This is a genomic window from Westiellopsis prolifica IICB1, assembly GCF_004323185.1.
GTDB classification, from domain to species: Bacteria; Cyanobacteriota; Cyanobacteriia; order Cyanobacteriales; family Nostocaceae; genus Pelatocladus; species Pelatocladus prolificus_A.
The window spans coordinates 3,133,606-3,174,324 of record NZ_NAPS01000001.1; the positions used below are offsets into that span (position 1 = coordinate 3,133,606).

A 40,719-nucleotide genomic window follows, 5' to 3' on the forward strand; every position below is an offset into this window, starting at 1 on the left:
AGATGAGTACTCTCACAGCTAAAGCTGGTAAGGTCACAGGTAGAACACCTGTTCATAGGCTCTAAGTGGGAGTGCAGTAATGTATGAAGCTGAGGAGTACTAATAGACCGAGGGCTTGACCTCTACTACTACATTTTTTTCGCTTCAACATTCTATGCAGTCTTCAGGGTTTTGTGATTTTAAGATTTGAGATTTGAGATTGTCAACTTCAATCCAAAATCCCAAATCCAAAATCCACAGGTTTTCCTGGTGTCTATGGCGCGGTGGAACCACTCTGAACCCTTCCCGAACTCAGTTGTGAAACGCTGCTGCGGCGACGATAGTTGTCGGGTTGCCGACCGTCAAAATAGCTCGATGCCAGGATTTTATTATACAAAACCAAAGCCTCCTACAACTTTAGGGGGCTTTGCTTTTTTACGAATTCCAAATAAATATAAATTTTCTAGCTAGAGTGAGTATATAAATATATATTAAGCTAATGATCATTTAAGTTGCATAAAATCAGAGCTGAAGCCTTTACTAAAAGCGAATATGTCTGGAAAAGTCAATAACCCCACCTTCAGCGAAGTAAGGTGGGGTCTCCCGTGGAGTTTTGATGAATAATGAATGACCATTAACCTAATACCGATTTTGATGTGCTATTAAACAGATAGGTAATTTGACTATTATTCATTTTCAAATAAATTTAAATCTAATGTTTATGTATTTTCACTTAGATTAACTCATAAAAGCAAACAAGCTAAAAGTAAGCTTTATCTGACATGTAGGTTTTGAAAAGAACAATTCAAGAAAAAAGAAAAAGTCAAGGAGCTATACCCCTTGACCACATTCAATCAAGTTTTACAACACACAACCACACATAACTAGTGAGGTCTACAACTATGTTAAATAAATCATAAGCTTTAGTCCATGATATATGCCTTAAATTACTACTTTTTTAGTAGAGGCGATCGCAACAGTACTGTAAATACACTTATTTCATAGGTTTGTAGTTAAAAAACGTAAAAAACTACATAATAACTTGATAGAAGAACTATTATATAAACTCATTGGGTATGAGAATTTAATACCTCAATATAAAATTACCCTTCGAGGGTACTGTAATTGAGCAATAAACCTGCTGACAATAACAAAGTAGGAATACTTATATCTTGCACCTAGCCCGAAATTAAAATTTGGGCTGAAACCTAAAAATCGGTTAAAAATTGACTGACTAAGGTTTTAACCCATGAAAATGGGTTAAACTTTGAGCCGAAAATTTATTTTACGGCTGATTGCAACTGGTGCAAGGTGCAAAATACAAAACTAAAAACTCTTCGTTGAATTAGGCTATCTAATCGCTTTCACACTAGAGTTAAGACTAGTATTTGCCATTACTCTATTGTACTGACTACAAAAGGAGAATATGTTAAATGGCTCGAAACAATAAAAGACCATTGGGATTTGGGTGTGAGCATCAACAATATTCAAGATGTCCAATTTGTTGTGTTGTACCACCTCACATGCTAGAGAAGATTGTAGTAAATGGTAATGAGCAACAACGTAATTGGGCGTTTCATACTTTAAATATTTCGTCACAATTCCGAGGACGACGAAATGTGGTAGGTGCAGTTAATTTTGCAGTTTCCCCTGGTGAAAAACGCCGCACTATTTACGATGCTAAAGGTACTGAACAACTCCCTGGTACACTAGTACGTGGTGAAGGCGACCGTCCTAGCAACGATATTGCAGTTAACGAAGCTTATGATAGTGCTGGAGCTACCTACGATTTATATCATGAGGTGTTTGAGCGTAATTCTATTGATGATAAAGGGCTGCGTTTAGACTCGACTGTGCATTACGGTGTTAAATATGATAACGCCTTCTGGAATGGCGACCAGATGGTTTATGGTGATGGAGATGGTGAGATATTTCAACGTTTCACTAAATGCATTGATATTATTGGTCATGAGCTAACGCACGGTGTGACCCAATACGAAGCAGGTCTGCAATATTATGGTGAATCTGGAGCGCTCAATGAGTCTTTTTCTGATGTATTTGGCTCATTGGTGAAACAATGGGTAAAAAAACAGACTGCTCAAGAAGCTGACTGGATTATTGGAGAGGGTATCTTTACAGATAAGGTGAAGGGTGTGGGTATTCGTTCGATGAAAGCGCCCGGAACAGCATACAATGACCCAGTCTTGGGTAAAGATCCCCAACCAGGACATATGAATGATAAATATACTGGTTTTGAAGATAATGGGGGAGTACATATCAACTCAGGTATTCCCAACCGTGCTTTTTATTTAGCAGCAACAGAAATTGGCGGTTATGCTTGGGAAAAAGCAGGAAAAATTTGGTACATAGCTTTATGCGATCGCTTACGTGCTAGAACTAACTTTAAACGCGCTGCGAATACCATCATCCAAGTTGCTAGTGAACTCTACGGGAATGGAAGTAAAGAACACAATGCAGTGCAAAAGGCCTGGAAAGAAGTAGGAGTAATTTAAAATTATGAATTATGAAAAATTAAATTTATAATTTAAAATTCATAATTTATATTTTGTCGTTATATTTTCTTGTTAAACTGGGAGATAAAGCTTTATCTTCCCAGTATTTTTGTTGATAGCAAAAGCTAGTACTACGGAGAGGAAAATGCAGATATTACTTCAGCGTACAGGTGGTTTTGCCGGAATAAGCAAGAAAGCTATTGTTGACACTGCTAATTTGTCTTCTGAAGAAAATCAGCAACTATCTCATCTATTGGAAGCCGCAAATTTTTTTAATTTACCTACAATAATTAACGCTCCAAGTAACCAAGCTGACCGTTTTCAATACATTTTAACTGTAGAAGAAAATAATCAACAACACACAGTAAAAGTAAGTGAAGCATCACTAACAAGAGATTTAAAGAGTTTAATTGAATGGATAAATGCTAGATAAAATAAAAAATCATAACTATTGAGATTCGAGATTTGGAATTGGGAATTGGGAATTGGGAATTCGGATGAATTAAATTTAGAAAAATTTTTATTTGTAATTCAGAATTTCAAACATTATCCCAACTTTTACCTTTATAACCATATTCAAAGATTTCTGGATGCAAAATTTCTGCCATAATTTCTAATGAATCTACTAATCTTGGCCCTGGACGATTGAAGTAAGAATTGCCATCAGTGATATAAACTCTACCAGTTTGATTAGCACGTAAATTCTGCCATTCAGGACGTTTAGTCAACAACTCAGTATCCTGACGAGTGCGATTTAAATCAAAGCCACAAGGCATGAAAACAATTATATCTGGATTGTTCGCAATCAAATTTTCCCATTTTAACTGTGTTGCAGCGTGACCAGTAACGCTAAATAAAGGCTCTCCACCTGCAAAAGTAACTAATTCAGGAATCCAATTACCAGCAATCATTAAAGGATCAGTCCACTCAATACAAGCCACTTTGGGCAATTTTTCTGTTTGGGAAAGTCCTTGTGTTTTTTGGACAACTATTTTCACACGAGCTTCTAAATTTTCTAGTACCTTGAGCGCATCCACTTGAAAAATGTTAGCAACTCGCTCAATATCAGCCCAAACGTCTCTAAGAAAATTAGGTTGTAAGGAAACAATTTGTGGTGTTGCTTGAGTAAGTTCAGCTACAGCTTTTTCCACTTCTGATAAACTTACAGCACAAACATCACATTGGTCTTGAGTGACAATGTGAGTGGGTTGTAGCCGCTCTAAAATATCCGTTTTGATTTCGTATATACTGAGGGCAGATTGGATTAATTTATTAACTTCGTCGTTGATTTCACCGCTAGAGACATTAGTTTTGAGTCTAGCTTGAGTACATATCGGACGATCTTGGATTTCAGGAGGGTAGTCACACTCGTGCGATCGCCCAACAACAGCATCAGTTAAACCCAGTATGGCTAGAATCTCAGTACCACTGGGAATTAGGGAGATGATTCTCAGATTGCTATCGCTCATCGCTTTATCCCGACAATAGTTGCAGATAGCTTAATTGTCTCAAAATTGCAAAAGTTTGGTATCTGCCTGTGGGTGGGACACACAGAGAGATTGAATACCGGGTGAAGGATTTTAGTTTAGAGTTTCAAGTTTAGAACTTGAAGTTTTTTGTTTCAGGTGAGAAATTTCTTGTTTCAACGTGAGTTCGACGGGTTTAAATCGGGAATATTCTTTTGAGAGCCTAACCATTAATGATTGTGCTGTGCAGTTTCCTTTCCTCCTACGTTCTTTTGTAGGGGGATTGCTTTAACGTGACCTGAAACTGGGGAAAATCCCCGATCCCATTTACTGCTGAAGCTTTTTAATCACATCCAATGTTGTTTGATACAACTGCGTGTTTCCTTGTTGTCGAAACCATTCCGCAACTTTTTGCAAATCTGTTATTGCGCCTTGTTTATCTCCCAATTGCACACGCAGTAAACCCCGGCTGCCATAGATTTGATTTAAATTCGGATTAATCTTCAATGCCTGATTATAATCTGCTAAGGCTCCTTGTAAGTCTTGCATTTGAGAGCGAAGCACACCTCTGTTAAAATAAGCTGCGGCGTAGTTAGGATTTATTTTGATTGCTTGGTTGTAGTCTGCTAACGCTCCTTGTTGATCTCTCAACTTCAAACGCACAGCCCCCCGGTTATTGTATACTTCCGGATCATTGGGATTAATCTTGAGTGCTTGATTATAATCTGCTAAAGCCCCTTGATGATCTCCCAAATCATCACGAACAGTACCCCGGTTTAAATAAGCCTTAGGAAGATTGGGATTAATTTTAATCGCTTGATTATTATCTGCTAATGCTCCTTGTTTATCTCCTGATAAGTAGCGGAGACGACCGCGATTATAGTAAGCTTCGGCATAGTTAGGATTAATCTTGAGAGCAGAGTTAAAATCTGCTAATGCTCCCTGTTGATCTCCTGCATCTTGACGGAGAATTCCCCGGTTACTGTATGCTTCAGCAAGATTAGGATTAATTTTGATCGCTTGATTGTAGTCTGCTAACGCTGCTTGTTTGTCTCCCTGTTCTTGGCGAATCAGTCCTCGATTATTGTAAGCATGAGCATAATTAGGATTAATTTTAATTACCTGGTTGTAATCTGCTAAGGCGCCGTTTTTATCTCCCAACTCGCTGCGAACAATTCCTCTGTTATTGTAAGCATCGTCAAAATAGGGATCAATCTTGATTGCTTGGTTATAGTCTGCGATCGCTTTCTGCTTTTCTCCTAAATCCGAGTAAGCATTACCTCGTTTATTATAAGCTTGGGCATCTTCAGGATTGAGTTTAATACTTTGAGTAGAAGCCGCGATCGCTCCTTGATAATCTTTTAAAATCGCACGGGCTACAGCTTGACTATTGTACCCTTCAACTTGATTCCCTTGTTCTAAAAATAATTTTGTCGCTGTCTGTAAATCCTTCGCTGCATTTTCTCTGTCGTAAAGATTTAACTGGATAATTCCCCGTTGGTAGTAAGCTTGTGCATATTTAGGATTGAGGCGAATTGCTTGGGTGTAATCTGCGATCGCACCTTTATAATCTTGATTGCGGTCTTTTTGTTTAGCTTGAATAAAAAAGTCATCCGCTTTTGGCCCTGTAGCTACAACATTTGGGGGACGGACTCCTAAATTAACCCCCACAGCGGAAATCTTCTGCAAAGCTGAATTAATCGTGATACCTAAACCCGTAATAATCTTACTCTGACTTTTCTCACCAATTTCTTGCTCATCAGCCCTACCGTGAATCGCTACTACTTCACCTTGTTCATTCAACACCGGGCCACCACTCATCCCTCCTAAAGTATCGTTATCGTAGATGAGATTGTAACCATCACCTTGTGGTGTACCATTGGCGTTCACACGTCCTGTAGTGAAGAATAAAGTCGGATTGGGAATGGCGCCTCTTCTTCCCGGAAACCCCACTACATAAACTGTTGTACTAGCTGTAGCTTTGTCAGAATTCCCGATTTTGGCAACTTTATAACTCTTACTACTGCTAAACTCAACAACAGCTAAATCCACTCCTGACAACTGTTTAACAGATTTAATCTGATTACTTTGTTGATCTGGTGTAATAATTTCGTACTTACTATCATCTTTTACCACATGATAGGCAGTCAGCACAGTATAAGTATTACCAGATTGCTTGATGATAACTCCCGAACCAGTTGCCACAGGATTTTGACTATCCACAATCCGTACTGTAATGTCTCTACCAATACTTTCTACCTCTTGTCCAGATAAGGCGACTGCAATTTGTGATTGCATCAATACTATGGATGCGCCTACTAGTATGGGTGGAAGATAGTAATATCTCATGGTTTTGCTGTAATTTTTTACTCAAAAATTTGTTATTATTACAAGCCACCCTAGATTTTAATTTTGAACAAAATAATTAATACAGAAGAATTAACAATAACACGATTCATCGACATTCGATAGTTCGTGGGCTAACTGTTCAGCAGTATATTGTGTAAGCAACCCATGCACCTCACCCCTTGATCACCTAAGCGCCTGCGCTTAGGGGTGTTTTTGGCGTTAAACAAAACCGGGGTGGGGTTCAAAGGGAATTATAAGTATTCAAGCGAACATAATATAACCCCTACAGTAACTCTACCAACTTCAACACGACACGTGCTTGGTTTTCAGCCGCTACTGCAAAGAAAGTCTGTAATTGTGCTGCTGCTGACTGATCACCACCGCCTGCAAGATCCGAAACACTCCGTACAGCAATAAAGGGTACGCGATTTGAGAAAGCCACCATTGCTGAGGCTGTAGTTTCCATATCCGCAACCAGCACCTCAGTATTGTTAGTTTTGTTACCGCGTTCATCGAAGTTTAAATTTGTTGCGACGTACTTGCGGTAAGCAGCATTATCAACAAAAGTAGGACCACTAATTCCGTTTCCACCCACAATGATCCGAGGAGCAGGATCAAGCTGGGTATTGTTACACTTACCGTTAGTATCTATTGCACAGTTTAGGAGTTCGACATTGATCTGACGAGCCTTGGCAAGCATATGTGGATCGACGGTAAACCAGAATTTGAGATCTTGATCAGTTTCTGAATTTGCAGCTACACCTGGAAACGGTACTGAGCGGAGTTGTTGTACGTTATTTGCATCTAAGAAATACTGAGGTATGTCATTAGAACTGACATTAGTGTTACGTAAAAAGGCATTTTTCGCATCCGGTGCAAAGATTGTCTCAGTATTAGCGAACCCTGATGATTGTGCGGTTCCAGATATAAAGTTACAAGTTTGAGCTTCCTGTGATGCCTCTTGTAGTGTATGGTTGAGTTGCAATCCAACCGAAAAAGCACAAGGAACTGTATCTCGCGTGTTGTTGAAATACATTTCTTGATGAAAGCCCCACCGCTGGGGAATCGTAACTGATCCGATTGGAGTCTCATTGGGCGTATCTGGATTGTCGTCATTTGCTCCAATTCCGCCAATTCCCCCAGCCACTCCGCTGAAGATCACATTGGTGACGCGAAATTTATCTAAGGTCAACTGAGTAACCATAGAAGCATTCACGACACTGATATTTGTTAGCACTACCACCACATTTTTGCCACGCAACTTCCCTTTGCTGAAGCGATGACCATTGATCACCGTACAGCCGTTGAATTGGTTAGCTCCATTATTCAGTTGCATTTCGCTAACGAGGCGATCAGCTTCTCCAGAGAATGCCGAAATTAGGGCGATTCGTGGTACCTTATCTGCGTGGGCGCTACAAGAACCTTCAATAGCTGCCTGCATTCTACCATCAGGTTTCAACACGCTTCCTACACATATACATGTAAGCATTAACCTTAGCAAAGCCCTATAATTTCGCATAAAAATTTTTTGTGTGTTGTAAATAAAATCACATTTTTCAAACTCCTATAAATTGAAGAATATACTAAAATAGCAAGAATTTATGATCTATTTTTTGACATAGCGATCGCACCGAGATCCCCGACTTTTATCAAAAATCGGGGATCTTTCTTGGAGTATCAAGTTCTGAACTTGAAGTTTCATGTTTCAGGCTCAACCGCCATAACTTGGTGTCTTAGTGTCTTGGTGAGTCCACTTGCCGTCTTGGACGCCACGTGCTACAAGCCGGGGAACCCGTCCAACGCAGTGGCTCCGCTTCCCGTCACGTTCAAAGTAGTGTTCCGGAGGGAAATTGGCAAGGTGGCGTAGACGCGCTCATCGGCTTCAAGGTAGAGTACCCGTAGACGCAAAGCGGCTTCTCTTAGAGTAGGGTGGTTAATAAAATTTCTTTTTGAACCACATAGACACAAAGACACAAAGCTAACCAGCTAACACTTGTGTTTTTTCCTGTTCTGGTACATAGGGCTTTTCTGCACCTTGGGCGAGATATTCTGCTAACTGGGATTCAATTTGATCGCGGACGATTTGGCGATACTCTAGAAAATGTTCGTTGTGGGCGCAGGTAGCCAAGTAATGTTCGGCAACACCAGGGTTATGTTTAATAATGCTAAAGAGATGATGCCAGAATTTCCAACGAGTTTCCCGTTTGATTCCTTGGCGCCAAATCACAATTAACAGGGCTTTGATCACTACCCACTCTGGCATTTTAAAGGGTGCTTTCCATTTCGGTGTACCCATCATCAGAAAACAACGATAGGTGCGGTCTAAATATTTTACTGGGTCATATAAATCACAAAACGCCTCAACATATTCTCTGGCTATTTCTTCCAGGGGACGAGTGGCAATAAAGTTCATCAAAGTTGTTTGGTTGATGTTGCCATCTTTGTTTTCCCGCAGTCTTCCTTCTTTTTTGAGGCGATGCCACAAGGCGGTATCTGGTAGCGCTTGCAACATGGCAAAAGTGGTGGAAGGAATGGCTGCTTGTTCTGCAAAACGGACGATGCGATCGCCTGCACCTGCTTTTTCGCCATCAAAACCAATAATAAATCCTGCCATGGGACGCAAACCGGCTTTGATGATGGATTGTACAGATTCAACTAAAGAACTACGGGTATTTTGAAACTTTTTCGTCAGTTGCAGACTTTCTTCATCGGGTGTTTCGATTCCCAAGAACACCGCCGCAAAACCGCATTCTACCATTAATTCCATCAATTCTGGATCTTGGGCTAAATCAACGGATGCTTCGGTGTCAAAGCGGAAGGGATAATTATGTTGTTGCATCCAAACTTTTAACTCTTTGAGCAACAATTTAACGTTGCGTTTGTTGCCAATAAAGTTATCATCGACCATGAAAACACCCCGCCGCCAACCTAATTCATAAAGATAATCTAACTCTGATAATAATTGGGCTGGTGTTTTGGTACGAGGTTTGCGACCATAAAGAACAATAATGTCACAAAATTCGCACTGAAAAGGACAACCGCGCGAAAATTGAATTGACATCATGTCGTAAGCATCAAAATCGAGCAAATCAAAGCGAGGAATGGGAGTTGAGGTGACATCTGGTTTTTCTGTAGCTCGTAAAGTACCAGATGTTTCTCCCCGTTGAATTGCTGCGACAAACATCGGAAGAGTAATTTCTCCTTCGTCCAAAATCAGAAAATCTGCACCTGCTGCTTTTGGTTCAGTTGGTGTAGAAGTAGGATAAGGGCCACCGACAGCAACTAGCTTTCCACGTTTTTTTGCTTCTCGAATTTGATCGAGCAAATCTTGTTTTTGGACGATCATGGCTGAGAAAATTACTAAATCTGCCCAAGCCCATTCTGCTTCTGTGACTGGACGAATGTTACGATCAACTAATTTAAATTCCCATTCCTGGGGCAAAATCGCGGCTACAGTTACCAAGCCTAATGGTGGTAACAAAACTTTTCGATTTACTAATGCTAATATCTTTTCGTATGACCAAAAAGTTTTGGGAAATATCGGATAGACGAGTAATACTCGCATAAAGTTTCAATCCTCCTCACACTTTGATTATTAAATGACGTTGATTAAAGAATGAGTGTAATTTACTGTATCTAAATCTGTTAAATTCTAACATTATTAAATTTTTTGTTTATGAAAATACAGTTGAACATGCTCAACGATTAGTTTACAAAAATAAAAAATGTTCTATTTGTATAACTAAAGCTAGAGCCAGAGATGCTCAAAATTATCCCAGAGGCGATCGCTCAGAACGAAGGCATAAAAATGTGACTTATCTTACATATTTACGGCTAATTTCTCAGTAAATGCTAAGAATTTCATGAAATTTTTAACAATATAGTGATGAATTTATACTATACTGGTGTGGCAAAGGGTTAAGTGAGTTAAAACCCTAAATTTAAAATATAGACTCATTTATCAGGGTATTTTCGTTATCCAGAAGTTGGAGCGAATGACATTTGCCGCATCACAAAATTTACTTAGATTTTGCACCAGTCTCAACAACGCCAAGAGAATGAATTCTTAAGCTATTGCCAAGAAAACTTATTCTTTAATGAGATATTAGTTAGGTGGAAAATTTGAGTTCATCTAAAGTACAAACGTCAACAAATTTAAGGCATAAACATATCATGACTAGAATTGCAATATCTGACATTTCTCTGGAGCAAAATTATCTCGCAGACTTATCTGAAACGGAGTCTGCAATTATTACAGGTGGTTTAAATTTCAAAGGGTTTCTTCTGGGTTTGGCTACGCTTTCTGTTGTATTTACGTCCAAAAAAATTGATGCCATCCAAGCAATTACTATTGCCTCAATTAACGCGATCGCTTCGCTTTAATCAAGCAGGCGATATTGTGATAGTGAACTACTAACGTTAGGATGAATACCGTATTTTTGTAAAACGGTATAAGCACAAGGGATAAATTTATATAGCAATCCTAAATCATTTGTAAAAATTGCAAAGCCAAGATCCCCGAATTTTTATAGAATTCGGGGATCTTGAATCTTACGAAAGATTTAGAGATGCTATATAAACTCAAAAAAACAGGGAATTTCTGTAAAATTCAAGAATTCCCTGTTTTTTGTGAATTATTTAAACTGACAAATTAGGAATTAATTATATTAACTCCTAATTCTTCAATCATTATGCAAACGCTGCTGTTTTCACGTCGTTGTTTGCCAACAGGTCTTGCAATTCCTCAGCGTCTACAGTTTCTTTCTCAACTAACATTTCTGCAAGTTGGTCGAGAACGTGACGGTTCTCTGTCAAAACTTTCTTAGCACGGGCGTAAGCTGAATCTACTAATTGACGAACTTCTTCATCAACAGCAGCAGCAGTTTCTTCGGAAAAATCACGTTCTGACATGATATCCCGACCTAAGAACATATTGCCTTGCTGACGACCAAGGGCAACTGGACCGAGTTTTTCACTCATACCAAAGCGAGTTACCATTTGGCGAGCCACACGTGCTACTTGTTGGAGGTCGTTAGAAGCACCGGTGGTGACTTCTTCTTCACCAAAGATTAATTCTTCAGCAATACGACCACCCAATGCTACAGCCATCTGATTCTCCAGATAGGAACGGCTGTACAAACCACTATCCATACGGTCTTCGCTGGGGGTAAACCAAGTTAAACCACCGGCACGACCACGAGGAATAATGCTAATTTTTTGTACTGGATCATAGTCTGGCATTAAAGCACCAACCAAAGCGTGACCAGCTTCGTGATAGGCGACCAGTTCCTTGCGTTTTTCGCTCATGACTCGGTCTTTCTTTTCTGGCCCTGCCAAAACGCGATCAATCGCATCGTTGATTTCATCCATCGAAATTTCGGTCAGGTTGCGACGTGCAGCCAGAATAGCGGCTTCGTTGAGCAAGTTCGATAGATCCGCACCTGTAAAACCAGGACTGCGACGGGCAATTTTATCTAAGTCCACATCTTTTGCCAGAGTTTTGCCACGGGCGTGAACTTTGAGAATTTCCACACGTCCAGAGTAGTCTGGGCGGTCTACAACAACTTGACGGTCGAAGCGACCGGGACGCAACAAGGCTGCATCTAAAACGTCAGGGCGGTTTGTAGCTGCGATAATAATAATACCGGTGTTACCTTCAAAACCGTCCATTTCTGTGAGTAACTGGTTGAGGGTTTGTTCCCGTTCGTCGTTACCACCACCTAAACCTGCGCCTCGCTGACGACCAACAGCGTCAATTTCATCGATGAATACAATACAAGGCGCATTGGCTTTGGCTTGCTCGAATAAGTCACGGACGCGGGATGCACCCACACCCACAAACATTTCTACAAACTCAGAACCAGAGATGGAGAAGAAGGGGACACCTGCTTCACCTGCTACAGCACGAGCCAATAGTGTTTTACCAGTTCCTGGAGGGCCTACTAACAAAACGCCTTTAGGAATTTTGGCTCCAACAGCAGTAAAGCGATCGGCATTTTTCAAAAAGTCTACGACTTCGTTTAATTCCAGCTTGGCTTGGTCAATACCAGCAACATCCCCGAAGGTAACTTGGGTTTGTGGTTCCATTTGGACTCTGGCTTTGGATTTACCAAAGTTCATCGCTTGGCTACCAGGGCCATTTTGAGCGCGGCGTAATAAGAAAAACAAACCAACTAAAAGTAATACGGGGAAGAATAAGCTGCTAAGTGCCTTAAACCAAAATCCTTCGTCTGTTTGAGGCAGAACGATAATATCAACGCTTTGTTCGTTAAGTTCGTTGATCAGGTTAGGGTCATTAACCAAAGTCACCAATTTCTTCTTGGAGTCAAATTTAGGGGTGACTATAGCCGTAGATCTATCCGCACTAATACTGACTTTTTCTACCTTGCCAGCTCGGACTTCTTGAATAAATTGACTGTATCGCCATGTCTCTCTGCTTTGGGGTTGCTTGTCAAAAAATGCTGTCCCAAGAGCAATGACAACTATAAAAAGCAGTGCGTACAGCCCCGCATTTCTCCACCGTTTATTATTCACTGAGGTCAATCCTCCTAAATTTTTCGTGCGAGGGCATTTTAAGAATTATGTTAACTTATCTTAAGGTATACCAAATTCCACACCTACAATGCTAGTAAAAATCTCCGTATTTGTTGAAAACAAGAATGGTGGGGATTATATTGTAGCGATCCTGTAGGCTGAATGACGGTGTGGATCGGAACTATTTCGACCACACTGTTGCAATAGGCGATCGCTTCCATTTTTTTGACTAGTTCCGATGTCCAAGGTTCCTCTCGTACTGGCTGCTGTTGTTGTTGCAAGTAGTTGATGAGTTGCGATCGCATGATTCCGGGTAAGATTCCCACCGATAATGAAGGCGTCCACCAACAACCATCCCCCCAACCGAAAAGATTACCTGTAGTTGTTTCTAGCCAATTTCCCAGATCATCTACTAATATTGCCTCTTGGGCGTCTAGTTTTTGAGCGCTATTTCTCGCTAGCCAAGCACTGAGATAATTTCCAGTCTTGTGATCGGGTAAACTCCGATAGTATTTTGGGGATGATAAGGTAGCAGACACCCCATGATTTTGTTTTTCTGTTAAGTCTTTTGGTAATTCCCTACCAGTAATCCATTCTCGCCCATCAGGAAATACAGAAATTCTGAGGATGGGGAAGTACGCTATGAGCAATTCTGCGCCTTGACGTAATCGCTTTTGTTGTGGTAGAGACCAATCAAAAGCTTGCAAACTAAATTTTAGGCGATCGCAGTGAGCTTGCCAGTTAGTTAGTCGATGGTCCAAGGATTGATCATAGACTCGCAAAGTGGTAAAAACCGTTGCGCCATAGAGCAAACCCGGATCGTCAATAGGTAACTCTAGGGTTTGGGAATGGATTAATTTGCCGTTATACCAGTGGGGGGGGAGCGGGGATTGGGGATCGGGGATTGGGGACAAGGGGGACAAGGGGGACAAGGGAAGGAGGAGATAACTATTGACTATGAACCAATGACCAATGACAATTGACCAATGACAATTGACCAATGACTTAATCTTGTTTCGGTAATCTAATCTTGGTGGAACCGTCAGGATTTTTGATGACTTTTCCTCCTAAAGCTTCTATGGTGACAATTGCTCTTTGGTGGGTTTTTTTGTCAACTTGATTATTTAATACCATTGTCCAGGTAGCAATTTGAGCATATTTACTATCAGGATTAAGTTCTAAAAAGTCAGCTGTTTTTTGGGAAAATTCCGCGACCTGTTTACTCTCTTCATCTGTATGCTTACTTGCCCAGTTAGCAGCTTGTTGAAAAGATTGTTTGGCATTTAGAGAATTGCCTAAAAACAATAATTCATCAATGCCTTTATAACGCCACACGTAGTAGGATTTGGAGGGAACCCAAGGGGAAAGAGATTTTAAGCTATTGTTCATTAATGCAATGGAACGCTCTGGCATGGCAGCATACATAGAAGTACTGGTAGAAAGACCAAGGTAAGCTTCTAAAAATCGCGGGTCGCGTTTCAAGATGACTTCAAAATATTCGGGACTAAGGCTGTAACCTGTTTTCGCGCGAACTTCATCATCACCAAAGTATTGCAAAAAATCTAGATATACCCAGTTTGCTATTAAATTAGTATAACCAAAACTCGGCATTTGTTTGAGCAAATTCAACCTAAGTTTTTCTGTGTTTATTTCTCTTTCTAAAGTTTCTAATGAAGCAGTTTTATGATTAGAAATTAGTTGTTGCATGTGTGGAAATTGCAACAAACAAATACCTGAAATACACAGACAAGCTGAAAAAAATCCACCGATAATTTGACGAGAGGAAGCTAACATTACTACTTAATTGACAAATATGCATCACACCATAGACATATAGTTCCCGTATTTTCTCAGAAAATAACAATATTCAGTAATTAAAAATTCTAAACAGCAAATCCAGAGATATTTTGGCTCTATCGATATTTTTTCGTCAGAACTTGTCTGATCTGCAAAATTTTTTAGGTGTTCACATACCATATTTAGTACATTGATAAATTATATTTTATCTTTATTTAGTTTTTAATTTTTAATAAATTATCCTAATATATATTTTGGTAGATATTTTCTCTATTAGAGTTAAGCTAAATTTTGTTAAGGATACTCATTAATTAATTTGTGTTCCACAGAGTTAAGTTAAACACTTATCTCTTGATGTTGCTTTGAAAACTGACAAAGTAACTGCGATTGATTTGGCTTTCAGCTTGAATAACATTTCCAGCCTTTTTAGGTATGGCATAGTATCACTTTTGACACAAACATAAGGTTCTAGATAAATGTTAAAAAACAGCGAACTGAATATCAATCAGGGCTGTAATCTTAAGTGGAAGCTAGGAGACAAGCAGAGAAAGTTTTCCACACTAAAAGTCCTGCAAATCATAGCAGTTGAAGATCAGCTATAATCGCAAAAGTTAATAATTTTCATTGCCATTAACATCAGTTGAATATTGGTATCTTGTTACCTTCAAATATTGCATGTATACTAAAAACGGCTTAGAGATTTACTTGTTTTGAAGAGTTAAAATCTTTTTTAGGCAATGTTTATAACTAATTTAGGTGAAACTCCGGCTATTAGTCGTTCATAGTATAGACTAACAATGCATCGTTGTCAGAAACAGATGTTGTTTTTTAGTGGTCTTTATTTGATTGTAATTAGGTATTGAATCAAGTTTTTGAGGCTATCTTATGATTCGTTTATGTGTAGTAGAAACCTAAAAGGTAGCTTGAAAATAGTGAATTTTCATTGTTGATTAATATCCAACGCCAACTAGGATGAGATAGTAGTTTATCTACTTATTCTTGTTTGTGAATTAGTTGTAATGTGGAGTAAAAAAGCAATCAACATTCAACCTGGATATTGTTCAGAACCATTCCCCGCATTCATACGTAAAGGACAAAAATAATGGGTACACCTCACGCTACTTTTGCAGCTACTGAGACAGCATTTCATGTGACGGGCTACGAAAAGATAGATTTTAGTCTGGTTTATGTGAATGGTGTATTCAACATTAAAAACACAGAAATTGCTGATAGTTATCAGAAGTTTGGACGCTGCTTGACTGTTGTTGACCATAATGTCTACCGTTTGTATGGAGACCAAATTAAGTCGTATTTTCGTTACTACGACATAGATTTAACTGTGTTTCCAATTACTATTACTGAACCTGGCAAAACCATGGCAACTTTTGAACAAGTAGTTGATGCGTTTGCCGATTTTGGCTTAATTCGTAAAGAACCAGTTTTAGTAGTTGGTGGTGGTTTAGTTACTGATGTTGTAGGTTTTGCTTGTGCGGCTTATCGTCGCAGTACTAACTATATTCGCATTCCCACGACTTTGATTGGTTTGATAGATGCTGGGATTGCGATTAAAGTAGCAGTCAATCATAAAAAGCTGAAAAATCGCTTGGGTGCTTACCATGCACCGCAGAAAGTCATTCTAGACTTTTCCTTTCTCAAGACACTACCAACAGCCCAAGTCCGGAATGGAATGGCGGAGTTAGTGAAAATTGCTGTGGTAGCAAATGCAGAAGTTTTTAATTGGCTGTATGAGTACGGAGAAGACTTACTGCATACGCACTTTGGCTATCTCAACGGTACAGAGGAACTGCAAGAAATTGCTCACAAAGTGAACTACGAAGCAATTAAAACCATGCTGGAGTTAGAAACTCCAAACCTGCATGAGCTAGACTTAGATCGCGTCATTGCTTATGGTCACACTTGGAGTCCGACACTAGAATTAGCACCGCGGGTTCCTCTGTATCATGGTCATGCTGTCAACATCGATATGGCGCTATCAGCAACTATTGCTGAACGACGGGGATATATTACTGTAGCAGAACGCGATCGCATTCTTGGATTGATGAGTCGTCTAGGTTTAGCCCTTGATCATCCCCTTCTAGATAGCGATTTGTTATGGTACGCTACCCAGTCTATCACCCAGACAAGAGACGGGAAACAACGCGCCGCCATGCCAAAACCTATTGGTGAGTGTTTCTTTGTCAATGACCTAACCCGTGAAGAATTGCATCAAGCTTTGATGGCACACAAGGATGTATGTGCAACATATCCCCGTTGTGGAGATGGGATTGAAGCCTATATCAGTGCAGAACAATCTGAGATGGTAGGAGTCTAGAATCGTGACTAGCATTGTTGAAAAGAACACAGCTAGACCCGTAACTCCCCACGGTATCTTGGTTGAACAGCTACAAAAAACTCTGGCTTTGGCAGAATCAGGAAATACACCTGAAACTGTTGTCACTGCACTACGACAGACGTATCAATTAGCGGCGGGTTTAGAACCTTATATTAGTGACCACACTACCACTGAATCTGACGCCTTAGCAGCACTGGTACAAAAAACTACCAAAGAAGACTGGACAAAACGTTTCACTGATGGTGAAACAGTGCGTCAACTAGAACAGGAAATGCTTTCTGGACACGTCGAGGGACAAACCCTGAAAATGTTTGTTCACATGACTAAAGCGAAAAGTGTCTTGGAAGTAGGAATGTTCACCGGGTATTCTGCTTTGGCAATGGCAGAGGCATTACCTGATGATGGACGAGTGGTAGCATGTGAAGTGGACTCTTATGTTGCTAGCTTTGCTCAAACTTGTTTCCAGAACTCACCCCACGGTCATAAAATTACTGTGGAAGTTGCACCAGCCTTGGAAACTCTGCAAAAACTTGCAGCAGCAGGTGAATCATTTGATTTGATATTCATCGATGCTGACAAGAAAGAGTATGTGCAGTATTTCCAGATCATCTTGGATAATAATCTACTTGCATCTAACGGCATTATTTGTGTAGATAACACTTTAATGCAGGGACAGGTTTATCTGCCACCAGAACAACGTACAGCTAATGGTGAAGCGATCGCTCAATTTAACCAAATCATTACCCAAGATCCGCGTGTAGAACAAGTTATACTACCGCTTCGTGATGGTGTGACTTTAATTCGGCGGTTGTAAAAAAATGGGGTTTGCGTGGTACTGATGGGTTTTTTTTGAGGGCGAATTATATGACACAATCTATTTCTGTGGCTTCTGTTGGACAAACAACTCAGTCAGTTACCCTGGGACTTCGCATATCTGCGTTGTTTAAAAATTTAGCTACACTTGCACTGCTGTTGTTAGTATTGCCAATCAATGCTGCGATTGTGTTGGTATCGCTGTTATTGGGTAGTCAATCGCAAGCGATCGCCACCGAACCCAAAAACATCTTGATTAGTGGCGGTAAAATGACTAAGGCGTTACAATTAGCCCGTAGTTTTCACGCCGCCGGACATCGAGTGGTTTTAGTAGAAACTCACAAATACTGGTTAACGGGACATCGATTTTCCAAAGCAGTAAGTCGTTTCTACACTCTACCAACGCCCCAATCTGATCCTGAAGCATACACCCAAGCCCTATTAGATATTGTTCAAAAAGAAAATATCGATGTCTATGTACCCGTGTGCAGTCCGGTTGCTAGTTACTACGACTCTTTAGCTAAACCCGTACTGTCGAAGTACTGCGAGGTTTTTCACTGCGACGCAGATGTCACCCAAATGTTGGATGATAAATACGCTTTTGTTGAGAAAGCGCGGAGTTTGGGGTTATCTGTTCCCAAGTCTTTCAAAATTACTGACCCGGAACAGGTGAGCAACTTTGATTTTTCTCAAGAAAAGCGTAAATACATCCTCAAAAGCATTCCTTATGACTCTGTTCGTCGCTTAGATTTAACCAAACTTCCTTGTGAGACTCCCGAAGCAACAGCAGATTTTGTCAACAGCTTACCCATCAGTTCCCAAAAGCCATGGATTATGCAAGAATTCATTCCTGGAAAAGAATTTTGCACCCACAGCACTGTCCGCAATGGGGAGTTGAGAATGCATTGCTGTTGTGAATCTTCGGCATTTCAAGTTAACTATGAGAATGTCGATCATCCCCAAATTTTGGAATGGGTGCGACACTTTGTCAAAGCATTAGGTATCACTGGACAGGTATCTTTTGATTTTATCGAAGCACAAGATGGCACAATCTACGCCATTGAATGTAATCCGCGTACCCATTCTGCCATCACTATGTTCTACAATCATCCGGATGTGGCAAATGCTTATTTAAGTGAAATTCCACAAGTAGAACCAATTCAACCTCTGATTAATAGTAAGCCTACCTACTGGACTTATCATGAAATTTGGCGATTGACAGGAATTCGTTCTTTCTCACAGTTGCAAACTTGGTTGAAAAACTTTTTTGGTGGAAAAGATGCGATTTACAGTTTGAGTGATCCTCTACCTTTTTTGACAGTTCATCACTGGCAAATTCCTTTATTATTGCTACAAAATTTGCAACAGCTAAAAGGTTGGATCAGGATAGATTTTAATATTGGGAAATTGGTTGAGTTCGGTGGCGATTAAATTCAGTTATCAGTTATCAGTTATCAGTTATCAGTTAGTAGCTGTTCACTGATAATTTATAGATATTGAATATATATAGGACTCATATTTGATTTCTGAAATACACGTAGTGGCGTGGCAAGACTAAAAAGATGCGATAAATCTCTTCTTCATTCTCTGCGTTCTCTGCGCCTCTGCGGTTTACTAATGCACTATTTTAAGGCTGTCGCGCCACTACAGATACTTATACCATTTCTTTATGAGGCTGCGCCAAATTTAATTGACTTCTTCTTTCTTTCTTCGTGTTCTTTGTGTCCTACCCTGCGGGTAAGCGCTTGCGCGTCTATGTGGTTCGTTCCTTATATATTAGGCGCATCTTCATACAGAATTGGTATTAGATTTTTTCAGAAATCAAATCGGACTCCTATAGCAGTAATAAATCAATACGGTTGGTGTTAGAGTTAAAACTTTTTGTGAAAATCAATTTTTTTTACCAAACCGCAGAGGCGCAGAGGACTCAGAGATAAAGAAACAATTCTTACCTGTATTAAGTTATAAATCACTATAATTTTATCAAAGATGGAAATAATAAACTTTATAGATGATTCTCTAGAAGTCGAAGAACAAAAATATTCTTGGGAAAGATGCTTAGATAGTGTTTCTGATCTTTCTCTGCTGAGTCCAGAAGAAAAACAAAAAATATTATTTACATGGAATCAGACAGAAACTAATTATGATTTGTCGATTTGTCTACATGAGTTATTTGCAGCACAGGTAGAGAAAACACCAGATGCAAAAGCTCTCAAGTTTGCTGATCAAGAATTGAGTTATCATCAGTTAAATTGTCGGGCGAATCAACTCGCTCACTATTTGCAATCTTTGGGAATTGCAACCGAAGATTTAGTTGGAATTTGTGTGGAACGTTCTCTAGAAATGGTTGTGGGGTTATTGGGAATTCTCAAAGCGGGTGCGGCTTATGTTCCAATTGATCCTGGATATCCTCAAGAACGTTTAGCATATATGTTGGCAGATTCCCAGGTGTCGGTGTTGTTGACTCAAAGTCATTTAGTCGATAATTTACCAACACGTCCAACCCACACAATCTGCTTGGATACTGACTGGGATCAGATTTCTCAATATAGCGATCGCAATCCTGACAATACAGCGACACCAGAAAATCTCGCTTATGTAATTTACACTTCTGGTTCTACTGGTAAACCTAAAGGAGCGATGAATACCCATCGCGGTATCTGCAATCGTCTGTTATGGATGCAAGATGCTTATCAACTCACTCAACAAGATCGGGTTCTGCAAAAAACTCCCTTTAGTTTTGATGTCTCTGTCTGGGAATTCTTTTGGCCGTTGATTACCGGGGCGCGGCTGATTATAGCACAACCAGGTGGACACAAGGATAGTTCTTATCTGATTCATACAATTATCGAAGAAGAAATTACCACATTACATTTTGTCCCTTCGATGTTGCAAGTATTTTTGCAAGCTAAAGGAGTGGAAAATTGTCAGTCATTAAAACGGGTAATTACTAGTGGTGAAGCTTTACCTGTGAGTCTGCAAGAACGGTTTTTTGAACGTTTGGGATGTGAACTGCACAATCTTTATGGTCCTACAGAAGCAGCGATCGATGTTACGTTTTGGCAGTGTCAACCTCAAAGTCAATATCAAACAGTACCGATTGGTCGTCCCATCGCTAATACTCAAATATATATATTAGACCAACATTTGCAACCTGTGCCTGTGGGTGTTGTGGGTGAACTTTATATTGGTGGTGTGGGAGTTGCCAGAGGTTACTGGCGTCGTCCAGAATTAACTACAGAAAGATTTGTATCTAATCCCTTTGCAACGGGACAAATGTATAAAACTGGTGACTTGGCGCGTTATTTACCTGATGGTAATATCGAGTATGTTGGCAGAATTGACGATCAAGTCAAAATTCGTGGTTTTCGGATTGAGTTGGGAGAAATTGAGAGTACGCTGACGCAACATTCCCAGATTAGTCAAGCTGTGGTTGTCGCCCAGACAGATAATTTAAATAATAAGCATTTAATTGCTTATATTGTTCCCCAGGGAGAACCACCCACACCAACCCAACTGCGGAATTTCCTTCAGGGTAAGCTACCTGAATTCATGGTTCCCTCAGCTTTTGTCTGCTTAAATTCCTTTCCTCTCACTCCTAGTGGAAAAATAGACAGGCGATCGCTTCCTAAACCTGATTTCTCTAACTTAATCACTCATGAAGATTTTACGCCTGCACGCAATGATTTAGAGAGAAAAATCGCGCAGATTTGGTCAGAAATTTTACAGATTTCGGAAATTGATATTAGAGATAACTTTTTTGAGATTGGTGGTAATTCCCTTTTAGCATTACATTTAATGAATGCCATCGAACAAAAATTTGGTCGAGAGTTAGCACTGTCAACTTTACTTACTAATAACTCAATTGAAAAGCTAGCAGAAATTCTACAAAACCCCACAGATATTTTCCCCAATTCACCTATAGTAGCAATTCAGCCCAAAGGTACAAAACGTCCTTTTTTCTGCATCCATCCAGCCGGCGGACATGTACTTTGCTATTTTAGTTTGGCGCATTATTTAGGCACTGACCAGCCATTTTATGGTTTACAAGCACAGGGTTTTTATGGTGAAGAAGAACCACTAACTACAGTTGTAGAAATGGCTAGGCTTTATGCTCAAGCTATACAAACAATTCAACCCACAGGGCCATATCAAATTGGTGGTTGGTCGTTTGGTGGTGTAGTTGCTTATGAAACGGCTCAACAACTACACCAACAAGGAAAAGAAGTTTCCTTACTAGCAATTTTAGATTCTTATGTGCCAATTCTGTTAGATAAAAATAAAAAAATTGATGATGTTTATTTAGTTGGTGTACTATCCCGTGTATTTGGCGGGATGTTTGGTCAAGATAATCTGATTTCACTAGCGGAAATCGAAAATTTGAGTGTGGAAGAAAGTTTAAATTACATCATCGAAAAAGCACGCCAAGCCAAAATTTTCCCACCAGGAGTAGAACGTCACAATAATCGCCGCATTTTAGATGTTTTAGTCGGAACATTAAAAGCCACTTATTCTTATGAACGTTGTCCCTATCCTGGCAAAGTTACTATTTTTAGAGCCAGAGAAAAACATATCATGGCTCCTGATCCTACTTTAGTTTGGGTAGAATTATTTTCAGTTTTGGCTGCGGAGGAAATTGAAATTCATAATGTCCCTGGTAATCACTATTCATTTGTTTTAGAACCTCACGTCCAAGCTTTAGCTGAAAGTTTGCAGAAATGTTTGTGCTGATACAAGATCCCCGACTTCTTTGAGGATGCAGCTGGCGAATAGGGGGTCAAACCCCTCGTGCGCCCACAAATTGGTTGTAGAGACGCTTCAAACAGCGCGTCTCTACATCTGGTGGAATGACGAAAAATCGTCGGTGAGGGGTGTCACCCCTGATTCGCCAGCTGTATCCTTTGAGAAGTCGGGGATCTGGGATTCCGTATTTTCTCACGAATCTGAAAAATAACGATCGCCCCAATCAGCTTTTTTGCACAAATCACTTAAAATGTAAAGACCCGGTTTGCCATCAGCTAGAAACCGGGTTTCTTTATGTATGATTCGTCTAGACCAATGATTGAAGTCGATCATCTCAGTAAAACATACGGTTCAACTCAAGCAATTACCGATGTGACTTTTAATGTCGAACCAGGGGAAATTCTGGGGTTTTTGGGACCGAATGGTGCTGGTAAAACTACGACGATGCGAATTTTAGCCGGTTATTTACCTGCAACAAGCGGTACAGCTAGAATTGCTGGTTTTGATGTTCATGAACAATCTTTGTTGGTGCGCCAAAGAATCGGTTATTTACCAGAGACACCACCGTTATATCCAGAAATGACGGTGGAAGGATTTTTGTATTTTGTGGCGCGGATTAAAGGAGTGTCAGCAGGCGATCGCACTACTAAAGTTACTGCTGCAATTGAACGCTGCAATTTGCAAGACAAACGTCACGTCATTATTCGTAAACTATCTAAAGGATATAGACAGCGTGTTGGTATTGCTCAAGCGATCGTTCATGACCCACCAGCGATAATTCTAGACGAACCAACCGTTGGACTCGATCCTCGACAAATTATTGAGGTGCGAAATTTAATCAAAAGCTTGGCTGGAACTCATACTATTATTCTTTCTACCCATATTTTGCCAGAAGTTAGTATGACCTGTAGCCGTGTTGCGATCATCAAAAGTGGGAAAGTGGTAGCAACAAACACTCCTGAACAACTCCTGACCCAGTTGACAAGTGGTTCTGGCTATGAGTTAGAAATCGGGGGCGAAGCAAATTTAGCTAAACAAGTATTACAAAATCTGCCCGGTGTGAGTCAGATAGAATCAATTCCTTTAGCAGCGATGCATGGTGTTTCTCCCAAAGACAATCGTGCTTATCTGCGAGTCATCTCCCACTCTGGTACGGAACCAGGTAAAGAGATCGCCGCAGCTTTGTTGCGTTCAGGATTTGATTTGTATGAAATGCGACGTGTCAGCGCCACACTCGAAGATGTATTCTTACAACTGACTACAGAAGAAAAGACTGTAGAATCAGAGACAAACTCAGCAGTTAATGAGGAGGAGGCGGCTTAAATGGGTGTCGTACTGAGTAACATTATTGCCATTTATCGCCGAGAATTACAGGGTTATTTTGTCTCGCCGTTAGCTTATGCGATCGCTGGCGTTTTTTGGTTTTTAGCTGGGTTATTTTTTATCTTAATTTTGATGGGGCCAGATGGTATTTTGGCAACAGTCACGGCTTTGGATTTACAAGGACAACAGTATGGAGTACCAGTTCCACCGATAGATGTACCTTATGAATTTGTCCGAGCATTTTTAGACCGGATGGGATGGCTGTTGTTGTTTATACTGCCGCTTTTTTCTATGGGACTTTATGCAGAAGAACGCAAGCGTGGAACTTTAGAGCTTTTGGCAACATCGCCGGTGACAAACTGGGCTGTAGCTGTGGGTAAATTATTAGGCGTAGTTACATTTTTTATTACCTTGATATTACCGTTGTTGGTGTTGGAAGCGATCGCTTTGAGCGCATCAACTCCACCGATACCTGCGACAATTCCTCTGTTGGGACATGTAGCATTAATTTTGCTCGCAGCAGCAATTTTATCTTTGGGAATGTTTATTTCTTCTTTAACAGACAGCACGATTTTAGCTGCTGTCCTCACTTTTGCTGTGATTTTATTACTACTGTTTGTAGATTTAATTGCTAAAACTATTAGTGGTCCAATCGGCGAAGCTTTGGGTTATTTGTCATTACTCAAACACTACAACAATCTCATTCAAGGAATTTTTGATAGTAGCAGCATCATCTTGTTTGGTAGTTACATTATCTTAGGGATATTTCTGACTGCACAATCAATTGATGCACTCCGCTTTCAACGACAGTAATTATTAGTCATTAGAGACGCGATGAATCGCGTCTGTACATTAGTAAAAATAAAATTATTGTAGGGTGTGTTAGGCGCATGTTTTGATCTATATTTTTCACGAAAAACATTATATGAGCGCCTAACGCACCACCAGATTATATGGTGCGTTAGGCTGAAGCCATAACGCACCCTACTTACTACTACTTACTACTTACTCAAAACCAACAATTAACTAATTATGAAAAGTATCTCTACAAAAAAAGTTTGGAAATATTTGATTTGGCCAGGTTTATTCTTAGTTGCAACTGGCTTAACAATTGGTGTTGTCTCAGAAAGTTGGGGAACTGTTCCTCTAGCATTTATTATTTGTGGAGCGGTCGTTATTGGCTTATGGTTAATATGGCAAAGCCAAGAAAGTAACTGGTGGGGACGCCGTTCGACTCAAGCTGGTACTAATGCTCTAATTGCAACTTTAGCAGTGTTAGCAATTTTAGGGTTAATTAATTTCTTGGCTAGTCGTTATGAATTCCGCGCAGACTTAACAGAAACTAAGTTGTTTACTCTTGCGCCTGAATCTAAGGAACTGGTAGAAAATTTAAAACAGCCCGTGAAAGTTTGGGTATTTGATGTTACTCAAAATCCCCAAGACCGAGAATTGTTGGAAAATTATCAAAAGCAAAACTCTCAGTTTAAATTTGAATACGCTGATCCGCAAGCTAAACCGGGGTTGACTGAGAAATTTGGCGTCAAAGATTTTGGAGAAGTGTATCTAGAATCTGGTGAAAAAAAGCAATTAGTGCAAGTTGTGAATGTTAGCGATCGCCTTTCTGAAATAAAATTAACTAACAGTCTGCAACAAATTACCAGTACCAGCACAACCAAAGTTTACTTCCTTCAAGGTCACGGCGAACATCAACTTACGGCGGGTGAAGGTGCGATTTTCCAAGCTTCTCAAGCATTGAGCAACAAAAATTATACTACCGCTCCACTCAATTTGATTGAGAAATCAACTGTTCCTAGTGATGCTAATGTTCTGGTGGTAGCTGGACCGAAGCGAGAATTATTTGATACTGAAGTCAAAGCTTTGCAAAACTATCTCAATCAAGGTGGAAATTTAGTCCTAATGATTGATCAAGGTGCAGACCCCAAACTTGATAGTTTGCTGACACAATGGGGTGTGAAGTTAGATAATCGTTTGGCAATTGATGTCTCTGGAAATGTCAACCTTGGTCCTGCTGTTCCCATTGTCACAGAATATGGTCAACATCCGATTACTAAAGATTTTGGTAACGGTATTTCTTTTTATCGTTTAGCCAGACCAGTTAATACTACTCCAGTACCAGGTATTGAAGCTACAAAATTACTCATCACCAAACCCTATCCTAATACTTGGGCAGAAAGCGACCTCAACAACGAAAACTTAGAATTCAATGAAGGAAAAGACCTCAAAGGACCTCTGACTTTAGGTGTAGCTTTAAAGCGGAAACTATCAACTTCAACCAAACCCACCCCTACACCAACAACATCTCCGACTCCCTCGCCAACTCCTACTCCCAGCAACTCAACCGCTACCGAATCACGTATGGTAGTTATCGGAGATTCAGATTTTGCCACAGATAATTCATTTACACAACAGCTAAATGGCGATGTATTTCTCAACTCCGTCAATTGGGCTAGTCAGCAGGATAGTCAACCCCTTTCGATTCGCCCCAAGGAACCAAAAAACCGCCGCATCAACTTAACAGCGTTACAAGCTAATGTTTTAGCTACATCTTCTCTGTTGATTTTACCTTTGATTGGGTTTGCAGTCGCAGGTATTTTATGGTGGTTGCGTAGATAACGGGAGCATCCCAAATGTTCAAAAAACCCACCTGCGATTGAAATCGCAGTCTCATAGTCAAAGTCTGCTTGAAGCAGACTACTTGATTTATTTGAGTCGTATAAAGGACGACTTGTGCTTTAGCTAAGGGTTTAAACCCAACAAATAACCAATAACCATTGTACAGACGCGATTAATCGCGTCTCTAAAAAATGAAATTACAGCGAACAACTTTAATCTTGATTATCTTAATGCTGGGTTTGGGTGGTTTTGTTTATTTTCATGAATTTTATTGGAAAACTCAGCAAGAGGAAATCAAAAATAAAAACCAGCAAATTTTCTCTTTTCAAGCTGATGATGTGCAGTCTTTGGCAGTTAAGACAAAAAGTGCGACTATTATTTTGGAACGCAACAAGAATTCTGAAGGTTCAAAATGGCGGATGACTTCTCCTCAACAAGTACCAGCTAATGATGCTATAGTTTCTTATTTAATGGATTTGTTAGTCAAAGGTGAAAGCGACCGCACTATTTCAACTCCTGTTAACCAATTAGGAGAATTTGGCTTAACTCCACCCCAAGCAACTATTGATATCAAACTCAAAAATCAGCAAAATCACCAGTTGCTTTTAGGGAAATCTGACTTTAATAATCGTTTTTTGTACGCCCAAGTTGATCCAAAGCCGAAACCAGAGGGTAACGTGGATGTGTTACTAGTATCTAAAGATTTTGGGAATGCAGTTAATCGAGAATTATCAGAATGGCAAGAAATTCCCAATCAGGGTGAAAGTACACCTTTACCCAGTTTGAATTTACCCACTCCGCCAAAAAAGTAAAAACTAATATTGCGCCAGAGAATAAATTCTCTGGTCAATTGTTTTACTGATGAGCGATCGCAATACGGTTCGGTTAAGAATTTTTCGTCATAATTTTGGATATGTAGAGACGCGATATATCGCGTCTCTACAGGATTTAAATGCCAATCGATTTGTCTTATCCGAACCGTATTGGGAGCGATCGCACTATGCTGAAGTTCCCCCAAATCCTTGTAGAGACGTGAAATTTCACGTCTCTACATTCTTTTTCACCAGAGATCTAAAGAACATCGCGACGTTTGTGGGTAACATCGCGACGTTTGTGGGTAACATCGCGACGTTTGTGGGTAACGTCGCGATGTTTGTGGGTAACGTCGTGACGTTTGTGGGTAACGTCGCGACGTTTGTGGGTAACGTCGCGCCGTTCATAAAGAACATCACGACATTTGTGGCTAACGTCGCGACGTTCTTTATGAATGAGACGACATTCGTCACAAACGTCAAAGCGATGGTGCAAAGTAGACGCTACGCGATCGCAAATAAATGATTAAAGTTATCGCGGTTCTTGGTTGAGTAAACTTTTAAAAAGCCACGTAGATGAAGAATTTTAATCCCCGTGAGGGGGTGAAGGTAATCTACGACATGAGCAACTGATAGTTACACCTATCCTCTTTCGGGGGGATGCGATCGTAAAGTACGGGCGAGACTCGGGCGATTTACGAATACTCAACTGTTTCCATCCCCTTTCGGGGCGATGTGATTGTAAAGCATTTGTCTGTTCCGAGTATGCGTTGCTTCTCAAGACGTTTCCATCCCCTTTCGGGGCGATGTGATTGTAAAGGTGAGAGCATGTGACGTAAGTATCGCCGTTATTATCGTTTACATCCCCTTTCGGGGCGACGTGATTGTAAAGTTGGAAGAAATCTTAGACGCAATAGGCTACCCTTCGTTTACATCCCCTTTCGGGGCGACGTGATTGTAAAGTACTGTCTACTGTACTAAGTTTTGTGGCTCAGAAAGTTTACATCCCCTTTCGGGGCGACGTGATTGTAAAGAAACCAGACTGTAAAACTCGTTGCAGAACTCATCGACGTTTACATCCCCTTTCGGGGCGACGTGATTGTAAAGGGGTTAACCATGTTAATAGCGGTTAGCCCGCTTTGGTTTACATCCCCTTTCGGGGCGACGTGATTGTAAAGGCGCCAATGAACTCATTAATCATTGGTGGAGCCTGGATTGTTTACATCCCCTTTCGGGGCGACGTGATTGTAAAGTCCAGCAGTCAAGAGGAAGCTATTGAAGACAATAAGTTTACATCCCCTTTCGGGGCGACGTGATTGTAAAGCATAATGTCTGAAGTCAATGTTCAGTTCATTTTACTAAAATGTTTACATCCCCTTTCGGGGCGACGTGATTGTAAAGTCAAGTATAGCTTTCAGCTATGCGGTGTAATCTTTTCAGTTTACATCCCCTTTCGGGGCGACGTGATTGTAAAGGCTAGTATGACCACTTCCACACAGACCATGCAACCGTTTACATCCCCTTTCGGGGCGACGTGATTGTAAAGATGGAAGAACGATTCGGAAAACAGGTCGTTATATGTGTTTACATCCCCTTTCGGGGCGACGTGATTGTAAAGATCCAGTATCTTTGGACAAAACCAGCAGCCCAAATATTTTTGTTTACATCCCCTTTCGGGGCGACGTGATTGTAAAGGTTTTGGCTGCGGCGGAACTGGCAAAGCTAACGTTTACATCCCCTTTCGGGGCGACGTGATTGTAAAGCCAGAATCTAAATCGTCTTGATTTTCTTGATTGTTAGAGTTTACATCCCCTTTCGGGGCGACGTGATTGTAAAGGGAACAGATCAACCGTTACCAACGGAGATAGTTCAAAACGTTTACATCCCCTTTCGGGGCGACGTGATTGTAAAGGAATGAAAAAAATTACTCTGGCGTCATTAACGTTAGCGTTTACATCCCCTTTCGGGGCGACGTGATTGTAAAGTGGAGACGGGTTTCCAAAGATGTTTGGGGTGGAGCTGTACAGGTTTACATCCCCTTTCGGGGCGACGTGATTGTAAAGTATGATTCTTCTTTTAACCCTTGGCTCTGCTTCGTTTACATCCCCTTTCGGGGCGACGTGATTGTAAAGGAAATTTTCCGATCATGAAACGCAACAAACTAAGAAAGTTTACATCCCCTTTCGGGGCGACGTGATTGTAAAGGAAAAGGCCCGTATTTTTTAATTTCGTTCTTCCAGGCGTTTACATCCCCTTTCGGGGCGACGTGATTGTAAAGAGTTCACATCTAGAAAGCTTACACAGACAGGGTTCTAGACCCCCTAATCGACACACCTCTGAAAAACGGAAAAAAAATTTCAGAAAATCATCGATTTTGCAGCCTGAAAACCTTGCTGCATAAGGCATCGACACACCTCAACGAAGTTATGCGGTTTTCAAGGTTCGGGCGAGGTGTGTCGATGAAACTCAACACACTTCAATTAGAGTATGACTTGCTGCTTTTATTTGTCAAGTAGAAATGCGTAGCAAGATCCCACAAGGTGATTTCGCGTCTCTGCTCCTGCGACACATCCAGTATACACAGCGCTAGTGTAAATATACAATATTATGAAATAATATCTAAAAAGGTACTGCAAATAAGAATTATTCGTACTAATATACAAATAAGAGAGGCGTTCCCACGACCAAGTAGACAACGCCTCTCCCACCCAACTATATTCAGTAAGGTCTTATTAATATGATGCCACAACCGATTCTTTGTCAAACACCTACAAGAGGCTTATTAAATCAGTGAACAGTTATCAGTGATCATAAACCCAAGAATAAATACACTACTCTTTACTGATAACTGATAACTGATAACTGATAAAAAGTCGGGGATCTGAGCAGCCGCTACGCGATCGCAAATAACGATAAAATTTGTCGCAGTTCTGGAGTTAATCCAAAATCTCAAATCGAATGACAAGTCCGACAGCAACATTGTTAATATCTTGTCCCGATCAACAGGGACTTGTAGCGAAGTTCGCCAATTTTATCTATGCTAATGGTGGTAATATTATCCATGCAGACCAACACACAGACTTTGCAGCTGGGTTATTTCTCACACGCTTAGAGTGGCAATTAACAGGATTTAATTTACCACGGGAATTTATCGCACCTGCTTTTAATGCGATCGCTCAACCACTAAATGCAAAATGGGAACTGCACTTTTCTGATACTGTTCCCCGTATAGCCATCTGGGTGAGTAAACAAGACCATTGTTTATTTGACTTAATTTGGCGACACCGCGCCAAAGAATTTACTGCTGAAATTCCCTTAATGATCAGCAATCATCTTCAACTTCAGGAAGTCGCAGAACAATTTGGGATTGACTATCATCACATTGGTGTGAATAAAGATAATAAATTAGAACAAGAATCCAAACAACTAGAATTATTGCAGCAATACAAGATAGATGTAGTTATCTTGGCAAAATATATGCAAATTCTCAGCGCTGATTTTATTGCTAAATTTCCCCAAATTATTAATATTCACCACTCTTTTTTACCAGCATTTGTCGGCGCTAATCCTTATCATAAAGCTTTTGAACGTGGTGTCAAAATCATTGGCGCAACAGCTCATTATGTCACCTCTGATTTAGATGCAGGCCCAATTATTGAACAAGATGTAGTCCGAGTTAGCCACCGTGATGAAGTTGAAGATTTAATTAGAAAAGGCAAAGATTTAGAAAGAGTTGTCTTAGCAAGAGCGGTGCGATCGCATTTACAAAATCGCGTGCTAGTATATGGCAACCGCACAGTAGTATTTGAGTGATTTCTTACTTGGTGTCTTAGTGCCTTGGTGGTAAGCATTTTAAACCACAAAGACTTCAAGACACAAAGATTTTTAATTCAAATAAAACAATAATCCAATTCCCGCGATCGCGATGATCACACCTGCGATCGCTCTCCAGCTAACTTTTTCGCCTAACCAAATCCCAATGGGGATAATAAACACCGGACTAGTTTGCAGCAAGGTAGAAGCAATCCCTGCAACGGTGAATTTTAAAGCAATCTGCTGTAACCAAATTCCTAAGTAAGTTCCGCAAAATGCAGCAAAAATAATTGCTGGTATGAGTCCTGTAGATCGCCAGTCAGAGTACGATATTGTTCTATTTTTGGGCTGAAAAAACAAACCCCAAAGCAGCAAAATTAATACACCAGCACTCAACCGCAACAAAGCAGCCCACAAAGGACTAATATTTGTATTACTAAAAGCTGCACGCGAAAACAAAGCTCCCAGAGCATTAGCGATCGCTGCTAACACTCCAAACCCAATTCCCCACCATAGACGCATTGCAGCACCAGAAACTCTTCCCCCATCTCCCCCATCTTCAGGAGTCCGTTCTGTTACCACCCAAGCAACTCCCAAAATTGTCAGCAAAATCCCACACCAAGCACTCAAATTCAGCTTTTCCTGCAAAAAAATCATTCCCCCAATCGCTGTGATTGGTGGCGCTAAGGTTCCCATGAGTAAAGCGCGACGTGGTCCCAAAGTATTAATAGAAGCAAAGAAGACTGTATCACCCAAACCAATCCCTACTACACCACTGAGGAAAATCAAACAAAGGGGAGTGGGGGGAATGTTGGGAAATAATTCGCCACTCAGAACAATGGTGAGTAAAAGCAGAGCGATCGCAACTATACCTTTCATAAAGTTGAGTTGCACAGGTGGGATACGCTCACCCAAACGTCCATACACCACAGATGCGATCGCCCACAAACAAGCAGCAGACAAAGCTGCTATTTCACCCTGAAAACTTGTCATTCGATTTTAGATTTTTGATTGTAGATGGGCTGGCAAGTTTAACAAATTATTAAAAATAATATTTACCCCTTCCCAAACACGCAAAAAATTTCATATTTTAGGATTAATACTCTTATTAACTTTAGCACTCAATGCACCCAACTGCTAAATTTTTGATGGATAAACATTAGCACTCAAAACAATAAGGTGCTAATTTATCTAGTTTTCAAGACATCCCATATAAAGTACTAGAATACTGAAAATAAATATTTTTTTCAGTTAATAATAAGAACAACATATGTAGGGTGCGTTGTCGCGCAGCGCAACGCACCTTGAATTCTTGACTGTGCGTTATGCCGTAGGCTAACGCACCCTACATTTAAATCTCTTAACATAGCTATAAATATTAGCGCCAACTTACTTAAGTAATACCAATTTAATATGAAGACGCATACAAAGACCCCTAAGCACAAGCGCGGAGGGGTTAGGGGAGGGATAAAATTCGGGAGCAGCTTCACGAAGAATTGGTATAAGTCGGATGGAATAAAAATAGCGATAATTACGAGAATTAAACATACCTCAAACTAGAGACGCGAGAAACATCACGTCTCTACTAATAACCAATAACCAATGACAAATAACCATTGTACAGACGCGATAAATCGCGTCTCTACCAATGACAAATGACTTACTTAATTTCCAAACTTCCATATTGAGGGAACAGCGATGAAATACACTTTTGATATTGTTGGAGTATCTCAAGTTTTACAGTTTTTTCATCATCAACAAAAAACTTTGCACAAACCCCAACATCAAGGTGTGGAATATATAGCGACCCATACATGTACCTTAGATGCATTTCTAGAATCTGTGGAGCCAGTACCACCAAAATGGAATTGGGATAAGGATGAGGTGGTGAGTACAGTGATAGATTTTTGGATGCAGAATTCTGATAGTATTTGTTATTGGAAAGCACGTTTAATGGATGCTGGCACTGATAATTTACTGATAGCAAGAGTGGCAGATATCAAAGCTTTAAAAGTGGAATTGGAATCTTTGCTAGGTGGAAATTTGTAGAGACTAGTGGTCTGTCGCATAAATTCTGAGGGGTTACGAGGAGACAGAACCCCGACTTTTTTCAAAAGTCGGGGATCTTACAGCCCAGCAAATTAATGGGACAGACCACTAGCAGGTGCAACCTTTGTAGATTTCTGAAAGATTGCGATCAGCAACAATGACCAATGACACTTGACCAATGACCAAGTACCCCACTCCTTAATCCCCTAAGCGCACGCGCTTAGGGGCAATTTTGGCGTTAGACAAAACCGGGCTGGGGTTCAGAGGGAATCACCGGAGAGTGTCAAATATCTTTAAGCTTGAATTGCAGATGTAATCGTTCACCAATAGTAGTAAAATAAGTATATTTGCCGCATCTACCTTGGTACATTCTCAAGCCACGCGCAGTGTACCAAAATTTATTGATTATTCTGTGTCAAATGTTTATCCCTGTCTTTCCACTTAAGAAGACAGAAACATTTTGATGCCAATAGTACTGATGCAATCGTAAACTATGGATGCTACTTACGTAACAATAGTTAGTGATATGTGTCAGGTTTTTGTGAAAACTTTGTAAAATAGTTTGCTTTTTGGTGAAAAATTCCTTAGCCTTTGATAAAGATATTGTAAAACTTCTACACCGACAAAACACTCAGTCTGGAAATCGATTAGCCTGTATGGAAGAGTACAATGACCCAAGTCATGTAGCAAATTTCTTCTAAATTTTCATCTATAAATACAAGGTTCTGACAAATGAAATCATATATGGCAATGTTGAAACTTATACAAAATACAAGTTTTATTTGTTGAGAGACTAAAGTTTATTAAAGAACTATTTAGAACTCGGTAAAAATTTTGTAAAAAAATATGTGATCAATTTTACTTGCCTAGAGTTGAGTCCAACTGGTGATAATATTATGCAGAACCGTTCTAGTAACAACAATGTCTTAGAAAGCTATGACAACAAAGAGAGTAAATTTTTAACGCCCTTTCAGCGAAAACTACTACTCAAAAATTTGCAAACTGATTTACAGCCAGAATATAGACGCAGGCTAGAAATCATGTTGCTAGCAGACACGGGAAAAAGTCAGGCTGAGATATGTCGGATTTTGGGTTGCTCTCAGGAGATGGCACGGTATTGGATTGCTATGGTACAAGCAGGCCTAGCACACCAATGGAATGAACGGGCAAAAGGCAGACCAAAAACTGTTAACAAGCAATATCTTGAAAGATTGCAAGAACTGGTAACACATAGCCCGCGTGATTATGGTTATGCGTTTAGCAGTTGGACAGCCCAATGGTTAAGCAAACACCTAGCTTTTGAACTAGGAATTGAGATTAGCGATCGCCACATAAACCGACTCCTTAAACAGAAAGGGCTGTCTACCAAACAACAATATCAAAAAAGCAAACAACAAACTGACCAGTTCCAAAACGCTGGAATTCAGATTTGTGATTTGCAATCTAACAGTGAATTGAACGTTGATTGCTCATTAAACTTAATGAAAATCAGCAACTAAATATATTTTGTGAGGTACGGAAATGCCATCAGTATTTGACCAGCAACAGCTCGGTCAAACGCTCACCCGTGTTTTGGGTGAAAAGCTTGCTAATCAAGAAATGCAAAGCTGCATCAAGGCGGTAGAAATAATCAAACCGCCCGTAGCAAAGCTTTTTTGGCAAGCGACGACAGGAAAAGCAGGAATTTATCTTGTCTTAACGGGTAAAGTGCGGCTATTAGATCGCTCAAACAACTTAATTACCACCCTCAATCCCGGAGAAGGATTTGGTGAAGCGAGTTTGTTTGCAAAAGAACAATGGCTTCCCTATGCTGCTAGAGCTTCTTCTAACTTGCAAATTGCTTATTTGCCAAGCGACGTTTTGCAAGGTTTGATCAGTAAGCATCCTCGGATTAGCGATCGCCTCAGAAAACAAGCAGAAATGTGGGATTTAATGCTCACTTTGCTGCATCAATATCAAGAACAAAACAGTACCTCTGGTGAAGGTATACTCCAAGCCTTATCTGTATTTGAGCGACATGATTTAGAATTGGGCAGTGTTGACGCCAAACTCCGCCAAGATAGTAAACTGTGGCTGGTGCATCGGGGAGAATTACAACATCCCGATGGTCGTTTTTTAACTGCTGGAAACATCTATGAAATATCCCGCGCGGACGATTTGCAGGTTACACAACCAAAAACAATTGCATATACTCTCAGTCATGGAAATTGGGAAATAGCTCTGCAACACTGGTCTGACTTAGCCCAATTAATTGACTCAAAAGCTGGTTCAGCTACGACACAAAGACCTATTGAGAACAGAAAAGTCATTCCTTTTCCCTCAACAGAATCGTCCACAGCACCAAAACCAAAAAAACGCCAATCTTATTTTCCCAGTCCCCAAGTAAGATTTGGGCAACTTTGGGGACACATCATTCGGCGCTATCCTTTTTCCGCTCAACAAAGCGCCTCGGATTGTGGTGCAGCTTGCTTGGTAATGATTAGTCGTTATTGGGGCAAGCAGTTTAGTATTAGTTTATTGCGAGATTTAGCCAGCACTAACCGTAGTGGTGCTTCCATCAAAGGTCTAGTCGCCGCAGCAGAAAGTATCGGCTTTTCTACCCGACCTGTAAAAGCTAGTCTCAATCAATTAGGACAACAATCATTACCAGCAATTGCCCATTGGGAAGGCAAACATTATATAGTTGTCTACGAAATCAACAAAAAGCAAGTCATTGTCTGCGATCCCGCAATTGGACAACGTAGTCTCACCCACGAAGAATTCCAAGCTAATTGGACGGGCTATGCGTTGTTATTGGAACCAACAGTCGGATTAAAAGAAACTCCAGAAGCCAATCAACCATTTTGGCGATTTTTTGATTTAGTCAAACCTCATACAGTTGTATTGGTAGAGGTGTTTGTTGCTTCGGTCTTGATTCAGTTATTTGGGTTAATAACACCACTATTTACTCAACTACTATTGGATCGAGTCGTTGTCCAAGGTAGCACCTTGACCTTAAACGCTGTCGGTTTGGGGTTAATTATTTTTGGTTTATTTCGTGTCGCCATCAGCGCCCTACGACAATATTTATTAGATCATACAGCTAACCGGATAGGCGTCGCCTTAATGGTGGGTTTTATTAAACACACTTTTCGTTTACCTTTAGCATTCTTTGAATCTCGATACGTTGGTGATATTGTTTCTCGCGTCCAAGAAAACCAAAAAATTCAGCGCTTTTTAACAGGAGAAGCACTGACAATTGTTCTGGATTTATTAACAGTATTTATCTACATCGGATTGATGTTTTGGTATAGTTGGCAACTAGGATTACTGGTGCTTTTAGTTGTACCACCATTTGTTTTAGTTGCGCTGATTGCCACACCTTTTTTACGCTTAATATCCAGAGAAATTTTTACGAGTTTAGCAAAAGAAAGTAGCTACCTGATCGAATCACTAACCGGGATTCGGACAATCCGTTCCATGGCGATTGAGCAGACAGTCCGCTGGCGTTGGGAAGAACTGCTCAATCAATCAGTGAAAAAGAATTTTGCCGGTCAAGTGATTGGTGTACGATTGCAACTTGTAAGTACTACCATTGAAACTTTAGCAACCACAATTTTACTTTGGTTTGGCGCATGGCAAGTCATCCAAAACCAACTAACGATTGGGCAATTAGTTGCTTTTAATATGTTGTTGGGTCAGGTAATTCAGCCTTTTCGACGATTAATTGTCCTGTGGAATCAACTACAAGAAGTAGTGATTTCTACAGAACGGATTAACGATGTTCTGGAAGCCGAACCAGAAGAAGACTTAAGCACCTCAGCCAAGCAAATGCTTCCCGAAATGATTGGTAGTGTTCGCTTTGCGGGAGTAACTTTCCGTTATCATGCCGACAGTGAATATAACATCCTGGAAAATCTTAGCTTTGAAATCAAGCCAGAACAAACAGTAGCCCTTGTTGGACGTAGTGGTTCTGGGAAAACCACCCTCTCAAAACTCATATTAGGTTTATACCCACCGACAGATGGCAAAATCTTAATCGATGAGCAGGATATCACATCTGTTTCTTTGCGATCGCTACGACAACAAATCGGAGTAGTTGACCAAGATACCTTTTTGTTTGGTGGAACTATTCGCGAAAACCTGAGCATTGCTCACCCCCAAGCCACCCTAGAAGATATTATCCAAGCTGCAACCATTGCTGGTGCAGATGAATTTATTCGCCGACTACCGATGGGTTATGAAACTCAAATTGGTGAAGGTGGTGGTTTGCTCTCTGGTGGACAACGCCAACGACTGGCGATCGCCAGAGCTTTAGTTGGTAATCCCCGCTTATTAATTTTTGATGAAGCGACGAGTCATTTGGATACAGAATCAGAGCGGATCATTCAAAACAATCTCAAAACGATTCTGACTGGGCGTACAAGTATTATTATTGCTCATCGCCTCTCAACAATTCGCAATGCGGATTTAATTCTGGTTTTGGATCGTGGTGTGTTGATAGAAAGCGGTACTCATGATGAATTGATCAACGCCAAAGGACATTATTTTTATCTCAACCAACAACAACTTGCTCAGGTTGGTTAAGATGCAAATTTTTCCTTTTCCTAACCTTTATTCAAACCAAGGGTGCAAACAAGATATAGTACCAAATAATTTCTCTCAAGGTACAGAGCAAGCAAATTTCATGAGTTGGGTCAATTCCATTTTCCAAAGTCCAAAATCCAAAATCCAAAATCCAAAATTGTTTGACAGGGTACACAAGTATGGCTAATTTATCCAACAACTTACCGTCCATATCGGCAAACAATCAAACAAATGGACGTCGTAATAGATCCGCTGAAGATAGGGAATTCGAGCAAGCAAATTTTGCAGAAACAGAAGCAAATGATTGGTATTATGGCACAGAAGAACTTTTAGATGCCTTACCCAAGCGTTGGACACGTTCTTCACTATATTTTTTAGTCAGTTTTGCTGTTGTCGTTTTACCTTGGGCAGCATTTTCTCAAGTGGATGAAACAGGAAACGCCAGAGGACGGATAGAACCACTCGGAAAAACGCGAAAATTAGACAGTCAAGTTGGTGGTAGTGTTGTCGCCGTTAAGGTCAAAGAAGGAGATACAGTTAGAGCCGGACAAGTTTTAGTTGAGTTGGAATCAGATGTGCTGCGAACTGATTTACAACAAGCAAAAACAAAGCTCGAAGGATATCAAAATCGGTTAGTACAATTTGAGTTACTTAAAAACCAGATACTCTTAACAAATAGCGTTCAACAACAACAAAATAAATCTCAAGAATTAGAAAAACTTTCACAAATCAATCAAGCACAGCAAGAGTTAAGTGCAAAAGAGAGTACTTATAACTCTCAAAAAATCGAAAAACTAGCTTTAGTTGATCAAGCAAAGCAGAATATTTCTAGTACCCAGACTCTTAATGAAATAGCTAAAATTCGTTTATCTCAGGATCTCAACGAGGCTCAACGTTTTCAAAGATTGCTAAATGAAGGCGTTGTTCCTCAAACGAAAGTTGTAGAAGTAACAAAGGAAGCACAAGAAAGTCAACAATTACAAGCAAAAGCTCAATCTGATGCCAAACAAGCCGAATTAAGTTACAAAGAAGAAGCTAGTCGTTATCAAACTGTAATTAACCAAGCAAAAGCAGAGATTGAACAAGCTAAACTACGTTTGCAAGAACAGCGCAGTAGTTATTCAAGTGTAGTGGAAGCAGGAAGAATAGCTGTTCTCAAAAATCAGCAACAACTCAAAGATTTACAATCACAAGTTGCTGAGTTGCGATCGCTCATCGCTCAGAGTCGAAGCGAAATTCTATCATTAAATATTCAGTTACAGCAACGTGTTATTAGATCGCCAATTAATGGTGTAATTTATGAATTGCCGATAGAAAAACCCGGCGCTGTCGTCCAAGCTGGTCAAGAAGTTGCTCAAATTGCACCTAGTAATTCTGATTATATACTCAAGGCACAAATGCCTAGCCAAGAAAGCGGTTTCTTAAAGGTGGGAATGCCTGTCAAAATTAAATTTGATGCCTATCCTTTCCAGGATTATGGAGTTGTCAAAGGAGAAGTGCGTTGGGTTTCACCAGATTCAAAAATTGTCGAAACTCCTCAAGGTAATATTGAAGTTTTTGATGTCGAAGTTACCTTAGATAAACCTTATATCCAAACAGGGGATAAACGTATTCTCCTCACCCCAGGTCAAACAGCAACCGCAGAGGTAATTGTTCGTCAACGTCGTCTGGCTGATTTTATTTTAGATCCGTTTAAGAAACTGGAAAAAGGTGGATTGGAGCTGTAGTTAATTATAGGCAATCACCATGTAATAATTAGCAGTTAGTTGCTATCATTAGCTATGAGTTATTTGAGAGATATTAACTGTTAAGCAACGATTGACTTGACGCAAACTTTGTAATTGGAATTCAGAATTTCACCATGTCGAAAGAGTTAAAAATTTCCAGCGTAGATATTTTGCAGCAAATCAAACTCTCCTGCCAAATTCCAGAATTAGTACAAGCGATCGCCAATCGCAAAATTGTTGCTGATGCTGCAAATCAAGCAGGGATAAAAATTGAAACCATAGAACTACAAAAAGCAGCAGATAATTTGCGTGTCGCTAATAAACTACTCAAAGCAGAAGACACTTGGGCATGGCTGAAAAAACATCATCTTGCAGTAGAAGAATTTGAACTATTAGCAGAAACGAATTTGCTTTCTGCAAAACTAGCAAATCATTTATTTGCTGATAAAGTTGAACCGTTCTTTTATGAAAATCAACTCAATTACATAGCTGCGGCTATCTATGAAGTTGTTTTAGATGACGAGGACTTAGCTCTAGAACTGTTTTATGCCCTTCAAGAAGGCGAAATTAGTTTTGCAGAAATCGCTCGTCAATACATTCAAAACCCAGATTTACGCCGTGCTGGTGGATATCTTGGTGTGAAAACTCGCACTGAATTACGTCCAGAAATTGCTGCGGCTGTTTTTGCTGGCAATCCACCAGGAGTAATTAAGCCTATTGTTACTCCCAAAGGAGTTCATTTAATCTGGGTGGAAGAAATCATTCAACCTCAATTAAGTGAGTTAATGCGACTCAAAATTCTCAGTGACTTATTTGCTAATTGGTTAAAACAACAAAGTTCTACATGCAATATCACTGTAGATTTAGACTCAGAGCATAATTCTTCAGCAAAAGAACTGTTGAAACAAGCTTAAATCTGGGAAAGTCAGATCCCCGACTTCTTAAAGAAGTCGGGGATCTTGTTGTCCACACTTGACAAGATTAAATATGCCAAATAATATAAAGTGGTGTTGTAAAAAGTTAAAACTTTTCGCAACACCGTAAATACCTTACCTTACACAAAAAAGAGTATTCAATTTTAGCTGAGATTTACTTGTGGTTGTAAAATAAAATTTTGTTTAACAACCACAGCAAATTTATATTCAGAAATTAGAGTGCAGCAACTGCGTTAATACCATATTGGATTAAGCCTACAAATGCATTTAACTTCTTGGTTTCAAAACCTTCTCCCAATACAGCTAGTCCACC

The 40,719-nt window shown here is 40.1% G+C and carries 26 protein-coding genes, 1 rRNA gene and 1 CRISPR repeat array; of the genes, 19 read left to right on the forward strand and 8 right to left on the reverse strand.

Annotation, left to right across the window (positions count from 1 at the left end):
• Positions 1–245: 245 nt before the first annotated feature.
• From rrf to B4U84_RS12905, 3 genes are all read left to right on the forward strand, one after another.
• Positions 246–363 (forward strand): 5S ribosomal RNA (gene rrf / locus B4U84_RS12895).
• Positions 364–1,412: 1,049 nt separating this feature from the next.
• Positions 1,413–2,492, forward strand: a complete 1,080-nt coding sequence (locus B4U84_RS12900; protein WP_131118333.1) for a M4 family metallopeptidase — start codon at positions 1,413–1,415, stop codon at positions 2,490–2,492.
• 145 nt (positions 2,493–2,637) lie between these two features.
• The gene (locus B4U84_RS12905; RefSeq protein ID WP_017312921.1) at positions 2,638–2,925 is read left to right on the forward strand and encodes a protealysin inhibitor emfourin; all 288 of its coding nucleotides are present in this window, start codon (positions 2,638–2,640) and stop codon (positions 2,923–2,925) included.
• 106 nt (positions 2,926–3,031) lie between these two features.
• Here B4U84_RS12905 and B4U84_RS12910 read toward each other — a convergent pair whose 3' ends face one another.
• The 4 genes from B4U84_RS12910 to B4U84_RS12925 all read right to left on the reverse strand — a co-directional run bounded on the left by B4U84_RS12910 (position 3,032) and on the right by B4U84_RS12925 (position 9,872).
• A complete protein-coding gene (locus tag B4U84_RS12910) occupies positions 3,032–3,961 on the reverse strand; it encodes a cobalamin-binding protein (RefSeq protein ID WP_017312920.1) in 930 nt (309 codons plus the stop codon).
• A 324-nt stretch (positions 3,962–4,285) separates the two neighbouring features.
• A complete protein-coding gene (locus B4U84_RS12915; protein WP_131118335.1) occupies positions 4,286–6,307 on the reverse strand; it encodes a serine protease in 2,022 nt (673 codons plus the stop codon).
• A 283-nt stretch (positions 6,308–6,590) separates the two neighbouring features.
• Complete coding sequence (locus B4U84_RS12920; protein ID WP_207390934.1) at positions 6,591–7,769, reverse strand: phosphorylase family protein; 1,179 nt, start codon at positions 7,767–7,769, stop codon at positions 6,591–6,593.
• Between the two features lie 516 nt (positions 7,770–8,285).
• The gene (locus B4U84_RS12925; protein WP_131118337.1) at positions 8,286–9,872 is read right to left on the reverse strand and encodes a B12-binding domain-containing radical SAM protein; all 1,587 of its coding nucleotides are present in this window, start codon (positions 9,870–9,872) and stop codon (positions 8,286–8,288) included.
• Positions 9,873–10,480: 608 nt separating this feature from the next.
• Here B4U84_RS12925 and B4U84_RS12930 point away from each other — a divergent pair.
• Complete coding sequence (locus B4U84_RS12930) at positions 10,481–10,690, forward strand: hypothetical protein (RefSeq protein WP_044452062.1); 210 nt, start codon at positions 10,481–10,483, stop codon at positions 10,688–10,690.
• 306 nt (positions 10,691–10,996) lie between these two features.
• Here B4U84_RS12930 and ftsH3 read toward each other — a convergent pair whose 3' ends face one another.
• The 3 genes from ftsH3 to B4U84_RS12945 form a co-directional block, all read right to left on the reverse strand.
• Positions 10,997–12,841, reverse strand: a complete 1,845-nt coding sequence (gene ftsH3 / locus B4U84_RS12935) for an ATP-dependent zinc metalloprotease FtsH3 (RefSeq protein ID WP_017312914.1) — start codon at positions 12,839–12,841, stop codon at positions 10,997–10,999.
• Positions 12,842–12,924: 83 nt separating this feature from the next.
• Positions 12,925–13,746: an aminotransferase class IV gene (locus tag B4U84_RS12940; protein WP_131118934.1), complete on the reverse strand. Its 822-nt coding sequence runs from the start codon at positions 13,744–13,746 to the stop codon at positions 12,925–12,927.
• 100 nt (positions 13,747–13,846) lie between these two features.
• On the reverse strand, positions 13,847–14,635 hold the full coding sequence (locus B4U84_RS12945; protein WP_017312911.1) for a hypothetical protein: 789 nt from the start codon (positions 14,633–14,635) through the stop codon (positions 13,847–13,849).
• A gap of 1,105 nt (positions 14,636–15,740) precedes the next feature.
• Here B4U84_RS12945 and B4U84_RS12950 point away from each other — a divergent pair.
• The 10 genes from B4U84_RS12950 (at position 15,741) to purU (ending at position 31,129) form a co-directional block, all read left to right on the forward strand.
• Positions 15,741–16,970 carry a sedoheptulose 7-phosphate cyclase gene (locus tag B4U84_RS12950; RefSeq protein WP_131118339.1) on the forward strand — a complete coding sequence of 410 codons (1,230 nt, stop codon included), beginning with the start codon at positions 15,741–15,743 and terminating at the stop codon, positions 16,968–16,970.
• Between the two features lie 4 nt (positions 16,971–16,974).
• Positions 16,975–17,805: an O-methyltransferase gene (locus B4U84_RS12955; protein ID WP_131118341.1), complete on the forward strand. Its 831-nt coding sequence runs from the start codon at positions 16,975–16,977 to the stop codon at positions 17,803–17,805.
• A 50-nt stretch (positions 17,806–17,855) separates the two neighbouring features.
• Positions 17,856–19,235 carry an ATP-grasp domain-containing protein gene (locus tag B4U84_RS12960; RefSeq protein ID WP_131118343.1) on the forward strand — a complete coding sequence of 460 codons (1,380 nt, stop codon included), beginning with the start codon at positions 17,856–17,858 and terminating at the stop codon, positions 19,233–19,235.
• A 558-nt stretch (positions 19,236–19,793) separates the two neighbouring features.
• Entirely contained in the window at positions 19,794–22,535 is a 2,742-nt protein-coding gene (locus B4U84_RS12965; RefSeq protein WP_131118345.1) for an amino acid adenylation domain-containing protein, read from the forward strand.
• A gap of 327 nt (positions 22,536–22,862) precedes the next feature.
• Positions 22,863–23,870 (forward strand): ABC transporter ATP-binding protein, encoded by a 1,008-nt coding sequence (locus B4U84_RS12970; RefSeq protein WP_131118936.1) that lies wholly within the window; start codon positions 22,863–22,865, stop codon positions 23,868–23,870.
• Positions 23,871–24,683: an ABC transporter permease gene (locus tag B4U84_RS12975; RefSeq protein WP_131118347.1), complete on the forward strand. Its 813-nt coding sequence runs from the start codon at positions 23,871–23,873 to the stop codon at positions 24,681–24,683.
• 219 nt (positions 24,684–24,902) lie between these two features.
• Positions 24,903–26,504: a GldG family protein gene (locus B4U84_RS12980; RefSeq protein WP_131118349.1), complete on the forward strand. Its 1,602-nt coding sequence runs from the start codon at positions 24,903–24,905 to the stop codon at positions 26,502–26,504.
• Positions 26,505–26,695: 191 nt separating this feature from the next.
• Positions 26,696–27,316: a DUF4340 domain-containing protein gene (locus B4U84_RS12985; protein WP_131118351.1), complete on the forward strand. Its 621-nt coding sequence runs from the start codon at positions 26,696–26,698 to the stop codon at positions 27,314–27,316.
• A 49-nt stretch (positions 27,317–27,365) separates the two neighbouring features.
• A complete protein-coding gene (locus B4U84_RS31595; protein ID WP_242677617.1) occupies positions 27,366–27,842 on the forward strand; it encodes a hypothetical protein in 477 nt (158 codons plus the stop codon).
• 185 nt (positions 27,843–28,027) lie between these two features.
• Positions 28,028–29,594: direct repeats of the CRISPR family, unit length 36 nt; unit sequence GTTTACATCCCCTTTCGGGGCGACGTGATTGTAAAG.
• A 680-nt stretch (positions 29,595–30,274) separates the two neighbouring features.
• On the forward strand, positions 30,275–31,129 hold the full coding sequence (gene purU / locus B4U84_RS12995) for a formyltetrahydrofolate deformylase (RefSeq protein ID WP_131118353.1): 855 nt from the start codon (positions 30,275–30,277) through the stop codon (positions 31,127–31,129).
• Positions 31,130–31,201: 72 nt separating this feature from the next.
• Here the strand turns inward: purU and B4U84_RS13000 are convergent, their stop codons facing one another.
• Positions 31,202–32,122 carry a DMT family transporter gene (locus tag B4U84_RS13000; RefSeq protein WP_131118355.1) on the reverse strand — a complete coding sequence of 307 codons (921 nt, stop codon included), beginning with the start codon at positions 32,120–32,122 and terminating at the stop codon, positions 31,202–31,204.
• 705 nt (positions 32,123–32,827) lie between these two features.
• Between B4U84_RS13000 and B4U84_RS13005 the strand changes: the two genes are divergently transcribed.
• The 5 genes from B4U84_RS13005 to B4U84_RS13025 all read left to right on the forward strand — a co-directional run bounded on the left by B4U84_RS13005 (position 32,828) and on the right by B4U84_RS13025 (position 40,385).
• A complete protein-coding gene (locus B4U84_RS13005) occupies positions 32,828–33,178 on the forward strand; it encodes a hypothetical protein (RefSeq protein WP_131118357.1) in 351 nt (116 codons plus the stop codon).
• An 896-nt stretch (positions 33,179–34,074) separates the two neighbouring features.
• Complete coding sequence (locus B4U84_RS13010) at positions 34,075–34,677, forward strand: helix-turn-helix domain-containing protein (protein WP_131118940.1); 603 nt, start codon at positions 34,075–34,077, stop codon at positions 34,675–34,677.
• Between the two features lie 22 nt (positions 34,678–34,699).
• Positions 34,700–37,744, forward strand: a complete 3,045-nt coding sequence (locus tag B4U84_RS13015; RefSeq protein ID WP_131118359.1) for an ABC transporter transmembrane domain-containing protein — start codon at positions 34,700–34,702, stop codon at positions 37,742–37,744.
• 179 nt (positions 37,745–37,923) lie between these two features.
• On the forward strand, positions 37,924–39,471 hold the full coding sequence (locus tag B4U84_RS13020; protein WP_131118361.1) for a beta-barrel domain-containing protein: 1,548 nt from the start codon (positions 37,924–37,926) through the stop codon (positions 39,469–39,471).
• A 134-nt stretch (positions 39,472–39,605) separates the two neighbouring features.
• Positions 39,606–40,385: a peptidylprolyl isomerase gene (locus B4U84_RS13025; RefSeq protein ID WP_017312894.1), complete on the forward strand. Its 780-nt coding sequence runs from the start codon at positions 39,606–39,608 to the stop codon at positions 40,383–40,385.
• The last annotated feature ends 334 nt before the right edge of the window (positions 40,386–40,719 follow it).

What these genes read in the sequence shown, in the direction of transcription:
- B4U84_RS12900 (WP_131118333.1), top strand. Translation starts at nt 1,413, where the DNA reads ATGGCTCGAAACAATAAAAGACCATTGGGATTTGGGTGTGAGCATCAA.
- B4U84_RS12905 (WP_017312921.1), top strand. Translation starts at nt 2,638, where the DNA reads ATGCAGATATTACTTCAGCGTACAGGTGGTTTTGCCGGAATAAGCAAG.
- B4U84_RS12910 (WP_017312920.1), bottom strand. Translation starts at nt 3,961, where the DNA reads ATGAGCGATAGCAATCTGAGAATCATCTCCCTAATTCCCAGTGGTACT.
- B4U84_RS12915 (WP_131118335.1), bottom strand. Translation starts at nt 6,307, where the DNA reads ATGAGATATTACTATCTTCCACCCATACTAGTAGGCGCATCCATAGTA.
- B4U84_RS12925 (WP_131118337.1), bottom strand. Translation starts at nt 9,872, where the DNA reads ATGCGAGTATTACTCGTCTATCCGATATTTCCCAAAACTTTTTGGTCA.
- B4U84_RS12930 (WP_044452062.1), top strand. Translation starts at nt 10,481, where the DNA reads ATGACTAGAATTGCAATATCTGACATTTCTCTGGAGCAAAATTATCTC.
- B4U84_RS12945 (WP_017312911.1), bottom strand. Translation starts at nt 14,635, where the DNA reads ATGTTAGCTTCCTCTCGTCAAATTATCGGTGGATTTTTTTCAGCTTGT.
- B4U84_RS12950 (WP_131118339.1), top strand. Translation starts at nt 15,741, where the DNA reads ATGGGTACACCTCACGCTACTTTTGCAGCTACTGAGACAGCATTTCAT.
- B4U84_RS12960 (WP_131118343.1), top strand. Translation starts at nt 17,856, where the DNA reads ATGACACAATCTATTTCTGTGGCTTCTGTTGGACAAACAACTCAGTCA.
- B4U84_RS12965 (WP_131118345.1), top strand. Translation starts at nt 19,794, where the DNA reads ATGGAAATAATAAACTTTATAGATGATTCTCTAGAAGTCGAAGAACAA.
- B4U84_RS12970 (WP_131118936.1), top strand. Translation starts at nt 22,863, where the DNA reads ATGATTGAAGTCGATCATCTCAGTAAAACATACGGTTCAACTCAAGCA.
- B4U84_RS12975 (WP_131118347.1), top strand. Translation starts at nt 23,871, where the DNA reads ATGGGTGTCGTACTGAGTAACATTATTGCCATTTATCGCCGAGAATTA.
- B4U84_RS12980 (WP_131118349.1), top strand. Translation starts at nt 24,903, where the DNA reads ATGAAAAGTATCTCTACAAAAAAAGTTTGGAAATATTTGATTTGGCCA.
- B4U84_RS12985 (WP_131118351.1), top strand. Translation starts at nt 26,696, where the DNA reads ATGAAATTACAGCGAACAACTTTAATCTTGATTATCTTAATGCTGGGT.
- B4U84_RS31595 (WP_242677617.1), top strand. Translation starts at nt 27,366, where the DNA reads ATGAGCGATCGCAATACGGTTCGGTTAAGAATTTTTCGTCATAATTTT.
- purU (WP_131118353.1), top strand. Translation starts at nt 30,275, where the DNA reads ATGACAAGTCCGACAGCAACATTGTTAATATCTTGTCCCGATCAACAG.
- B4U84_RS13000 (WP_131118355.1), bottom strand. Translation starts at nt 32,122, where the DNA reads ATGACAAGTTTTCAGGGTGAAATAGCAGCTTTGTCTGCTGCTTGTTTG.
- B4U84_RS13005 (WP_131118357.1), top strand. Translation starts at nt 32,828, where the DNA reads ATGAAATACACTTTTGATATTGTTGGAGTATCTCAAGTTTTACAGTTT.
- B4U84_RS13010 (WP_131118940.1), top strand. Translation starts at nt 34,075, where the DNA reads ATGCAGAACCGTTCTAGTAACAACAATGTCTTAGAAAGCTATGACAAC.
- B4U84_RS13015 (WP_131118359.1), top strand. Translation starts at nt 34,700, where the DNA reads ATGCCATCAGTATTTGACCAGCAACAGCTCGGTCAAACGCTCACCCGT.
- B4U84_RS13020 (WP_131118361.1), top strand. Translation starts at nt 37,924, where the DNA reads ATGGCTAATTTATCCAACAACTTACCGTCCATATCGGCAAACAATCAA.
- B4U84_RS13025 (WP_017312894.1), top strand. Translation starts at nt 39,606, where the DNA reads ATGTCGAAAGAGTTAAAAATTTCCAGCGTAGATATTTTGCAGCAAATC.